Annotated in this window: 58 protein-coding genes and 4 pseudogenes (2 of these 62 only partly in view); 37 read left to right on the top strand and 25 right to left on the bottom strand. The window is 50.2% G+C overall.

Going from position 1 to position 57,135, the window contains the following annotated elements:
- From lldD to trmL, 3 genes are all read left to right on the top strand, one after another.
- On the top strand, nt 1–903 hold the 3' portion of the coding sequence (gene lldD / locus HV350_RS00880; protein WP_016154962.1) for an FMN-dependent L-lactate dehydrogenase LldD. It extends 288 nt beyond the left edge of the window; 903 of the gene's 1,191 nt are visible here — the last part of the coding sequence; its start codon lies off the left edge, out of view; the stop codon is at nt 901–903.
- Between the two features lie 195 nt (nt 904–1,098).
- Nucleotides 1,099–2,439 (top strand): aromatic acid/H+ symport family MFS transporter, encoded by a 1,341-nt coding sequence (locus HV350_RS00875; protein ID WP_046275748.1) that lies wholly within the window; start codon nt 1,099–1,101, stop codon nt 2,437–2,439.
- Between the two features lie 46 nt (nt 2,440–2,485).
- A complete protein-coding gene (gene trmL / locus HV350_RS00870; RefSeq protein ID WP_016157744.1) occupies nt 2,486–2,959 on the top strand; it encodes a tRNA (uridine(34)/cytosine(34)/5-carboxymethylaminomethyluridine(34)-2'-O)-methyltransferase TrmL in 474 nt (157 codons plus the stop codon).
- Nucleotides 2,960–3,140: 181 nt separating this feature from the next.
- On the opposite strand, the gene cysE is transcribed toward trmL, so the two are convergent.
- The 5 genes from cysE to HV350_RS00845 form a co-directional block, all read right to left on the bottom strand.
- Entirely contained in the window at nt 3,141–3,962 is an 822-nt protein-coding gene (cysE, locus tag HV350_RS00865) for a serine O-acetyltransferase (protein ID WP_016154965.1), read from the bottom strand.
- A gap of 77 nt (nt 3,963–4,039) precedes the next feature.
- Nucleotides 4,040–5,059, bottom strand: a complete 1,020-nt coding sequence (gene gpsA / locus HV350_RS00860) for an NAD(P)H-dependent glycerol-3-phosphate dehydrogenase (RefSeq protein WP_016154966.1) — start codon at nt 5,057–5,059, stop codon at nt 4,040–4,042.
- The gene (gene secB, locus HV350_RS00855; RefSeq protein ID WP_003024155.1) at nt 5,059–5,526 is read right to left on the bottom strand and encodes a protein-export chaperone SecB; all 468 of its coding nucleotides are present in this window, start codon (nt 5,524–5,526) and stop codon (nt 5,059–5,061) included. Before secB ends, gpsA begins: the two co-directional genes overlap by 1 nt.
- A gap of 46 nt (nt 5,527–5,572) precedes the next feature.
- Nucleotides 5,573–5,824 carry a glutaredoxin 3 gene (gene grxC / locus HV350_RS00850; RefSeq protein ID WP_003024152.1) on the bottom strand — a complete coding sequence of 84 codons (252 nt, stop codon included), beginning with the start codon at nt 5,822–5,824 and terminating at the stop codon, nt 5,573–5,575.
- A 51-nt stretch (nt 5,825–5,875) separates the two neighbouring features.
- A complete protein-coding gene (locus tag HV350_RS00845; RefSeq protein WP_005120473.1) occupies nt 5,876–6,307 on the bottom strand; it encodes a rhodanese-like domain-containing protein in 432 nt (143 codons plus the stop codon).
- A gap of 247 nt (nt 6,308–6,554) precedes the next feature.
- Between HV350_RS00845 and gpmM the strand changes: the two genes are divergently transcribed.
- The 3 genes from gpmM to HV350_RS00830 are packed head-to-tail and all read left to right on the top strand — an operon-like array spanning nt 6,555 to nt 10,364.
- Complete coding sequence (gene gpmM, locus HV350_RS00840; RefSeq protein WP_016154967.1) at nt 6,555–8,099, top strand: 2,3-bisphosphoglycerate-independent phosphoglycerate mutase; 1,545 nt, start codon at nt 6,555–6,557, stop codon at nt 8,097–8,099.
- 33 nt (nt 8,100–8,132) lie between these two features.
- Nucleotides 8,133–9,392, top strand: coding sequence for a murein hydrolase activator EnvC (envC, locus tag HV350_RS00835; RefSeq protein ID WP_230330234.1), 1,260 nt, complete (start codon nt 8,133–8,135; stop codon nt 9,390–9,392).
- Between the two features lie 3 nt (nt 9,393–9,395).
- Nucleotides 9,396–10,364, top strand: coding sequence for a divergent polysaccharide deacetylase family protein (locus HV350_RS00830; protein ID WP_181629613.1), 969 nt, complete (start codon nt 9,396–9,398; stop codon nt 10,362–10,364).
- On the opposite strand, the gene HV350_RS00825 is transcribed toward HV350_RS00830, so the two are convergent.
- Entirely contained in the window at nt 10,351–11,385 is a 1,035-nt protein-coding gene (locus HV350_RS00825) for a glycosyltransferase (protein ID WP_049042810.1), read from the bottom strand. The genes HV350_RS00830 and HV350_RS00825 overlap by 14 nt on opposite strands.
- 244 nt (nt 11,386–11,629) lie before the next feature.
- On the opposite strand from HV350_RS00825, the gene rfaY reads away from it, so the two are divergent.
- Nucleotides 11,630–12,316: a lipopolysaccharide core heptose(II) kinase RfaY gene (rfaY, locus tag HV350_RS00820; protein WP_075848011.1), complete on the top strand. Its 687-nt coding sequence runs from the start codon at nt 11,630–11,632 to the stop codon at nt 12,314–12,316.
- Between the two features lie 67 nt (nt 12,317–12,383).
- On the opposite strand, the gene tdh is transcribed toward rfaY, so the two are convergent.
- The 3 genes from tdh to yibB form a co-directional block, all read right to left on the bottom strand.
- Nucleotides 12,384–13,409: an L-threonine 3-dehydrogenase gene (tdh, locus tag HV350_RS00815; RefSeq protein WP_016154972.1), complete on the bottom strand. Its 1,026-nt coding sequence runs from the start codon at nt 13,407–13,409 to the stop codon at nt 12,384–12,386.
- A 9-nt stretch (nt 13,410–13,418) separates the two neighbouring features.
- Nucleotides 13,419–14,615 (bottom strand): glycine C-acetyltransferase, encoded by a 1,197-nt coding sequence (kbl, locus tag HV350_RS00810; RefSeq protein ID WP_181629611.1) that lies wholly within the window; start codon nt 14,613–14,615, stop codon nt 13,419–13,421.
- 279 nt (nt 14,616–14,894) lie between these two features.
- Entirely contained in the window at nt 14,895–15,752 is an 858-nt protein-coding gene (gene yibB, locus HV350_RS00805) for a protein YibB (RefSeq protein WP_181629609.1), read from the bottom strand.
- Nucleotides 15,753–16,030: 278 nt separating this feature from the next.
- On the opposite strand from yibB, the gene rfaD reads away from it, so the two are divergent.
- The 4 genes from rfaD to rfaL are packed head-to-tail and all read left to right on the top strand — an operon-like array spanning nt 16,031 to nt 20,216.
- Entirely contained in the window at nt 16,031–16,963 is a 933-nt protein-coding gene (gene rfaD / locus HV350_RS00800; protein ID WP_137352463.1) for an ADP-glyceromanno-heptose 6-epimerase, read from the top strand.
- Between the two features lie 2 nt (nt 16,964–16,965).
- Entirely contained in the window at nt 16,966–18,012 is a 1,047-nt protein-coding gene (rfaF, locus tag HV350_RS00795; RefSeq protein ID WP_046275755.1) for an ADP-heptose--LPS heptosyltransferase RfaF, read from the top strand.
- A 3-nt stretch (nt 18,013–18,015) separates the two neighbouring features.
- A complete protein-coding gene (gene rfaC / locus HV350_RS00790; protein WP_181629607.1) occupies nt 18,016–18,993 on the top strand; it encodes a lipopolysaccharide heptosyltransferase RfaC in 978 nt (325 codons plus the stop codon).
- A gap of 14 nt (nt 18,994–19,007) precedes the next feature.
- A complete protein-coding gene (gene rfaL / locus HV350_RS00785; protein WP_181630617.1) occupies nt 19,008–20,216 on the top strand; it encodes an O-antigen ligase RfaL in 1,209 nt (402 codons plus the stop codon).
- 37 nt (nt 20,217–20,253) lie between these two features.
- On the opposite strand, the gene HV350_RS00780 is transcribed toward rfaL, so the two are convergent.
- From HV350_RS00780 to rfaQ, 6 genes are all read right to left on the bottom strand, one after another.
- Entirely contained in the window at nt 20,254–21,396 is a 1,143-nt protein-coding gene (locus tag HV350_RS00780; RefSeq protein ID WP_049282862.1) for a lipopolysaccharide N-acetylglucosaminyltransferase, read from the bottom strand.
- An 11-nt stretch (nt 21,397–21,407) separates the two neighbouring features.
- Nucleotides 21,408–22,421 (bottom strand): glycosyltransferase, encoded by a 1,014-nt coding sequence (locus HV350_RS00775; RefSeq protein ID WP_181629606.1) that lies wholly within the window; start codon nt 22,419–22,421, stop codon nt 21,408–21,410.
- A 90-nt stretch (nt 22,422–22,511) separates the two neighbouring features.
- Nucleotides 22,512–23,522, bottom strand: a complete 1,011-nt coding sequence (gene waaO / locus HV350_RS00770) for a lipopolysaccharide 3-alpha-galactosyltransferase (protein WP_032932027.1) — start codon at nt 23,520–23,522, stop codon at nt 22,512–22,514.
- Nucleotides 23,523–23,596: 74 nt separating this feature from the next.
- A complete protein-coding gene (gene rfaP, locus HV350_RS00765) occupies nt 23,597–24,394 on the bottom strand; it encodes a lipopolysaccharide core heptose(I) kinase RfaP (RefSeq protein WP_019078045.1) in 798 nt (265 codons plus the stop codon).
- The gene (locus HV350_RS00760) at nt 24,387–25,511 is read right to left on the bottom strand and encodes a glycosyltransferase family 4 protein (RefSeq protein ID WP_181629604.1); all 1,125 of its coding nucleotides are present in this window, start codon (nt 25,509–25,511) and stop codon (nt 24,387–24,389) included. Before HV350_RS00760 ends, rfaP begins: the two co-directional genes overlap by 8 nt.
- Nucleotides 25,508–26,578 (bottom strand): lipopolysaccharide core heptosyltransferase RfaQ, encoded by a 1,071-nt coding sequence (gene rfaQ / locus HV350_RS00755; protein WP_016157758.1) that lies wholly within the window; start codon nt 26,576–26,578, stop codon nt 25,508–25,510. Before rfaQ ends, HV350_RS00760 begins: the two co-directional genes overlap by 4 nt.
- Before the next feature lie 397 nt (nt 26,579–26,975).
- Here rfaQ and waaA point away from each other — a divergent pair, with 397 nt between their 5' ends.
- Together waaA and coaD are read left to right on the top strand one after the other, a co-directional pair.
- The gene (waaA, locus tag HV350_RS00750; RefSeq protein WP_016154983.1) at nt 26,976–28,253 is read left to right on the top strand and encodes a lipid IV(A) 3-deoxy-D-manno-octulosonic acid transferase; all 1,278 of its coding nucleotides are present in this window, start codon (nt 26,976–26,978) and stop codon (nt 28,251–28,253) included.
- A gap of 8 nt (nt 28,254–28,261) precedes the next feature.
- The gene (gene coaD / locus HV350_RS00745) at nt 28,262–28,741 is read left to right on the top strand and encodes a pantetheine-phosphate adenylyltransferase (RefSeq protein WP_181629602.1); all 480 of its coding nucleotides are present in this window, start codon (nt 28,262–28,264) and stop codon (nt 28,739–28,741) included.
- A gap of 47 nt (nt 28,742–28,788) precedes the next feature.
- On the opposite strand, the gene mutM is transcribed toward coaD, so the two are convergent.
- From mutM to radC, 4 genes are all read right to left on the bottom strand, one after another.
- Nucleotides 28,789–29,598, bottom strand: a complete 810-nt coding sequence (mutM, locus tag HV350_RS00740) for a bifunctional DNA-formamidopyrimidine glycosylase/DNA-(apurinic or apyrimidinic site) lyase (protein WP_019078041.1) — start codon at nt 29,596–29,598, stop codon at nt 28,789–28,791.
- 98 nt (nt 29,599–29,696) lie between these two features.
- Nucleotides 29,697–29,864 (bottom strand): 50S ribosomal protein L33, encoded by a 168-nt coding sequence (gene rpmG / locus HV350_RS00735; RefSeq protein ID WP_003024094.1) that lies wholly within the window; start codon nt 29,862–29,864, stop codon nt 29,697–29,699.
- Between the two features lie 20 nt (nt 29,865–29,884).
- A complete protein-coding gene (gene rpmB, locus HV350_RS00730) occupies nt 29,885–30,121 on the bottom strand; it encodes a 50S ribosomal protein L28 (RefSeq protein WP_003024071.1) in 237 nt (78 codons plus the stop codon).
- A 276-nt stretch (nt 30,122–30,397) separates the two neighbouring features.
- Nucleotides 30,398–31,063: a DNA repair protein RadC gene (radC, locus tag HV350_RS00725; protein ID WP_016154986.1), complete on the bottom strand. Its 666-nt coding sequence runs from the start codon at nt 31,061–31,063 to the stop codon at nt 30,398–30,400.
- A gap of 172 nt (nt 31,064–31,235) precedes the next feature.
- Between radC and coaBC the strand changes: the two genes are divergently transcribed.
- The 3 genes from coaBC to slmA all read left to right on the top strand — a co-directional run bounded on the left by coaBC (nt 31,236) and on the right by slmA (nt 33,605).
- Entirely contained in the window at nt 31,236–32,456 is a 1,221-nt protein-coding gene (coaBC, locus tag HV350_RS00720; RefSeq protein WP_088583168.1) for a bifunctional phosphopantothenoylcysteine decarboxylase/phosphopantothenate--cysteine ligase CoaBC, read from the top strand.
- On the top strand, nt 32,434–32,892 hold the full coding sequence (gene dut / locus HV350_RS00715) for a dUTP diphosphatase (RefSeq protein WP_016154988.1): 459 nt from the start codon (nt 32,434–32,436) through the stop codon (nt 32,890–32,892). The genes coaBC and dut overlap by 23 nt, the downstream gene beginning before the upstream one ends.
- 116 nt (nt 32,893–33,008) lie before the next feature.
- The gene (gene slmA / locus HV350_RS00710; protein ID WP_016154989.1) at nt 33,009–33,605 is read left to right on the top strand and encodes a nucleoid occlusion factor SlmA; all 597 of its coding nucleotides are present in this window, start codon (nt 33,009–33,011) and stop codon (nt 33,603–33,605) included.
- 87 nt (nt 33,606–33,692) lie between these two features.
- Here the strand turns inward: slmA and pyrE are convergent, their stop codons facing one another.
- Together pyrE and rph are read right to left on the bottom strand one after the other, a co-directional pair.
- Entirely contained in the window at nt 33,693–34,334 is a 642-nt protein-coding gene (gene pyrE / locus HV350_RS00705; protein WP_016157763.1) for an orotate phosphoribosyltransferase, read from the bottom strand.
- A 65-nt stretch (nt 34,335–34,399) separates the two neighbouring features.
- A complete protein-coding gene (gene rph, locus HV350_RS00700) occupies nt 34,400–35,116 on the bottom strand; it encodes a ribonuclease PH (protein WP_016154991.1) in 717 nt (238 codons plus the stop codon).
- Between the two features lie 125 nt (nt 35,117–35,241).
- On the opposite strand from rph, the gene HV350_RS00695 reads away from it, so the two are divergent.
- The 7 genes from HV350_RS00695 (at nt 35,242) to HV350_RS00665 (ending at nt 41,707) form a co-directional block, all read left to right on the top strand.
- Nucleotides 35,242–36,105: a YicC/YloC family endoribonuclease gene (locus tag HV350_RS00695; protein ID WP_114681570.1), complete on the top strand. Its 864-nt coding sequence runs from the start codon at nt 35,242–35,244 to the stop codon at nt 36,103–36,105.
- Nucleotides 36,106–36,280: 175 nt separating this feature from the next.
- Nucleotides 36,281–37,537 (top strand): site-specific integrase, encoded by a 1,257-nt coding sequence (locus HV350_RS00690; protein WP_181629600.1) that lies wholly within the window; start codon nt 36,281–36,283, stop codon nt 37,535–37,537.
- A gap of 202 nt (nt 37,538–37,739) precedes the next feature.
- Nucleotides 37,740–38,339, top strand: a complete 600-nt coding sequence (locus HV350_RS00685; RefSeq protein ID WP_249418025.1) for a hypothetical protein — start codon at nt 37,740–37,742, stop codon at nt 38,337–38,339.
- Between the two features lie 90 nt (nt 38,340–38,429).
- A complete protein-coding gene (locus tag HV350_RS00680; RefSeq protein ID WP_061280834.1) occupies nt 38,430–38,606 on the top strand; it encodes an AlpA family phage regulatory protein in 177 nt (58 codons plus the stop codon).
- Nucleotides 38,603–39,052 carry a hypothetical protein gene (locus HV350_RS00675; RefSeq protein WP_061280832.1) on the top strand — a complete coding sequence of 150 codons (450 nt, stop codon included), beginning with the start codon at nt 38,603–38,605 and terminating at the stop codon, nt 39,050–39,052. The genes HV350_RS00680 and HV350_RS00675 overlap by 4 nt, the downstream gene beginning before the upstream one ends.
- 82 nt (nt 39,053–39,134) lie before the next feature.
- Nucleotides 39,135–40,004: a toprim domain-containing protein gene (locus HV350_RS00670; protein ID WP_181629599.1), complete on the top strand. Its 870-nt coding sequence runs from the start codon at nt 39,135–39,137 to the stop codon at nt 40,002–40,004.
- Nucleotides 40,001–41,707: a DUF927 domain-containing protein gene (locus HV350_RS00665; protein ID WP_181629597.1), complete on the top strand. Its 1,707-nt coding sequence runs from the start codon at nt 40,001–40,003 to the stop codon at nt 41,705–41,707. Before HV350_RS00670 ends, HV350_RS00665 begins: the two co-directional genes overlap by 4 nt.
- A gap of 638 nt (nt 41,708–42,345) precedes the next feature.
- Here the strand turns inward: HV350_RS00665 and HV350_RS00660 are convergent.
- Entirely contained in the window at nt 42,346–43,368 is a 1,023-nt protein-coding gene (locus HV350_RS00660) for an IS110 family transposase (RefSeq protein ID WP_001567660.1), read from the bottom strand.
- Nucleotides 43,369–43,511: 143 nt separating this feature from the next.
- On the opposite strand from HV350_RS00660, the pseudogene HV350_RS26815 reads away from it, so the two are divergent.
- From HV350_RS26815 to HV350_RS00645, 3 genes and pseudogenes are all read left to right on the top strand, one after another.
- Nucleotides 43,512–43,907, top strand: a pseudogene (locus tag HV350_RS26815) (alpha/beta hydrolase); the annotation flags it as partial.
- 73 nt (nt 43,908–43,980) lie between these two features.
- Nucleotides 43,981–44,168 (top strand): annotated as a pseudogene (locus HV350_RS00650) (Tn3 family transposase); the annotation flags it as partial.
- A 99-nt stretch (nt 44,169–44,267) separates the two neighbouring features.
- Entirely contained in the window at nt 44,268–45,272 is a 1,005-nt protein-coding gene (locus tag HV350_RS00645) for an IS110-like element IS4321 family transposase (protein WP_000427623.1), read from the top strand.
- 278 nt (nt 45,273–45,550) lie between these two features.
- Here HV350_RS00645 and HV350_RS00640 read toward each other — a convergent pair.
- Nucleotides 45,551–45,981: pseudogene (locus tag HV350_RS00640) on the bottom strand (IS1-like element IS1A family transposase); the annotation flags it as partial.
- A gap of 284 nt (nt 45,982–46,265) precedes the next feature.
- Here HV350_RS00640 and HV350_RS00635 point away from each other — a divergent pair.
- Nucleotides 46,266–47,753: a methyl-accepting chemotaxis protein gene (locus HV350_RS00635; RefSeq protein ID WP_063931241.1), complete on the top strand. Its 1,488-nt coding sequence runs from the start codon at nt 46,266–46,268 to the stop codon at nt 47,751–47,753.
- Between the two features lie 289 nt (nt 47,754–48,042).
- Here HV350_RS00635 and HV350_RS00630 read toward each other — a convergent pair whose 3' ends face one another.
- Nucleotides 48,043–48,648: a recombinase family protein gene (locus HV350_RS00630; RefSeq protein WP_000509966.1), complete on the bottom strand. Its 606-nt coding sequence runs from the start codon at nt 48,646–48,648 to the stop codon at nt 48,043–48,045.
- Between the two features lie 94 nt (nt 48,649–48,742).
- Here HV350_RS00630 and HV350_RS00625 point away from each other — a divergent pair.
- Nucleotides 48,743–51,388: pseudogene (locus tag HV350_RS00625) on the top strand (Tn3-like element Tn5403 family transposase); the annotation flags it as partial.
- Between the two features lie 48 nt (nt 51,389–51,436).
- On the opposite strand, the gene HV350_RS00620 reads toward HV350_RS00625, so the two are convergent.
- Nucleotides 51,437–52,141 (bottom strand): IS6-like element IS26 family transposase, encoded by a 705-nt coding sequence (locus tag HV350_RS00620; RefSeq protein ID WP_047389788.1) that lies wholly within the window; start codon nt 52,139–52,141, stop codon nt 51,437–51,439.
- 24 nt (nt 52,142–52,165) lie between these two features.
- On the opposite strand from HV350_RS00620, the gene HV350_RS00615 reads away from it, so the two are divergent.
- The 9 genes from HV350_RS00615 to HV350_RS00575 form a co-directional block, all read left to right on the top strand.
- Entirely contained in the window at nt 52,166–53,206 is a 1,041-nt protein-coding gene (locus tag HV350_RS00615) for an IS110-like element IS4321 family transposase (RefSeq protein WP_181629596.1), read from the top strand.
- Between the two features lie 442 nt (nt 53,207–53,648).
- The gene (locus HV350_RS00610; RefSeq protein ID WP_001247892.1) at nt 53,649–53,939 is read left to right on the top strand and encodes a nucleotidyltransferase; all 291 of its coding nucleotides are present in this window, start codon (nt 53,649–53,651) and stop codon (nt 53,937–53,939) included.
- Complete coding sequence (locus HV350_RS00605) at nt 53,936–54,337, top strand: DUF86 domain-containing protein (protein WP_001293886.1); 402 nt, start codon at nt 53,936–53,938, stop codon at nt 54,335–54,337. Before HV350_RS00610 ends, HV350_RS00605 begins: the two co-directional genes overlap by 4 nt.
- Entirely contained in the window at nt 54,327–54,683 is a 357-nt protein-coding gene (locus HV350_RS00600) for a cupin domain-containing protein (RefSeq protein ID WP_003465043.1), read from the top strand. The genes HV350_RS00605 and HV350_RS00600 overlap by 11 nt, the downstream gene beginning before the upstream one ends.
- A gap of 254 nt (nt 54,684–54,937) precedes the next feature.
- Nucleotides 54,938–55,213: a hypothetical protein gene (locus HV350_RS00595; protein WP_181629594.1), complete on the top strand. Its 276-nt coding sequence runs from the start codon at nt 54,938–54,940 to the stop codon at nt 55,211–55,213.
- 47 nt (nt 55,214–55,260) lie between these two features.
- Nucleotides 55,261–55,761 carry a hypothetical protein gene (locus HV350_RS00590; protein ID WP_003100856.1) on the top strand — a complete coding sequence of 167 codons (501 nt, stop codon included), beginning with the start codon at nt 55,261–55,263 and terminating at the stop codon, nt 55,759–55,761.
- Nucleotides 55,758–56,129, top strand: coding sequence for a hypothetical protein (locus HV350_RS00585; protein WP_003100853.1), 372 nt, complete (start codon nt 55,758–55,760; stop codon nt 56,127–56,129). Before HV350_RS00590 ends, HV350_RS00585 begins: the two co-directional genes overlap by 4 nt.
- Entirely contained in the window at nt 56,123–56,680 is a 558-nt protein-coding gene (locus HV350_RS00580) for a recombinase family protein (protein ID WP_003100847.1), read from the top strand. The genes HV350_RS00585 and HV350_RS00580 overlap by 7 nt, the downstream gene beginning before the upstream one ends.
- A 78-nt stretch (nt 56,681–56,758) precedes the next feature.
- Nucleotides 56,759–57,135 carry the beginning of an IS110-like element IS4321 family transposase gene (locus HV350_RS00575; protein WP_000427623.1) on the top strand. It continues 628 nt past the right edge of the window, so 377 of the gene's 1,005 nt are visible here — the first part of the coding sequence; its start codon is at nt 56,759–56,761; the stop codon falls past the right edge of the window.

Here is a 57,135-nt window from a genome sequence, read left to right as displayed (position 1 = left end):
GATGCCAAAGGCATTCCGTTTACGCTTTCCACAGTGTCCGTATGTCCGATTGAAGAAGTCGCCCCGACCATCAAGCGTCCGATGTGGTTCCAGCTGTATGTGCTGCGCGATCGCGGTTTTATGCGTAACGCACTGGAGCGCGCCAAAGCGGCGGGTTGCTCCACGCTGGTCTTTACCGTCGATATGCCAACGCCTGGCGCACGCTACCGTGATGCCCATTCCGGTATGAGCGGTCCAAATGCGGCACTGCGGCGCTACTGGCAAGCAGTCACTCATCCACAGTGGGCATGGGACGTGGGTCTGAACGGTCGCCCGCATGATTTAGGCAATATTTCGACTTATCTTGGCAAACCCACCGGCCTTGAAGATTACATCGGCTGGCTGGCGAATAACTTCGATCCGTCGATTTCCTGGAAAGACCTCGAGTGGATCCGTGAATTCTGGGATGGTCCGATGGTGATCAAAGGGATCCTCGACCCTGAAGATGCCCGCGACGCCGTACGCTTTGGCGCGGATGGCATCGTTGTCTCTAACCACGGTGGCCGTCAGTTAGATGGCGTGCTGTCTTCAGCTCGTGCGCTGCCCGCCATTGCCGATGCGGTGAAAGGCGATATCACCATTCTGGCTGATAGCGGGATCCGCAATGGTCTGGACGTTGTACGCATGATAGCGCTGGGCGCGGATAGCGTGCTGCTGGGGCGTGCTTATCTGTACGCGCTGGCAACCCACGGCCAGGCCGGTGTGGCGAATCTGCTGAACCTGATCGAGAAAGAGATGAAGGTGGCGATGACCCTGACCGGTGCGAAGTCGATTAGCGAAATCAGCCGTGATTCGCTGGTACAGGAACTGGGTAAGAGCCTGCCTGCCGCGCTGGCACCTCTGGTCCAGGGTAGCGCAGCGTAACAACATCCCCGTAAACCCCATTTTCTGAATGGTCGGTCTGTTTTCAGCCCGACCATTTTTTATCCAAAAATAACGACCAGTTAACATTTACAACCAATATATTTGACAACTTTTTATCCACCTGCCAAATGTATAGACAAGCTAATACAACAGCATTTTATACATATAACAACCATCATAACGGGCGAGGGTGACATGGCTTATTCCGGAAAAGTGAATATCCAGCAGGCGATAGATGACAGTGCTTTTTCGCGTTTCCACTGGGTCATTATTGTCCTGGGTTTTCTGGTTTTAGCCATTGACGGCTTCGATACGGCGGCGATGGGCTATATTGCCCCCACGCTTTCAGCCGACTGGGGCATCAAGAAACAAGACCTTGGACCGGTGTTAAGCGCCGCGCTATTAGGCCTCTCATTTGGTGCCCTGCTGGCCGGACCGATTTCCGATCGTATGGGGCGTAAGCGCGTCCTGGTCTTTTCCTGTCTGTTCTTTGGCCTCGCCAGTCTGGGAACCGCCTATGCCCAGACGCTGAATATGCTCACGTTTTGGCGCTTTCTCACCGGGCTTGGGCTTGGCGCGGCAATGCCCAATGCCATCACCCTGGTGTCAGAATTCGCCCCGAAACGCTGTCGTTCAATGGCGATTAACACCATGTACTGTGGCTTTCCGTTAGGGGCTGCGGGCGGCGGCGTGATCTCCTCCTGGCTGATCCCCAACTACGGCTGGCACAGTGTTCTGCTTGCTGGTGCGATCGCCCCACTGGTCCTCACCGTACTGTTGGTGCTGTTCCTGCCGGAGTCGGTTAAGTATCTGGTTCACCGCGGTAAAGGGGTTGCACAGATTAAACGCATTGCTCAACGCTTTATGTCGGGAAGTCTGGAACAGGTTACCCAGTTTTATCTGGATGAAGACCGTATCACGGTCAAAAAAAGCAGCGTGGCACAGTTATTTAGTATGCCCTGGCTGCCGGGTACGCTGATGCTCTGGATGACCTACTTTATGGGGCTGGTTATCTATTACGTGCTGCTGAGCTGGATGCCAACGCTGATGCTGGGAATGGGCTATCCGCTGGCCGAATCCGCCTGGCTGACATCGCTGTTTACCTTTGGCGGTACGGCGGGGATCCTGCTGGCCGGTTGGTTAATGGACCGCTGGGAAGCCCATAAAGTGGTCTCACTCGGCTTCATTCTGACGATGCTGTTTGCCCTCGCTCTCGGGTTTGAACATAACCACATCATCTTGTTCGGCGCACTGATCTTCCTGATGGGGATTACCATGAACGGCGCGCAGTCCGGGCTGCAGACGCTGGCCGCCACGTTTTATCCAACCCACTGCCGTGCGACGGGCATTGCCTGGATGCAGGGCGTGGGCCGCTTCGGCGGCGTAGCCGGAACGATGATGAGCGCCCAGTTGCTTTCCCTGCAATGGCAGGCAGACAGTATCTTAATGTTCCTCAGCCTTCCGGCCCTGGTCGCTGCTGCCGCGACAATTTACAAGCTGCAACGCTATAAACCGCACGCGCTGACCGTCGCATAGTACCCGCTCTTTCTGCTATTCTGCCCCCCGTTATCAAGGGGGCAGTATGCTTAACATCGTTTTATTCGAACCAGAAATCCCGCCAAATACCGGCAATATTATCCGTCTTTGCGCCAACACCGGCTTTCGTCTGCATATTATAGAGCCAATGGGCTTTACCTGGGACGACAAGCGCCTGCGTCGCGCGGGGCTGGATTACCATGAATTTACCGCCGTGCTGCGCCACCCTGATTACGCCGCCTTCGTCGCCGCAGAACATCCGCAGCGCCTGTTTGCTCTGACCACCAAAGGTACGCCAGCGCATAGCGCGGTATGCTATCAGGACGGGGATTATCTGATGTTTGGTCCGGAAACACGCGGTCTACCAGCCAGCATCCTTGACGCGCTGCCGGCCGAACAAAAAATTCGTATTCCGATGATGCCAGACAGTCGCAGCATGAACCTGTCAAATGCGGTGTCGGTGGTGGTGTATGAGGCCTGGCGCCAGCTAGGGTATCCGGGCGCGGTACTGCGTAGCTGATGATTGTTGGATGGCGGCTAGCGCCTGATCCGACCTACATTAATTTGATGGAATTCATTTTGAGCGTTATCGGCGCAGACAGATTGAACATGGACTGCGCACAGTCACCGGAGCGTACACGCAGTCCGTAAGGATGACGAGCACAGCTCAGGTTCAATCTGCCAGGTAAGATAGCTCGAAATCAGATACCATCTCCATACTCAAAAGTATGATGTATCCCGTTGAAATGCTGATCCATATCCATGGACGGCTTATCGCTGTCAGGCTTACCGACGATGCGTGCCGGAACGCCTGCTGCAGTGGTATGCGGTGGTACCGGCTGTAAAACGACGGAACCTGCGCCAATCTTCGCGCCGCGCCCGACTTCAATGTTACCGAGAATTTTTGCTCCCGCGCCAATCATCACGCCTTCACGAATTTTCGGATGACGGTCACCGCCGGCTTTACCGGTCCCGCCCAGCGTGACGGATTGCAAAATAGAGACGTCGTTTTCAATCACGGCAGTTTCACCGACCACAATACCAGTGGCGTGATCGAGCATAATCCCACGGCCAATTTTTGCCGCCGGGTGAATGTCTACCTGGAAGCTAACGGACACCTGATTTTGCAGGAAGATCGCCAGCGCCTGACGCCCCTGATGCCACAGCCAGTGACCGATACGGTAGGCCTGAAGCGCATGAAAGCCCTTCAGATACAGAAGTGGGGTGGAATATTTATCGACAGCCGGATCACGCGTGCGTACCGCCTGAATATCACAGGCCGCTGAGGCAATCATTTCAGGATCGGCCGCGTAGGCCTCTTCCACGACTTCGCGAATGGCAATGGCGGGCATGATCGGAGAAGCGAGTTTATTCGCCAGCATATAGCTCAGCGCACTGCCGAGGTTTTCATGCTTGAGCAACGTTGCGTGATAAAAACTGGCCAGCATTGGCTCACATTCCGCCAGTGCCCGGGCTTCCGCTTTAATGTTTTTCCAGACGATATCCAGTTCTTCACACGGCATTGCGTACTCCAGAAGGTAGCAAAACGACCGACCCGTTCTTCGCGGGTCGGGTCGTTATATTCAACAGTTCCTTACAGCTAGTGGCGACTCAGCTCGTCCCTGCGTGCACGGCCTAATAACGTCAATGCTGCCTCGCGCGCGTTTTTTCCGCAATACAATACTTGATAAATTTCCTCGGTTATTGGCATCTCAACACCAAAACGGTGCGCCAATTCACGAACTTCTTTCGTATTGCGGTAGCCTTCAACCACCTGACCAATCTTGTCCTGCGCCCCCTGCACGTCCATCCCCTGGCCGAGCATCATGCCAAAACGACGGTTACGCGACTGGTTGTCGGTACAGGTCAGCACCAGATCGCCTAAACCCGCCATCCCCATAAAGGTGGCAGGATCGGCACCCAACGCCGCGCCAAGGCGAGACATTTCGGTCAGTCCACGGGTGATCAATGCGGTTCGCGCATTCGCGCCGAAACCGATGCCGTCAGACATCCCCGCGCCAATCGCAATGACGTTTTTCACCGCGCCGCCAAGCTGCACGCCAATGAAATCCGGATTGCTGTAAACGCGGAAGCTCTTGCCGCAGTGCAGCAACTGCTGGAGATCGTCAGCAAAGGTGTCGTCCGTCGAGGCCAGAGAAATCGCCGTCGGCATGCCCGCCGCCAGCTCTTTGGCGAACGTCGGACCGGAGATAACCGCCAGTGGAATAGAATTCCCCAGCGCTTCACGCGCGACGTCCTGCAGCAGGCGTCCCGTTTCCGCTTCCAGACCCTTTGTCGCCCAGACCAGACGCGCGTCAGGACGCATCAGCGGTTTGATGTTGCGCAGCACTTCGCCAAAGACGTGGCTCGGCACCACCACCAGAATATTACGACTGGCGGCCAGTGCAGTGGCTAAATCACTTTCCAGGCGCAGCGTTTCGGGAAAAGGCACATCAGGGAGGAACGCGACGTTGCAGCGATCGTGCTCGAGGGTCGCGATATGTTTCGGATCATGGCCCCACAGGACAACCTGATGGCCATTTCTTGCCAGGGTGATGGCAAGAGCGGTGCCGTACGAGCCGGCACCAATCACAGTCATTGAAGCATTACTTTGGTTCATCAGGCATCCTGATGTTCTTCAGTACCTTCGCCAGCCTGCTGCTGTAAATAGTTCATGAACAGCGCATCAAAGTTGACCGGCGCAAGGTTCAGTTGCGGGAATGTACCGCGGGAAACCAGGCTGGTGATGCATTCGCGGGCATACGGGAACAGAATGTTCGGGCAGTATGCACCAAGGCAATGCGCCATCTGAGTCCCTTCAATACCACTGATGGAGAAAATACCGCCCTGCTGAACTTCACACAGGAACGCAGTTTCTTCACCCAGAGAAGCCGTTACGGTGACACGCAGCACTACTTCATACACATCATCTGCCAGTTGGGTAGATGCGGTATCAAGATCCAGTTTAACCTCTGGCTGCCAATCTTTCTGGAAAACATGTGGTGCATTTGGCGCTTCGAAAGACACATCCTTGGTATAAATACGTTGGATCTGGAAAGCCATTTCAGTGTTATTTTGTTCTGACATGTTGAGAAAACCCTTTAGTGTTGTCCTTTAAATACTTCGGTACGCCTTAACGCAGCAGTGGATCCAGTCCACCACGTGCATCCAACGCATACAAGTCGTCACAACCACCAATGTGCTGTGCATCAATAAAAATCTGCGGAACCGTTGTACGGCCACTGCGCTTGATCATCTCTTCACGCTTCACGGCATCGCCGTCAATCGGAAGTTCCTGGAAACTCACACCCTTGCTGTTCAACAGCGCCTTTGCGCGATGGCAAAACGGGCAGGTCGCTTTGGTATAGATCTCAATATTGGCCATGACTTATCTCCAGTGTTCTTTTACCCTGAGGCATGAAAGAAGACGGGTAAATTACTTGCCGCGAACCAGTGGCAGATTCTCGCCACTCCAGCCCGCTACGCCGTCTTTCAGTACAGATACCTGCTCAAAACCGGCTTTAATCAGCGCAGTTGCTGAATCCTGGCACTGCATACCAGAGCCATCAACCACAATAACAGGTTTGTTTTTGTGTTTTTCCAGCTCGCCAAAATTGTTGGCTTTGATTTCGCTCGGCAGCAGGTTAGTGGAGCCCGCGATATGACCTTTGCGGAAGTCGTCGCGCTGACGTAAATCCACAATCACCGCATCTTCTTTGTTGATAAGACGAGTGGCTTCTCCGCGCGTAATTACCTTCACTTTCGAAGTCAGGCTCTTAAACGTGGTAAATAATACAGCCGCCAGTAACGCAATCCAGGCGATACTCAATACAGGGTGGCGACTAACAAATTGCATAATTTCTTGCATGGGGGGTAACAACTCCCGACTTAGTGATTAAAAAACCAGGAAAGGAGTATACCTGCGCGTTGGCGCAAATACAGCCAGAGCGTGCATTGGATTGCATTTTTGCGGGGCGCTACGGAAAAAAAAACGTAAATCCGCGCCCTCTGCGACACGCTCTGGTCGATTATTTGATCTTCTGGGGCTATTTTATCGATTCAGCTGTAGTAAAATTACGCAATTATTTTTGTCTATTGAGTGTGAGGTTGTCGCAATGTCGGTTTCTAAAAAACCTATGGTACTGGTGATTCTGGATGGCTATGGCTATCGTGAAGACAGCCAGGATAACGCCATCTTTAATGCCAAAACCCCGGTAATGGATGCTCTGTGGGCAAAACGTCCGCATACCCTGATTGATGCCTCTGGCCTGGAAGTCGGCCTGCCCGATCGCCAGATGGGCAACTCCGAAGTGGGTCACGTCAACCTGGGCGCGGGCCGCATCGTGTATCAGGACCTGACCCGTCTGGATGTTGAAATTAAAGAACGGACTTTCTTCGCTAACCCAGTGCTGACCGATGCGGTCGACCAGGCAAAAAATAGCGGCAAAGCGGTTCACATCATGGGCCTGCTCTCTGCTGGCGGCGTTCACAGCCACGAAGATCACATCATGGCGATGGTAGAAATGGCAGCTGAACGCGGTGCTGAGAAAATCTATCTGCACGCTTTCCTTGATGGCCGTGATACCCCGCCGCGCAGCGCTGAACATTCGCTGCAGAAATTCGAAGAGAAATTTGCCGCGCTGGGCAAAGGCCGTGTAGCGTCCATCATCGGTCGTTACTACGCCATGGACCGCGACAACCGTTGGGATCGCGTTGAACAGGCTTATGACCTGATGACGCTGGCAAAAGGCGAGTTCCAGTTCGCTACGGCTGTTGAAGGCCTGCAGGCTGCTTATGCCCGCGACGAAAACGACGAATTCGTGAAAGCGACCGTGATTCGTGCTGAAGGCCAGGCTGAAGCCGCCATGGAAGACGGCGATACGCTGATTTTCATGAACTTCCGTGCTGACCGTGCGCGTGAAATCACCCGTGCGTTTGTTAACGCAGACTTCGACGGCTTCGCCCGTAAGAAAGTCGTTAACCTCAACTTTGTGATGCTGACCGAATACGCAGCCGACATCAAAACTGCTGTTGCTTACCCACCAGCGTCTCTGGCCAACACCCTTGGCGAGTGGATGGCGAAGAATGACAAAACGCAGCTGCGTATTTCCGAAACTGAAAAATATGCCCACGTGACCTTCTTCTTTAACGGCGGCGTAGAAGAGCCGTTCAAAGGCGAAGATCGCATCCTGATCAACTCGCCGAAAGTCGCGACCTACGATCTGCAGCCGGAAATGAGCTCTGCTGAGCTGACCGAGAAGCTGGTTGCTGCGATTCAGAGTGGAAAATACGACACCATCATTTGTAACTACCCGAACGGCGACATGGTTGGTCACACCGGGGTGATGGAAGCTGCGGTTAAAGCGGTTGAAGCGCTGGATCACTGCGTTGAGCAGGTGACTAAAGCGGTTGAATCCGTTGGCGGCCAACTGCTGATCACCGCGGACCACGGTAACGCAGAGCAAATGCGCGATCCGTCCACCGGTCAGGCGCATACAGCACACACCAACCTGCCCGTTCCGCTGATTTATGTCGGTGGTAAAAACGTCAAAGCAGTTGAAGGCGGCAAACTTTCTGATATCGCCCCGACGATGCTGACGCTGATGGGTATGGAAATCCCGCAAGAGATGACTGGTAAGCCGCTGTTCATCGTGGAATAATCCCTCCCCATGAGGGGAAAGGCGATTAATACCATCACTTGGGCCGTGAAACTGCAAAAGCTTTCAGTCAGGCCCTTGTTCTACGCCAGCGCGCTTAGCGCTGGCGTATTGCTGTGCGCCTTTTCCGCCCACGCGGACGAGCGCGATCAGCTCAAATCTATTCAGGCTGATATCGCGGCAAAAGAACGCGCGGTACGCCAACAACAACAACAACGCTCCACTCTCCTCGCTCAACTTAAAGCTCAGGAACAGGCCATCGCCGTTGCCGCCAGGCAACTACGCGAAACGCAAAACTCGCTGGCGCAGCTGAATGCGCAAATTACAGAGATGAATGCCGCCCTCGCGAAGCTGGAAAAACAGCGGGCTGCGCAAGAGCGTAGCCTGGCAGCCCAACTTGACGCAGCGTTTCGCCAGGGCGAACACACCGGTATTCAGCTCATTCTGAGCGGGGAAGAGAGCCAGCGCGGGCAACGCCTGCAGGCCTATTTCGGCTATCTGAACCAGGCGCGGCAGGAAACCATCGCGCAGTTGAAACAAACCCGCGAAGAAGTCGACTCGCAAAAAGCCGAGCTGGAAGATAAGCAGAGCGAACAGCAGACGTTGCTGTACGAACAGCGCGCTCAGCAGGCTAAGCTGGAGCAAGCGCGTAATGAACGCAAGAAGACGCTCTCGGGTCTGGAGTCATCGATTCAGCAGGGTCAGCAGCAACTGGGCGAAATGCGCGCCAACGAATCACGCCTGCGCAACAGCATTGCTCGTGCCGAAGCCGCAGCCAAAGCACGCGCGGAACGTGAAGCTCGCGAGGCGCAGGCCGTACGTGACAAACAGAAGGATGCGTCACGGAAAGGCTCAACCTACAAGCCAACCGAAAGCGAAAAATCACTGATGTCCCGTACCGGCGGTTTAGGTTCCCCACGCGGCCAGGCATTCTGGCCCGTTCGTGGCCCAACGCTACATCGTTATGGCGAACAGTTGCAAGGTGAGCTACGTTGGAAGGGGATGGTTATTGGCGCATCCGAAGGCACCGAAGTTAAAGCCATTGCCGATGGCCGCGTCATTCTGGCGGACTGGTTGCAGGGCTACGGTCTGGTGGTCGTCGTTGAGCACGGTAAAGGCGATATGAGCCTTTACGGTTATAACCAGAGCGCGCTGGTCAGCGTCGGTACGCAGGTTCGCGCCGGGCAGCCTATTGCACTTGTGGGTAGCAGCGGCGGACAGGGCAGGCCGGCACTCTATTTCGAAATTCGTCGCCAGGGTCAGGCGGTCAATCCACAGCCGTGGTTGGGAAGATAAGTTTTGCCTCAATTTCGTCTATTATTCTCTCTCGCCAGCGTGCTGGCCTTCGCAACACCTGTTTTTGCTGGCAAACTTGCCATCGTTATTGATGATTTCGGCTATCGTCCACACACCGAAAATCAGGTTCTGGCGATGCCTTCCACCCTCTCCGTTGCCGTTCTGCCTAATGCCCCACACGCGCGTGAAATGGCGATTAAAGCGCATAACAGCGGGCATGAAGTGTTAATCCATCTGCCGATGGCGCCGCTGAGCAAACAGCCGTTAGAGAAAGATACTTTGCGCCCGGAAATGAGCAGCGAAGAGATTGAGCGGATTATTCGCGACGCGGTAAGCAAAGTACCGAATGCGGTCGGGCTGAACAACCATATGGGCAGCGCGATGACCTCCAGCCTGTTCGGCATGCAGAAGGTGATGCAAGCGCTGGAACGCTACGATCTCTACTTCCTGGACAGTATGACCATCGGCAACAGTCAGGCAATGCGCGCAGCATCAGGAACCGGCGTGAAGGTTATCAAACGCAAAGTCTTCCTGGATGACACGCAAAACGAAGCCGATATTCGCCGTCAGTTTAATCGTGCCGTTGAGCTTGCGCGCCGCAACGGTTCAGCAATTGCCATTGGGCATCCTCACCCTTCGACGGTTCGCGTCCTGCAGCAGATGCTTTATAACCTGCCTGCGGACATTACGCTGGTTCGCCCAAGCAGCCTGCTCAATGAACCACAGGTAGACACCTCCAGACCAAACCTTACACCGCCGAAGAATGGTAAACCTGATGCGCCACGTAATCCTTTCCGCGGGGTGAGATTATGCAAACCGAAGCAGCCGTTAGAGCCGGTTTACGCCAGCCGCTTCTTCAGCGTGCTCGGTGAAAGCATCACCCAAAGCACGCTGGTGCAGTACATACGCCTGCAATGGCAGGGCTGGGGGAATACATCCTCACCCAGCGCTATGAACGCTAACGTAAATTAAGCGTTTTACGGGCAATACGAGAAGGCGAGGATGTTTTATCGCGCCATTTCCAGAGACGGAATGACCATAGCAGCGCCTGGTACAAAACTTTGGCGCTGCGTACGTTAGTAATCATGCGTTTATACATACCAGAGACAAAAATCTCTGCAATCATGCGTTGACGAATATGGACATCCGGCTCTTTGCGTACTGCGTGGCAAACGCGTAATGCTTCATAGGTTATTTGCTGATGAAATTCCGGATAAATAGTAATCCGACCCGCATATTCACGATTCAACTTATCCAATAACCGTGTAATTTTAATATAGTGGCGTTGGTAATTGAGATTTTTTAAGCCTTGTCTTTTAAGACGGCTAACTGATTGATCGTGTAAGAAGTATTTATACAATGATTGCTCGGTATATCGCACACGTTTGGCGTTAAACATAAACTCCGTCGTCCATACAATATCCTGATGATGCAACCCTGGAATAAACGCTATCTTGTTTTTCTCGATAACATCTCTGCGATAAACCCCCATCCAGACCACATGCGTCCAACGGCGTGAAGCCAATGCCATACGTAACCAGTCGGGGCCGGTCAATACACCCGTAGACCGCAGACGGTCCGTCGGTATTGATTGCCAGGTGTCCCCCGTTTCGAAAATGCACCAATCAGAATTGCACTGTGCCAGATCGAGGTCATCCTGAAGCGCCATGGTCATCAGGGTTTCATACATATTGGGATAAACCAGGTCATCGGCATCGACAAATGCGACATAATCCCCTTTGGCCACTGCCAGACCACGATTACGCGCGACAGATGCCCCGGCGTTAGCCTGATGTAACAACCGGACATGGGAATAGTTATCAGCATAATGTCTTGCAATATCAACAGAGTTATCCGTTGAACCGTCATCCACAATAATGATCTCTATCGCAGCCCATGTCTGTGCGATCAAAGATTCCATGCAATCCCGAAAACTATCACCCGCGTTATACAACGGAATAATAACACTCAACATATTTGTGCGGTTTCTCATCAGATAACCCAAGTTTGTCAGTACACTGATGACTTTTACTACAGTTTCATTAAGGAATTATTAAGGTTAGAACGTTTAATTTTCAGAAGAGGCGCAGCGAAAGCAACCAGTATGGGAAAATGCCATGCGGCGCCTGAGTTCAGCGGCCTGTGATAGCTCAGATCGTCTACATATTGAGGGACACAACCTGTATACTATACCCCTGTAAATTAACGCGCGATGTACACTGATATTGAGGAAAGTGATGGCCATCAGTAAGACACATGAAAAAGGTTATACGGTCTATTGCAAAGAGACCAAAACAGACCTTAAGTCACTGATGAATAAGTATATAAACAAAGAAATCAGTGGCAAACCGTTGAGCAGTGGTAACGCCATGCGCAGTGTAGAACTGGTCGAGTACAACTCACAAAAATTTATCATCAAAAACGACCGTGAAGTTGATCCTCGATTTGAGAAAAAAATGCAGAATTTTATCTCCGGCCCCTTTTATTCCAGGCTCATCAAGAAACTGGACACACTCTCCCCGGAAATGCGCGCCTGTACAGCGGATCTCTACTATGCCGCTGAAAAAGTACGCCTTCGTCAGTGTCATGATGTTTATATTATTCATGAATATGTTGAAGGCACTCCTTTAAAAGAAATTAACCATAAGAATGCCGATGAAGTGAAACAGTGCGTTCTGCGCCTTCACAAAGCCGGGTTGGCGTCTAATGATATCCACCCTGGAAATTTCATTCGTACGCCAGGCGGTGAATTAAGAATAATTGACTTATCCTGTAAGGGAAATATGAAGATTTGCCAGGCTAATGATATTTTAGCTTTGCAGCGAAAATATCATATTCACATCAAAGGAAAAGGGTTAATCTATAAGCTCATCTGGCTCAAAGAAGCGATAAGATCTTTATCCAGAAAGCTTCGTGGCAAATAGTATTTATTATTTATACGGCCAGAATAAAGAATCTGGCCGTTGGTAGCATTTAATACAAGTCGAGCATTCAATCCCAGCTCAGGATCACTTTCCCTGACTGGCCCGAGCGCATCGCGTCAAAGCCCTGCTGGAATTCATCGATGGAGAATCGATGGGTGATGATCGGCGACAAATCCAGACCAGACTGAATCAATGCGGCCATCTTGTACCAAGTCTCAAACATCTCACGACCGTAGATACCTTTAATAAACAATCCCTTAAAGATAACTTTAGTCCAGTCGATGGACATGTCTGATGGTGGAATACCCAGCATAGCAATACGGCCACCGTGGTTCATGGTGTCCAGCATGGCGCGAAACGCTGGCGGCGCGCCGGACATCTCCAGACCGACATCAAACCCTTCGGTCATGCCCAGTTCAGCCATCACGTCGGTCAGACTCTCTTTCGACACGTTGACCGCGCGAGTGATGCCCATTTTACGCGCCAGTTCAAGGCGATACTCATTAACATCGGTAATCACCACGTGGCGTGCGCCAACGTGCCTGGCAACCGCTGCCGCCATAATACCGATTGGACCCGCGCCGGAAACCAGCACATCTTCCCCAACCAGATCGAACGACAGCGCCGTATGCACCGCATTACCGAACGGATCGAAGATAGACGCCAGGTCGTCAGAGATGTTGTCCGGAATTTTAAACGCGTTAAATGCCGGGATCACCAGGTACTCTGCAAAGCAGCCAGGACGGTTTACGCCAACACCGGTCGTATTGCGGCACAGGTGAGTACGTCCACCGCGGCAGTTACGGCAATGCCCGCAGGTGATATGACCTTCGCCTGAAACGCGATCGCCGATTTTAAAACCTTTAACTTCCTGGCCGATGCCAACAACTTCGCCGACATATTCATGTCCAACGACCATCGGTACCGGGATGGTTTTTTGCGACCATTCATCCCAGTTATAAATGTGAACGTCAGTCCCGCAGATGGCTGTTTTACGGATTTTAATCAGCAAATCGTTATGGCCGACTTCCGGTTCAGGAACGTCGGTCATCCAAATGCCCTCTTCCGCTTTCAGTTTGGATAACGCTTTCATTTCACATCCTCAGGCAATAACGCCCAGTTGTTTACCAATGCGTGTGAACGCCTCAACAGCACGCGTAATCTGCTCAGGGGTATGCGCCGCAGACATCTGGGTACGAATACGCGCCTGACCTTTTGGAACCACCGGATAGAAGAATCCAGTAACGTAAATCCCCTCTTTTTGCAGCGCGCGGGCGAACTCTTGCGCCACTACCGCATCCCCCAACATGACCGGGATAATTGCGTGATCCGCTCCCGCTAACGTAAAGCCTGCGGCAGACATTTGCTCGCGGAACTGACGTGCGTTCGCCCACAGGCGATCGCGCAGCTCGCTGCCTGCTTCGACCATCTCCAGCACTTTAATGGAGGCAGAAACAATTGCAGGAGCCAATGAGTTGGAGAACAGATACGGACGGGAACGCTGACGCAGCCACTCAACAACCTCTTTGCGCGCTGCGGTATAACCGCCAGATGCGCCGCCGAGCGCTTTACCCAGCGTACCAGTGATGATGTCCACACGCCCCATCACATCACAGTATTCATGTGAGCCACGACCATTTTCGCCGACAAAGCCGACAGCATGGGAATCATCAACCATGACCAGCGCGTCGTATTTATCCGCCAGGTCACAAACGCCTTTCAGGTTAGCAATCACACCATCCATAGAGAACACGCCATCGGTGGCGATCAGGATATGACGGGCTCCCGCTTCACGCGCTTCTTTCAGGCGCGCTTCCAGTTCGACCATGTCGTTGTTGGCGTAACGGAAACGCTTTGCTTTACACAAGCGAACACCGTCAATGATAGAAGCGTGGTTGAGCGCATCTGAGATAATCGCATCTTCTGCGCCCAGCAGCGTTTCAAACAGGCCGCCGTTGGCGTCAAAGCAGGAAGAGTAAAGGATGGCATCTTCCATACCGAGGAATGCCGCCAGTTTTTGCTCCAGTTGCTTATGGCTGTCCTGGGTACCGCAAATAAAGCGGACCGAAGCCATACCAAATCCGTGAGAATCCATACCTGCTTTTGCAGCTGCAATCAGTTCCGGGTGGTTAGCCAGCCCCAGATAGTTGTTCGCACAAAAGTTAATAACGTGGCTTCCGTCCGCCACGGTGATATCCGCCTGCTGGGCAGACGTAATAATGCGCTCTTCTTTAAACAATCCTTCCGCACGTGCGGTTTCGAGATCGTTCGTTAACTGTTTGTAAAAATCCCCACGCATTTCAATTCTCCAGACTGGGCAAATTTCAGCACATATTACCCAAAGCTATACGCTGATACGAGATGACGCATCATCACTTCTTCAAAATGAAGCATAAATCACGTATACCCACATGGCTAATCAGTGATGCCGTCGTATGGATTCATTGGACGCAAGGAATCACAACCAATTGAATTGTCTGGATTTTATAAAAAATCATAAAAAAACAACAGCAATAGCAGAAGAATGCCTTTGCAGCATTCTATCTGGTTAGGTAACCCTTCAATCTCATTCAAGCCACTACTTTCGAGTGAGAAAAATTCGCAATGCCTGGAGTTTTGCACCTAAAGCGGTTCGCCGATAAACACGGAACAGATCGAACCATTTGCCACGACCAAGGTAATTAAGCATTAATAGATCAGGGCGCTTGTAATAACACATGACAAAAATACCCTGATCATCATCAACAATATTATTTCTGAGAGTCTCTTTTTGACACTCAGTGACTAATGAGTAAAACTCTTTCCATTTCTCTGGTGAACCAACAATAGCGCCGCCGATAATATAAGTATGATTTCCGATCATAAAATCATAAACCTGTTTTCTGGATGATATAACCAGACCCTTTTTAATCGTGAAGAGATGCATTTTATTACGGTCAAAAGGGAAGTCCCATACTTTTAATCCGCGAGTAACCTGCGGTTTACGGCAATATCCGAAGTCTACCCAAGCAACCATCGGAGTATTAACTAAGCCTGCATTTATGGCCTTCACTACAAAATATGCTTTTAAATTATTGATCAACACATATTCTGGAGACCAGTACTCAGGGTTACCTAGCTGTCGCGTCTCTAATTTATTCTTAAAGGTATCATCCTGCTGAATTTGTCTTATTTTATTATTAATATGCTTAAATTTTTTACCTAAATCTATGGTTATAATTTTTGTGGGCTTACCTTTGCGTATTTCCGCAACTCTGTCTTCAAACTCAGACGAGGTAAAAATAACCATATCATTTTCTAAAGCGGCTAACCGTTTGAAGTAGTCAAAATAGACATCAGAAGATCGGGAAAGTTTTTCACGGAAGCCTTTATTAACAGTCCACTCCCCCCTACCGATATCAAAATATGCTGTCACAATAGTGGTAGACGATTTCATAACCATTTTCAAACCATTAATAAAAAAAATATTATATCACATAGTTTTTGTTTTTGTACATATAATATACATAGATGGATATAAAAAAACTAAGTACATTTAAGATTAATTTAATAGACTTAATAACCATTAAATAAGCATTCTTATACTGGTGTTTATAGGCCTTCTACCGACCCACCATCTTACTTAAGAGGCTGAAGGGATGCCGATGTGATGGTATGATTACAGACATTAGTGTCTGAGATTGTCTCTGACTCCAAAATTCGAAGGTTACATTTATGATCATCGTTACCGGCGGCGCGGGCTTTATCGGCAGCAACATCGTCAAGTCATTGAATGATAAAGGCATCACCGACATCCTGGTGGTGGACAACCTGAAAGATGGCACCAAGTATGTTAACCTGGTGGATCTGAATATTGCTGACTACATGGACAAGGAAGACTTCCTGATCCAGATTATGGCCGGAGAAGATTTCGGCGATATCGAAGCGATTTTCCACGAAGGCGCATGCTCCTCCACTACCGAGTGGGACGGCAAGTATATGATGGATAACAACTATCAATACTCCAAAGAGCTGTTGCACTACTGCCTGGAGCGTGAAATTCCGTTCCTGTATGCGTCCTCTGCCGCCACCTACGGCGGTCGTACTTCTGATTTCATCGAATCCCGTGAATATGAGAAACCGCTGAACGTTTACGGCTACTCAAAATTCCTGTTCGACGAGTACGTTCGTCAGATCCTGCCAGAAGCCAATTCTCAGATTGTTGGCTTCCGCTATTTCAACGTCTACGGACCGCGTGAAGGCCATAAAGGCAGCATGGCGAGCGTCGCTTTCCACCTCAACACCCAGCTCAACAATGGCGAAACACCAAAACTGTTCGAAGGCAGTGAAAACTTCAAGCGTGATTTCGTTTACGTAGGCGATGTGGCTGCGGTGAACCTGTGGTTCCTGGAAAACGGGGTTTCCGGCATCTTTAACCTTGGTACCGGTCGTGCGGAATCTTTCCAGGCCGTTGCCGATGCAACGCTTGCGTACCACAAAAAAGGCAGCATTGAGTACATCCCATTCCCGGAAAAACTGAAAGGTCGCTATCAGGCGTTTACCCAGGCCGATCTGACTAATCTGCGCGCTGCGGGCTATGACAAGCCGTTTAAAACCGTTGCTGAAGGTGTAACGGAATATATGGCCTGGCTGAACCGCGACGCGTAAGTATGAAAATTTTGGTGGTAGGCCCGTCCTGGGTGGGCGACATGATGATGTCGCAAAGTCTCTATCGCACGCTTAAGGCGCGCTATCCCCAGGCGATAATCGACGTGATGGCACCTGCATGGTGCCGTCCGTTATTATCGCGCATGCCTGAAGTTAACGAAGCTATCGCCATGCCACTGGGACACGGCGCGCTGGAGATCGGCGAGCGGCGTAAACTCGGTCATAGCCTGCGTGAAAAACGCTATGACCGCGCCTATGTGCTGCCTAACTCGTTTAAATCCGCGCTGGTACCGTTCTTTGCTGGCATTCCCCATCGTACCGGTTGGCGTGGTGAAATGCGCTACGGCCTGCTAAACGATGCGCGCGTGCTGGATAAAGATGCCTGGCCGCTGATGGTCGAACGCTATGTAGCCCTGGCCTATGATAAAGGCGTAATGCTGTCAGCTAAAGATTTGCCGCAGCCTCTGCTATGGCCGCAGTTGCAGGTAAGCGAAGGTGAAAAGTCCCTGACCTGTCGCCAGTTTTCCCTTTCTGCCGAACGCCCCATCATCGGCTTTTGCCCTGGAGCGGAATTTGGTCCAGCGAAACGCTGGCCACATTACCACTACGCAGATCTGGCGAAGCAGCTGATCGATGAAGGCCATCAGATTGTGCTTTTTGGCTCTGCAAAAGACCATGAAGCCGGAAATGAGATCCTGGCGACGCTGAGCGTTGATCAGCAGCCCTGGTGCCGTAATCTGGCAGGCGAAACACAGCTGGAGCAGGCCGTCATTCTGCTCGCCGCCTGCAAAGCGGTGGTCACCAACGACTCTGGATTAATGCACGTTGCCGCAGCGTTGAATCGACCTCTGGTAGCGTTGTATGGCCCCAGCAGCCCGGATTTTACTCCGCCGCTTTCACACAAGGCGCGCGTGATTCGCTTGATTACGGGCTATCACAAAGTACGCAAGGGAGATGCAGCAGAAGGCTATCATCAGAGCCTGATTGACATCACACCCCAGCGCGTGCTGGAAGAACTCAACGACCTGTTGTTACAAGAGGAAGCCTGACGTATGCGGGTATTGATCGTTAAAACATCGTCTATGGGCGATGTACTGCATACGTTACCGGCATTAACCGATGCGCAGCAGGTCATGCCGGATATTCAATTTGATTGGGTAGTGGAAGAAGGCTTCGCGCAGATCCCATCCTGGCATGCAGCCGTTGACCGGGTTATTCCAGTGGCGATCCGCCGCTGGCGTAAAGCCTGGTTTTCAGCGCCGATTAAAGCCGAGCGTAAAGCCTTTCGCGATGCGGTGCGTTTACATCAGTATGACGCGATAATTGATGCGCAGGGTCTGGTAAAAAGCGCGGCGTTGGTTACGCGTCTGGCACGTGGCATCAAGCATGGTATGGACTGGAGCACGGCGCGCGAACCATTGGCGAGCCTGTTTTATAATCGCAAACATCACATTGCCAAACAGCAGCACGCGGTAGAACGTACGCGTGAATTGTTCGCCAAAAGTCTGGGATATTCCAGGCCCCAGTCGCAGGGTGATTACGCTATCGCTCAGCATTTTCTGAAAGAAGGTAATGCTGATGCGGGCCAGTATGCCGTATTTCTGCATGCCACAACGCGTGATGATAAGCACTGGCCAGAAGCCAACTGGCGGGAGCTAATTGGCTTGTTAAATAACGCTGGCATACGTATTAAACTGCCATGGGGTGCTCCTCATGAAGAAGCACGAGCCCTTAGGCTGGCAAATGGTTTTTCTTATGTTGATGTTCTTCCACGGATGACTTTGGGAGAGGTCGCTCGCGTACTGGCGGGGGCAAAATTTGTGGTGTCGGTTGATACAGGCCTGAGTCATTTAACCGCTGCGCTGGATCGCCCTAATATTACGTTGTACGGTCCAACGGACCCAGGATTGATTGGTGGGTATGGCAAGAATCAAGTGGCATGTCGCTCAGAAAGTGAAAATCTTTCAGACTTGCGTTCTTCGACCGTATTAGAATCAATTAATTGCAATTTTTTAAATAATTGTCTGTAAGTGTCGGAGAAATGATGGCTTTAACAAAGTTTTTTTTAGATGAGAAAAAAAACTGGAAGATAAACTGGAATAGAGGACTTATATTTCTGTTTGTCGCCACCTATTTCTTAGGTGGTATTACTCGTTATAAACATTTGATTGTCATCCTGATGACTATCACAACGATAGTTTATTTATGTAAGAATCCTCGACATTATATTCCTATTTTTAAAACATTTGTTTTTGCAAGTGTATCATTTCTTGTAATCGCTACCTTCGTCTCTTTAGTGTTCACTCCTGAACTAAAAGCTAGCCTGAAAGAGATAAACAACTCAGTTGTTGAAAATGTCTTATTATGCACTATTGCGATCCCTGTATTACTAAGAGAAGAAAGCAAAGAAACCATTTCAAAGTTGATATTCTTCTCGTTCATTACAGCTCTTAGTTTGCGATGCCTTTCAGAACTTGTCCTTTATTATCAGGACTATCAGCAAGGAATCATGCCTTTTACTAATTACCAACATCGCGGAATTTCAGATGCAATGGTGTTTTTATTCCCAGTGCTTCTGAATCTATGGCTCGTTAAATCAGCGAAATACCGTATATTATTCCTGTTGCTAGGGGCGATATACACCTTTTTAATTCTTGGAACATTGTCCCGTGGCGCATGGTTATCTGTATTTATTATTGCTCTTACATGGATAATCATGTACAAACAATGGCGATTGCTTACTGTAGGAATCTTCGTAGCCATTGTTGCTCTGACAGCTATATTTTCACACAAAGATATGTCAGAAAAACTGACCTTTAAATTGCAGCAAACTGACAGTTCATATCGCTATACTAACGGTACGCAAGGAAGTGCATTTGACCTAATCTTAGAAAACCCAGTTATTGGTTATGGTTTTGGTAATAACGCTTATAAAACTGTATACAACAAGCGTGTTGTTGATTATCCAAACTGGACATTCCGCGAGTCAATTGGACCACACAACCTTATTCTTTTTGTATGGTTTGGTACAGGATTACTTGGACTTGTGGGTTTAATACTGGTGTACACTAGCATTGTGAGAGAATGTGTTACGCATGCATTTAGGGAGAACTACTATTCCCCATACAATGCTTATATAATAATTTTACTTTCATTTTTCGGTTATTTTATTATACGTGGCAACGTTGAGCAGATTGAGTTAGATCTGTTGGGTATTTTTGCAGGTTTTCTGTTAGCGCTGAAGAATAAATAAAATAGTAAAAAAAAGGCTACTTTATGTAGCCTTTTTATCACTCGAACCAGTTACAAATAACCTCTTCAAACCGTTGTGTAACCGCAGACCAACTATAGTTTCCAAAGACATATTGCTGACCTCGTTGGGCGGTATCCGCTAAACTACTTTCCGCCATTACCCTGGTAATATCCTGAGCAATAGTTTCTGCAGTCATCGGCTCTGTAAGGTGATAGCCTGTAATTTTATCTTTAACAAACTCAACCATGCCGCCTCGAGTACTGACTAATACAGGTCTTCCAGCGCCCATAGCCTCAATAGCCACCATACAAAATGGCTCCTGAAATTGAGAAGGAATCACAACTATATCTGCCAGTGGATAGTAATAGTGCATTTTCTCGGGTGAGATACTACCTAACATAATACAATGTGGTTTGAGGCGCTCAGCTATTTCCCGAACTTCACGCTGATAATCACCTTTATCGTTCTTACTTACTTCCATGTGATCACCAACAACCACAAGCTTCAGATTTTTGTTCTCATGCAGCAACTTTTCAAAAGCCTGCAGAAGTAAGAGAACGCCTTTATCAGGGACTATACGTCCAGCAAAAAATACCACCTTGCTTTCAGGGGAAATATTTAATTTATTTTTTGATATTGATTCATATGACGATTGATAGATATCCAGGTCAATACCATTAGGCACAATAACAATATCAGCTTCAGGAAGATAAGATTGATAATAGTTCTTCAAAAACAAACTTGGTACGATCATCTTAACTTTTTTATCAAGCAACTTAGGTTCAAACGCATTATGCATATGAATCACAACTTTAGCCTGAGGAGCTTGCGAACGAATTTGTCGATATAGCTTCATACTGTTATGGACAACAATCACACTTTGATCGGTTATCTCAAACTTTTCGGCAACTTTCAGTATGCGCTTTGAATAAGGTAACGGATCCAGCCGAGTCCACTTTTGGAAAATACGCTTATATACCGAGCTAAATCCAATACGATGAATACTACATCTTTCGTTTACGTAAGAATAATCAGAATATCCTTCATTCTTTATACAGACAATACGATTAGGGAATTTGGTTCTTTGGGCAACCTGATACATCCAGGTCTCAACTGCTGCGGCACCACGTGGTGGAATAGAATAAATAGGTGTTACAGTAAATATGATTTTATCAATCATAAAGATCACCATTACATTGTTTTATATTTAATTGCTGCGATCAGGCCTGGAATTATTTTATTTTGATAAAGAAGGTGTTTATATTCTTCTCTATATTCGTGCTTTTGTTTTGCAACTTGATAAGGCTGATTCTTCCATGGTGACGTCTCATATACTGTGCGGAAAAATTGTGCTGAGGAATAGTCAGCCCACTCGTGCCATGGTTTTGTTACACCAGTATAATGAATAAATACTGTCTCTTCATTAATCACTGATTTATAGTAATTTTTATTTTTAATCTCAAACTCAGACTTCAATGAATAAATTGAGTTATATTTCCTCGGTAGTAATACCGCATGATGCAAAAACATGATATTTAAAATATCCTGGTCAGGATATTTTACTCTGGAAACTATACTTTCATCCGACAATAGTTCGAAGAATTTTTTCGTTAAATTAGAGTTAAGCCATTGCTGCAAGTTTATATACATGACACCCGAGTTAAAGTAGTTGCCTTTAAACTCAGGATTATGTAGACGCTCTGCACTTTTATCCTGCATTGAATCAACATCTACTACAACCGCACCATATTCCCCATCAAATTTCAGTGCGGCAAGATCCTCTAAAGAGCCTTTACACGTAATATCAGCATCAAGATATAGCAGTCGATCTAATCGTTCAGAAAAATAATCAAATGAAAGCAAGCGATAGTATATTGACACTGGCCATATATTTGTTTTAGGTAGTGACACCAACGGTTCAGAATCAATATGATATAGCTTAATAACTGTTTTATACTGTTCTGCTAATTGTGTCAAAAGTACAATATATTCTTGATCTAAATAATCCGCAATAATATGAAAAGTAAAATTAATATTACTCTCTTTATTATTTTCAAGGATTGAGGCAATAGAAATTGCCGCGCCAGTTTGGTAATTTTTATCGATTCCCCATGAGATATTAAAAGTGTCACGATCATCACATGGTGTAACACGTCTGTCTAACTCAATAATATCTTTGAAGTTAGTTAATCTTTTGAAGTCCAAGTTAATTACCTTTAATTATTTCAGCTATATTTTCCAGCGGCTAAGATATGCATTGCTGTTGATTATTTTAACAATGTACTTAGCCAGCAGTTAACCTTTCAACTTGGTCAGATAATAATTAAAGTAGTTACACAGTCCCTGAACGTATAACCCTTGTTTAAATTTATGCTTTGCACAATATCTGAATTGATTGCTATTGGTCGGTTTGAGAAGCGCTACTGAATGCCAGGGCGAGGCCTCTTTCGCAACTAAAAAACTCTTCGATACCGGATAGTTGGACCACTCATGCCAGGGTTTTGTCGGCCCCACATAATGAATGAAGACAGTTTCATTATTCACAGGATTGACTACTTTATCTTTCAGTTCATAATTAATGCTAAAGCGTGTATTGTATTTACCATTGATAAAAGTTACTTTTCCGGCTAACAATACATTAAGGACATCTTGATCAAGATGAGTTATTCTTTCCACCCATTCTGGAACTCGCAACATTTCGATGGCTCGGGAAGAGATATTATTACTGTGCCATGCGTTGATGTTGATAAGTAAGAATCCAGCATTAAAGTATCCGGTGATTAATTCTGGAGTGGCCAGCGTTACAGAACGATTATGCCACCATTCGGAATCTCTTTCCGTTACAACGACAGCGATCTCATCTGCGGAAAACTTATAATCGACCAGTTCTCGTACACTACCCTGGCAAGCAATATCAGCATCCAGGTATAATAATTTATCTATTTTATTATAGAAATAATCTGCAATAACAAAACGGAAGTATGTTGCATAAGTCCAGTTTTTTGTACTAGGTAAGTCTTTTAATTTATTGCAATCAATTAGGTAAACTTTGATACAGGATTGATATTGTTTAGCAAGATCGGCGAATCTGGCTTTATCACTCTCATCGAAATAATCAGTAAATATATGAAATGTGAAATCGATTTTTTTATTCGACAATAATACAGAGGCTATTGATACACCGCAGCCAAATAAAAAATTCCTGTCAATACCATAACCGATATTAAAACAGTCTGCAGAAGCATTTTCCCGAAAATCGTACTCAAAAACAGAAAGGATAACTTCTTTATCGCTAAATTGAGACATTTGACTCTTACCAATTTTTGAGAAATAGACCATGTTCTCACATGATGCATTTCAAATAGTTCAGGGTAAATTAATCACAGAGATTTACGGATTGTTCTTTCGCGTATTTTATTAGCTTTAACCTGAGCTTCCTTGAACAAATCAGCCTCCTGACTTAGGATGCTTTTCAACGGCAACTCGCAATAGATGCGTAGAAATCTATAAATATCACGCTGGGTTAATCCAATGTTCATGGACGAAAAATAGAGACCGATTAAGTCCTTATCGCGCCAGCGTCGGGGAACAGTCGACCGAATCTGAGCACGGTGCAAATCAATCACTGAAATCTTGAGATCGTCCTCATGCCCTGAAAAAGGCAGATGTAATAAAAAGTGGCAAATATAGCAATCGCGATGATTGATACCACCAGCATGCATCTTACGCACCATGGTGGCAACACGATCAATAATTATACGCTTCACTTTCACATCGGGAGAATTTGTGGCCCAATCAGCACAGTAATCTTCTAAGCTGATAGTTGGTGTGAGATCCTCAGTAATAATAAACGAGGTTTTAGTCAGTGGATTCAACCCTTTCTCACCAAATCCCACGCCTGTCATTGTATCCACACCTAACTGACTCAGGCGATGAATGGCATTCCATTCTCTATCAGCACCTAATACTGGCATGCGTAATGAAAGTAGGTTTTTAACAATCTCTTTCAGAGAAGTGCCTCTGTGCCATTTTAAAAAATAGCTTTTACCCGTTAGTTCAAATCGTAGAGTACGGCGAGTCTCCAGTTCTCTGAATACTTCACCTTGTAAATTTTTAACTTCTTCAAATGCATCTTTCCCGCGCCATAGTGTGGCTAACGGTTCTTTTAATTCAACCATCTAAACCACCCGTAATCATATCCGCTGCTTTCTCCGGTAGGCTGTATAAATCTTGCGTATCCGCATAGTGTCGTGCATTTGCCCTCCATTCCGAACGCAATGAAGGCTCTACCAGCGCTTTACGTAAGGCTTCATTCAGCGTTTCTTGCCGGAATGGTTCTGTAATTGCCATACCACAATTAGCATCAACAATATAATGCGCGTAACCGCATACGGCTGTGGTCAACACCGGCAGCCCGGCAGTGATTGCTTCTAGTAAAACAATACCTGCCGCCTCCTGATAAGCTGGATGCATCAATATATCAGCCGCAGCCATTAATTCTGCAACATCATTACGGCCAGAGTAGAAATGGACATTACTGCGTACGCCAAGTTTTTCCGCCAGCGCCTCAAATTTTCTCGGTCTGTCTTGTCCAACAACATACAGTAGCGTATTAGTTCGAAGCGTTTCTGGTAACGAGGCCAGTGCACGTATTGAACGATCCACACCTTTACGAGTGAAATCAGAGCCTACCTGCAATAATAGATTTTGTTGCTCTGTTATACCGTTTTTCTGGCGATAAACTTCACGGCTATTCGGAATCTGCTGGCTATACTTCCTGTCTGGATAAATCCCTGGAGGAAGAATATGAAATCGTTGAGCTTCTGTCTGATAGTGTTTCTGAAAATCAGCAATCTGCTTATCAGTTAGCATCAATAGTTGCGTCGGTTTACCCTGCTCAAACGTCGCGCGTTCAAACTCTGCATAGTGCCGATATCGTGAAGTTAACCGATAGAGGAAACCTTTTTCTTGTGCCACTTTCTCGGCATAGCAAACGTCAGCAGCATAGTAGAGATCCAGCCCTGGCATTTTATTAAAACCAACTACCCGATCGACAGGGTGCTGAAGTAAATGTGCCTGGACCCAGGAATAATACTCCGCATTGCGACCATGGTTTGTCCGGGACTTGACCGGTACAAGAACCAATTCAAAAACGTCAGGACACTCACCTTCCCAGGACTGCGTATAGACACGAACATGGTGACCACGTGCCGCTACAGTTTGCGCAATGCGCATAAAATCACGCTGTAACCCACCGAATGGGAAGTATTTATACAAACAGAAAGCAACAATCATACGGGACTCCCCGCTTGTGGCGGCACAAGTCTACCCGGTAATAATTTATCGATAGCAGCAATAACATCGTCAGCGGGTATCACCGAAAGATACATTTCATTGCGATCGCGCTGTTCGCGTGGAGGCATCGGACGATAATCACCAGCCCAAAATTGAATCATCTGCTTTGACCATGGTCGCCAAAAATTATGATCCGTTGCGCCAAACAGGCATATCAATGGTGTATCAACCGCAGCAGCAATGTGTCCCGGAGCAGAGTCCACCCCAATAAACAACTGAGCATGATCGATGACCGCTCCTAGCTCGGGGAAGCTCATCTTTCCCGCCAGAGCAGTAACGGGCTTTTCTTTGCAACCTTGTGCAATTTCATTCACGCAAGCCAGATCGTCTTCGCCTGGGCCTGAGGTCATAACTACCTCCAAACCACGCTGGTGTAAGGCGTCAATTACCTGTGAAAACTTTTCGTTATTCCAGCATTTGAAGCGTTGGCGTGCCGTTGGTTGAATTACAACATATTCATCACCAACCCCAGCCCGATTTAATTCTGTGCGCATACGTTCCCAGCTATCCGGAGGATAGCTCATTGTTGTATGCGTAACAGTCGATTTAAGTTTCAACGGGGCCAGCACAGACAGATTGCTTTCCACCACATTTTCACCGCTAAGCGGAGCCAGACATGTAAAACTATTTTTCCAAAAAGAAGATTGCCGATGTGCATAATCTTGAGAGATTTTGATTGGCGCGTTCAGTAACCGCATCAGTATCGCAACCATCCACTGATCGGTAAGGTTTACAACTAAATCATACCCATTCGCGCGCAACGTTCCGATCAGGTGCAGAAAATTAGTAATTTTATCAGTTACTTTTGTCTTTTTATTTTTAATACCATAAAGGGCATTAATTTCTGGGTTTTCCGACAAAATTGGGATGGTATCCTGATAGAGAAGCACGTCGATTTTCGCATCAGGATAGTTCTGCTTTAGCGTACTAATGACCGGAGTTGTTAACAACATATCTCCGTGAAAACGCATTTTTATGACCAGAATTCTATTAATTGGCTTATCCACAAGCGGCTCTTTTATCGTGAGTGTCCGGTAAAGTTAAGCAGAAAAAAGCACGCTACCGCCCCAGGCTCAACAGCTACCTGATTACTGATATCGCACTGATTTTTTACGCGCTAGTGTATCACTTCTTTCGCCATGTTCCGACTCGAATAATTCTTGCACAGCCAATGATTTTAAAACATATAAATCAATGAATTAAGATGTTCAGACCTTTTGATTTTTAGCCCTCTATCTCGACTAAACCGGAAAATATCAACAGAAAACGTAAAGATGCAAAAGATGCTGGTACCCTGGACATCCCCCGCGAGGGACGCTATTTAATTTAAAAATAGGAAAAGTATTGGTAAAGCCACAGCTAAATACATAGAATCCCCAGCACATTCATAAGTCAGCTACCATTATGCTCGAATTGCTTTACACCGCCCTTTTCTACCTTATTCAGCCTTTGATCTGGGTACGGCTTTGGGTGCGCGGACGTAAGGCTCCGGCCTACCGTAAACGCTGGGGTGAACGCTACGGCTTTTACCGCCGTCCGCTAAAACCAGGCGGCATCATGCTTCATTCGGTTTCCGTGGGCGAAACGCTGGCAGCTATCCCATTAGTCCGCGCTCTGCGACATCGTTACCCCGACTTGCCGATCACGGTTACCACCATGACGCCAACCGGTTCCGAGCGCGTACAATCCGCTTTTGGCCCTGACGTTCAGCATATTTATCTGCCATACGATTTACCGGATGCCCTAAACCGTTTCCTGAATAAAGTTGACCCCAAGCTGGTGTTAATTATGGAAACCGAGCTGTGGCCGAATCTGATCGCGGCACTGCATAAGCGCCATATTCCGCTGGTCATTGCCAATGCACGTCTTTCCGCTCGTTCAGCTGCTGGCTACGCTAAATTAGGTAAATTTGTTGGCAGGCTACTGCGCCGAATTACGTTGATTGCCGCCCAGAACGAAGAAGATGGCGCTCGTTTTATCACGCTTGGTGCCAGAAGCAATCAGGTCACCGTTACCGGTAGCCTGAAGTTTGATATTTCCGTCACGCCGCAGTTGGCCGCAAAAGCGATTACATTGCGTCGTCAATGGGCACCTCACCGCCCGGTATGGATTGCAACCAGCACGCACGACGGCGAAGAAAGCATTATCATTGCCGCCCATCAGGCGTTATTAAACCAGTTCCCTAATCTTTTACTGATTCTGGTACCCAGACATCCTGAACGGTTCCCGGATGCCATTAACCTCGTACGCCAGGCTGGGCTAAGCTATACGACACGTTCTTCAGGCGAAGTTCCGTCATCAGGAACCCAGGTCGTAATCGGCGACACCATGGGCGAGTTGATGTTGCTTTACGGCATTGCTGACCTTGCTTTTGTTGGCGGTTCGCTGGTTGAACGCGGTGGACACAACCCACTGGAAGCCGCGGCGCACGCCATTCCGGTACTGATGGGGCCACATACTTTTAATTTTAAAGATATTTGCGCCCGCCTCGAACAGGCAAGCGGATTGATCACCGTCACCGACGCAACTACGCTGGTGAAAGAGGTCTCTTCTTTACTGACCGATGCAGATTATCGTAATTTTTATGGCCGTCACGCAGTTGAAGTTCTGTATCAAAATCAGGGCGCGCTTCAGCGTCTGCTGCAGCTGCTGGAACCTTATCTGCCACCCAAAACGCATTGAGGCAAGTCATGCAAAAACGGGCGATTTATCCAGGAACCTTTGATCCCATTACTAACGGCCACCTCGATATCATGACACGAGCGACAAGCATGTTCGATCACGTAATCCTGGCAATTGCCGCAAGTCCCAGTAAAAAACCGATGTTTACTCTGGAAGAGCGCGTTGAGCTGGCACAGCAGGCAACGGCGCATCTCGGTAATGTGGAGGTTCTGGGATTCAGCGACCTGATGGCAAACTTTGCCCGCGATAATCAGGCTAACATTCTGATCCGTGGCCTGCGTGCGGTAGCCGATTTTGAGTATGAAATGCAGCTGGCCCATATGAACCGTCATCTGATGCCACAACTGGAAAGCGTCTTTCTGATGCCGTCTAAAGAGTGGTCATTTATCTCATCGTCACTGGTGAAAGAAGTTGCCCGCCACCAGGGTGACGTAGCGCACTTTCTGCCGGAAAACGTTCATCAGGCATTATTGAGTAAACTGAAGTAATGCGTCTGGCCGGATGAGGCATACGCTACGTCCGGCCGATAATGGTGTTATTTCTGACAGCGCCGGCAATAAAACGTTGTGCGCTGAGCGTGTTTTGTCGCAATGATTGGCGCGCCGCATACGCGACAGGGTTCACCTTCTCTCCCATAGACCTGCAGCTCCTGGGCAAAATAACCCGGCTTACCGTCGCTTTGCAGAAAGTCCTTCAGCGTGGTCCCGCCCTGCTCGATAGAACGCAGCAAAACCGCCTTGATAACGCGCACCAGCAGTTCGCACTCATCCTGCGACAAAGATGACGCCAGACGGTCAGGATGGATACCAGCCGCAAACAGCGACTCGCTGGCATAGATGTTTCCCACCCCCACGACCAGCTTGTTATCCATCAGCCAGGGTTTAATCGCAGTTTTCTTCTTCGCACATTTCTGCTGCAGATAACCAGCATTGAAATCGTCGCTCAGAGGCTCAGGGCCAAGATGGGCGAGGACATTATGCCCATCCAGCTCTTTAGTCCACAGCCAGGCGCCAAAACGACGCGGATCGGTATAGCGCAGGACTTTGCCGTTACTCATCACTAAGTCGACGTGGTCATGTTTTTCTGCCGGAAGCTCTTCAGAAAGGATACGCAAACTACCCGACATCCCCAGGTGAATGATTACCCAGCCATCTGATAGCTCCAGCAGCAGGTATTTCGCGCGCCGCTGTACGCTCAGGACAGGTTTATCACTCAGACGATAGATTTCCTCTGATACTGGCCAACGCAAACGACCGTTACGCACAGTCGCGTGCATAATCGTTGCCCCCACCAGATGCGGCTCAATACCGCGGCGGCTGGTTTCGACTTCAGGTAATTCAGGCATAGTATCTCCGGCTGTGTATCAGGTCTCATTAATATGGGGACGGCCAGAAAACAAAAAACCCCGCCGAGGCAGGGTTTTTCTTTACATCAAAGCGGAAATTATTTGATTTTCGCTTCTTTGTATAAAACGTGCTGACGAACAACTGGATCGAACTTTTTCAGCTCCAGTTTTTCCGGCTTAGTACGTTTGTTCTTCGTGGTGGTATAGAAGTGACCAGTACCAGCAGAAGAAACCAGCTTGATTTTCTCACGAATACCTTTAGCCATGATTTATTTCCTCTTAGTACTTAGTACTTTTCGCCACGGGCACGCAGTTCAGACAGAACTGTTTCGATGCCTTTCTTATCAATAACACGCATACCTTTAGCAGATACACGCAGGGTGACAAAACGCTTCTCGCTCTCAACCCAAAAACGGTGAGAGTGCAGGTTAGGCAGGAAACGGCGTTTAGTCGCGTTCAGTGCGTGGGAACGGTTGTTACCGGTCACCGGACGCTTGCCAGTAACTTGGCAGACTCGGGACATGTCTATTCTCCAAAAATCAAATTAGCTCGAGCTTCGTATGGGGTATTGGCGCCTCGTCAGGCTTCTCAGCCCGGTTATCGCAGTTCAATACACTAAATCTTTCATCGTTGCCTCGTCATTGGACGCAACAAGAATGATTTTGCGTATTTGCGAACTCTCGATTGCCAGGCCCAAATGCCAAACCCGAGATTCTCAAAGGTGGCGTAGTATACGCTGAGTCAGCGATGTGCTCAAGTCCCGAACAGACAAAGATCCCGATGGATCGCGTAAAGTGCGTTAAATCCAACCGCGTTCCGCAAAAGAAACGTACTCTCCGCGCCCAATGACCAGATGATCAAGCACCCGGATATCCATGAACTGACAGCATTTCACAACACGCTCGGTGATGAGTTTATCTGCTTTGCTCGGCTCTGCACACCCCGAAGGGTGATTATGTGCAAGGATCACCGCAGAAGCATTCATTTTTATCGCTTCGCGGACAATTTCTCGCGGATGCACTTCAACGTGGCTTAGCGTTCCGGAAAAAAGTTTACGGTGTTTAATCACGCGATGTTGAGAATCCATAAAGATCACATAGAAGATCTCGCGTTCCTCTTGCGAAAGCTGGCTTTGCAGAAATTCACGCGCCATTTCCGGGCTAAGTATCGCACGCTCCTCTATAACCTGTACGTTGTAGTAGCGCCTTGCCAGCTCCACTATTCCCTTCAACTGTGCGTACTTCGCGATACCGATGCCCTGAACATAGCTGAAATCCATGTAATCAGCAGACAACAGGCCATACAACGAATCAAAATGCTGAAGCATCTCTTTCGCCAGCGTAAGCACATCTTTACCCAGTATCCCGGTGCGTAGAAAAAGAGCCAGTAGCTCTACGTCGGTCAGCGAACTGGCCCCCTGCGCCAACAGCTTTTCCCGAGGCATTATACGTCCTGTATTTTCCATGCTTTTCCCCTCCTTTCGCGTCCGCATAGTGGCATAACGCCAGCGGCGAATCGACGCTCTGTTTTCACTTCTTCGTAGAGCCTCGCAAACTGGAGCGCGGGCAAAAGCACGACACATTGCGGATTGTGATAAAATATTCGCCTTCTGGTGAAACCCAACAGGAAAGATCATGATGAGCCTGGCCGGTAAAAAAATCGTACTTGGCGTCAGTGGCGGGATTGCTGCGTACAAAACCCCTGAGCTGGTGCGTCGTTTACGGGAACGCGGCGCAGACGTCCGCGTGGCGATGACCGAAGCAGCAAAAGCGTTTATTACTCCTCTGAGCTTACAGGCGGTTTCGGGCTATCCCGTTTCCGACAGCCTGCTTGACCCCGCAGCCGAAGCCGCGATGGGCCATATTGAACTGGGGAAATGGGCCGATTTGGTTATACTGGCCCCAGCGACGGCAGACCTGATTGCCCGCGTTGCCGCAGGTATGGCCAACGATCTGGTGTCTACGATCTGTCTGGCAACGCCAGCGCCTGTTGCCGTGCTGCCGGCTATGAACCAGCAGATGTACCGCGCTGCCGCAACCCAACACAATCTGGGCATTCTTGCCTCGCGCGGTTTGCTCATTTGGGGCCCTGACAGCGGTAGTCAGGCATGTGGTGATGTCGGTCCTGGACGTATGCTGGATCCGTTAACAATTGTGGATATGGCGGCAGAACATTTTTCACCTGTCAAAGATCTGCAACATCTCAACATCATGATTACAGCAGGCCCGACGCGTGAACCGCTTGATCCCGTGCGTTATATTTCCAACCACAGCTCCGGGAAAATGGGATTTGCTATCGCGGCCGCTGCCGCAAAACGCGGGGCAAACGTCACGCTGGTATCAGGTCCGGTTTCGTTACCTACACCACCTTTTGTCCAGCGCATTGATGTGATGACCGCACTGGAAATGGAAGCCGCCGTGCAATCTGCGGTGCAACAACAGCATATTTTTATCGGCTGCGCCGCAGTCGCTGATTATCGCGCTGAAACTGTCGCCAGTGAAAAAATCAAAAAACAGGCAACGCAGGGTGATGAATTAACAGTAAAAATGGTCAAAAACCCGGACATCATCGCTGGTGTTGCCGCACTGGATGCTAATCGTCCTTTTGTCGTTGGGTTTGCCGCCGAAACAAATAATGTGGAAGAATATGCCCGGCAAAAACGCATCCGCAAAAACCTTGATGTGATCTGTGCGAACGACGTTTCGCTGTCCACTCAAGGATTTAACAGCGACAGCAACGCATTACACCTTTTTTGGCAGGATGGAGATAAAGTCTTACCGCTTGAGCGCAAAGAACTCCTGGGCCAATTATTACTCGACGAGATCGTGACCCGTTATGATGAAAAAAATCGACGTTAAGATTCTGGACCCGCGCGTAGGGCAACAATTTCCGCTCCCGACGTACGCCACTTCTGGTTCTGCCGGACTTGACCTGCGTGCCTGTCTTGATGACGCCGTAGAACTGGCGCCTGGCGCAACAACGCTGGTGCCAACCGGGTTAGCTATCCACATTGCCGATCCTTCTCTTGCGGCAGTGATGCTCCCGCGCTCCGGGCTGGGCCATAAGCACGGGATCGTACTGGGCAATCTGGTCGGTTTGATTGATTCCGACTACCAGGGCCAGCTGATGGTTTCAATCTGGAACCGTGGTCAGGACAACTTTACTATTGAACCGGGCGAACGTATCGCGCAGATGGTATTTGTACCGGTCGTCCAGGCTGAATTTAATTTGGTGGAAGAGTTTGAAGCCACCGATCGTGGCGAAGGTGGCTTCGGCCATTCCGGGCGCAAGTAACCCGCAGAAAAGTATCTCACAGCGTAATAACGCAATAACACACCGCAAACACCAGTTTGCGGTCGCTGTGTGGATGCCTGCCTGGCAAGAGCTTATTTTCAGGGGTATTTTGTAACATGGTAGAAAAGCAAACTGCGAAAAGGAATCGTCGCGAAGAAATACTTCAGTCTCTGGCACTGATGCTTGAGTCCAGCGATGGTAGCCAACGCATCACGACAGCTAAACTGGCGGCCTCTGTGGGCGTTTCCGAAGCGGCCTTGTATCGCCATTTTCCCAGCAAGACCCGCATGTTCGATAGCCTGATTGAGTTTATCGAAGATAGTCTGATTACCCGTATCAATCTGATTTTGAAAGATGAAAAAGACACTAACGCGCGATTGCGTCTGATCGTACTGCTGATTTTAGGGTTCGGTGAACGTAATCCTGGCCTGACGCGAATTCTGACCGGACACGCATTGATGTTCGAGCAAGACCGTCTGCAAGGCCGTATTAACCAGCTTTTTGAGCGAATTGAGGCGCAGTTACGCCAGGTTCTGCGAGAAAAAAGAATGCGTGAAGGTGAAGGCTACACCGTGGATGAAACGCTGCTGGCCAGCCAGCTACTGGCTTTCTGCGAAGGTATGCTGTCCCGGTTTGTACGTAGCGAATTTAAATATCGCCCAACGGATGATTTCGACATCCGCTGGCCGTTGGTTGCCGCTCAATTGCAGTAACACCGTTGTTGGATGGCGACCTCGCCTATTTTGCCTACGAACCCCGCGGTGCGTAGGCTGGATAAGCGCAGCGCCATCCGGCAGTTCTTATACGCCGTACGCTTCGCGATACGCCCGTACTGCGGCCAGGTGTTCTGCCATTTCTGGTTTTTCTTCCAGATACGCAATTAGATCTTTCAGGGTAATGATAGAAATCACCTTGCAGCCATAATCGCGTTCCACTTCCTGAATCGCTGAAATCTCGCCGCGACCGCGTTCCTGACGATCGAGAGAAATCAGTACCCCCGCCAGCGTGGCGCCGTTAGCCTGAATAATTTCCATCGACTCACGAATAGCCGTACCTGCGGTGATAACATCATCCACCAGCATTACACGTCCCTCAAGTGCGCTACCTACCAGATTACCGCCTTCACCGTGGGTCTTCGCCTCTTTACGGTTAAAGCAGTACGGCAAATCTTTATCGTGGTGTTCCGCCAGCGCAACAGCCGTGGTGGTCGCAATCGGGATACCTTTGTAGGCCGGACCAAACAGCAAATCGAACTCAATACCGGAATCCATCAACGCTTCGGCATAAAAACGGCCTAACAGTGCCAGGCAGCGCCCGGTATTAAACAGCCCGGCGTTGAAGAAATAGGGGCTTTTACGCCCGGATTTCAGCGTAAACTCGCCAAACTTTAGTACCTGCTTGCTAAGCGCAAACTCAATAAACTGGCGCTGATACGGTTTCATGGATTCGCTCCTCATCTCACTTTATTACAGACAAAAAAAAGGCGACTCATCAGTCGCCTTTAAAATCAATTTTCTAACGCCGCCTTCTGCGTCGTTACAATGGATTCGATTCCCCCTCGGGCTAACGCCAGTAGGGTGAGAAGTTCTTCATGGCTGAACGGCTCGCCTTCTGCCGTGCCCTGCACCTCTATAATGCGGCCGTCTTCAGTCATCACCACGTTCATGTCGGTTTCTGCGGCAGAGTCTTCAACATATTCGAGGTCACAGAGCGCTTCACCGTTCACAATGCCCACGGAAACCGCGGCGACCATCCCTTTCATCGGGTTAGTTTTCAGTTTACCGCTCGCAACCAGCTTGTTCAGCGCATCAGCCAACGCCACACATGCGCCGGTAATTGATGCAGTGCGCGTACCGCCATCTGCCTGAATAACATCGCAGTCCAGCGTAATAGTGAATTCACCGAGCGTCTTCAGATCAACGGCGGCGCGCAGCGCACGAGCGATCAGACGCTGGATTTCCATGGTACGACCGCCCTGCTTACCTTTCGCCGCTTCACGGGCGTTACGGGTGTGCGTGGCGCGTGGCAGCATGCCATATTCTGCGGTGATCCAGCCCTGGCCCTGACCTTTCAGAAAACGCGGTACGCCTTCATCAATAGAGGCGGTACACAGCACTTTGGTATCACCAAATTCGACCAGCACGGAGCCTTCAGCGTGTTTTGTATAATTACGGGTCAGGGTGACGGGACGCACCTGGTTGGCACTACGACCTGCTGGACGCATGATAAAATCTCCGGCTTGAAACGAATGTGGCTGCGCATTATACGGACTTCCGACTGTTATTCCTATCCTGACAAGACGTGGATGGCTATAATCCTCCCATCTCATCTTTAAAAACAGGAACGTCTATGATCCGCAGCATGACCGCCTACGCCCGGCGTGAAATTAAGGGTGAATGGGGTAGCGCTACCTGGGAAATGCGCTCGGTAAACCAGCGTTATCTGGAAACTTATTTTCGCCTGCCGGAACAGTTCCGTAGTCTTGAACCCGTTGTTCGCGAACGTATTCGCACGCGTCTGACGCGCGGTAAAGTCGAGTGTACGCTGCGTTTTGAGCCTGATGCCAGCGCCCAGGGCGAGCTGATTCTAAATGAAAAGCTCGCTAAACAGCTCGTTAGCGCTGCTAACTGGGTCAAAATGCAGAGTGATGAAGGTGAAATTAACCCAGTTGATATCCTGCGCTGGCCAGGCGTAATGGCTGCCCAGGAGCAAGATCTGGACGCCATTGCCGCTGAAATCCTCGCCGCGCTTGACGGTACGCTGGATGACTTCATCGTCGCGCGTGAAACCGAAGGTCAGGCGCTGAAAGCGCTGATCGAGCAGCGTCTGGAAGGCGTCAGCACTGAAGTCACTAAAGTGCGTGCACATATGCCGGAAATTCTGCAATGGCAGCGTGAGCGTCTGGTAGCCAAACTGGAAGACGCCCAGGTGCAACTGGAGAATAACCGCCTTGAGCAAGAACTGGTGCTGATGGCGCAGCGCATCGATGTAGCAGAAGAGTTAGATCGTCTGGAAGCCCACGTCAAAGAAACCTACAACATTCTGAAGAAAAAAGAGGCTGTTGGCCGTCGTCTGGACTTCATGATGCAGGAATTCAACCGTGAGTCGAACACTCTGGCATCCAAGTCTATCAATGCCGAGGTGACTAATTCCGCAATTGAACTGAAGGTATTGATCGAGCAAATGCGCGAGCAGATTCAGAACATTGAGTAGGATATCATTCCATATCAAGTAGACTCACCTACCAGAAGAAGCCCGCTAACCACGGGCTTTTTTAATGTCACAAAGTTGCAGTTAGTATCATAAAAGCGCATATTTCTTGTGTACCCTAACGTGTACAAAGCCACGAAAGGCAAACTCTTAATCGGGTACAAGAATACAGGTGAATATGGGCAAGCTAACTGACATTCAAATCAAGGCATGGGTAAAAGCCGGAACACGCTTCGAGGGCAAAGCAGACGGTAACGGCTTGTACCTACGTTATAGAACCCACGACACAATCCCTTCATGGCGCTTTCGATATCGGTTAGCAGGCAAACCCCGTGTAATGACCATTGGCACATATGGCGCTATCTCATTAGCTAAAGCCCGTGAAATCACCCGAGAGCTAGCCGCTCGCGTTTCCCTTGGATATGACGTTGCCGGAGAGAAGCAGGAACGTAAGGCAGAGGTAAAAGCCAAAATAGAAGCTGACCGGAACGATAAAACCGTGACTGAAGTCGCTGAAGACTATTTTAAGAAGAAAGTGCTGGGTACATGGAAACACCCTGACATTCTGCGCCGCCGTCTTGAGAAAGACATAAATCCGCGCATGGGCAAAAAGAAGGTTAACGAGATAAAGCCCAGGGATATTGACGCTTTACTCCAAGCAATTCTGAAACGTGGTGCGCCATCCGTTGCTAATGACGTCCTGCGATGGGTACGCCGCATCTTTGACCATGCGATCAAGCTGGGAATGATTGAGGTTAACCCCGCAGCCGCCTTTGATATAAGTGACGCGGGCGGTAAGGAAACATCTCGAGAACGATGGTTAACCAGGCCGGAACTGGTTCAACTCTTTGAAGCCATGCGAATGGCGAAAGGCTTTAGCCGCGAGAACGAATTGACGATAAAGCTGTTACTGGTTACTTGCGTCAGGAAAATGGAACTGTGCGCCGCTCGCTGGAGTGAGTTCGATTTATCTAATGGCATGTGGTATTTGCCGGGAGAGCGTACCAAAACTGGTGACGGCATTGATATTCCACTGCCAAAGCAGGCTATCGAATGGCTTGAGGAGCTTCACCTTCTTTCCTGTAATAGCAAATGGGTACTGCCAGCACGTAAGCAACAGCACCGCATGATCCCCCATATTCAGGAAAGCACCCTACCCGTTGCGCTGGCGAAGGTGAAGCATGAGATGCCTGGTGTACCGAACTTCACAATCCACGACCTTAGGCGCACCGCCCGAACCCATCTCGAAGCGTTAGGTGTGAATCCCATTGTTGCTGAGCGTTGCCTTAATCACCGCATCAAAGGCGTCGAGGGCATCTACAACCGTCACCAGTATCTAGAAGAGCGCCGGGAGGCGTTAGTTCTATTGGCCGACCTGATGGAAGCCTTAGAGCGTGGCGAGGAATACAACGTTCAACCATTGAGGAAAGCATGATGATTCAGTGGATAGGTTTTCAATATTGTTTTTTTGCGTGTCCCACGTGTCCCATCTGTCCCGTTTTGTAAGTATTAAATAAATTCAATTAGTTACTAGCAGTCGCATGGGACAAAACCGGGACAAAAGACGGGACAGGACGGGACAAAAACCTGTCTCAACACTGATGGGTAGTACAAATAACAGACGTGTAGGGTGAATAATGAGCAATTTACAAAACCAAATGGGGTTATCTGATGAAGCGCTGGCTAGTTACTTAAGGCAAGCGAAGGAGAATGAGTTAGAGATAGTGAGGCTAAATGCTCACATTGAGACTCTAAATAACGCGCTATCAGGAAATACAGAATCTGCCCTCGCAGAACTATCCAGAGAAAATGCTCAATTGCGGCATTCATTGAGACTCGCGGAGATGAACGCCAATTTTGTTAGAAGTCATTACGGCCAGGTGATTGAAACACACCGCCAAGATATTCAAGCGGCAGGAGGAATCATCAATGCTATTCATGACGGCAAAGAAAAGGTTCGAAAAGTACGATCAAATGGTGGCAAAAATGGTAGCCGCCCAGGGATATTTGAGTCTTATATCATCAAATATCTTCACGAGATTGAAGAGGGTACGCATGCGCTGCCCAAAAAAAAGCCAGAAGATGATTTTATTAACTGGCTTAAAGAAAAATATAAAGATGCCGTGACAGAAAAGCCGGATGGCCTAGTTGAGTTGGCCGTTGAAGGTGATCGCGTGAGAAGTGCTAAGAAGGGCTCAATATCTAAGTCGATAAGGGAAACGAAAAAAAAAATCTGATGCGGATGATAACTGACTTATCTCGATATCTGGGGTGGCATTCTTAGCTCTACGGACTACCCGTGATACTAACAAGCTATCGAGGCATATATGTTAAAACCAAGCTATATCCGCCCAAAGAATCTTGCTGAGGAACTAGGCATTTCAATGCCCTCATTGTGGCGTTGGGTTAAAGCAGGAAAGATGCCGAAACCGGTCAAACTGTCCCCCAGAGTGGCGGCGTTCTCAACTGCGGAAATCAACTCATGGCTGGAGGCCAAAAAATGAAGAACTGGGAGAAAATCCTGATTACTGCGCCGTTGCACACTATCCCTAAGCCAGGCACAAAGGCATATCGAATCTGGCGCGCGCTGGTTGATGGCCCTGTTTGTGAAGACGAATTACTTCAAATAGCAGGTAAACACTATCGCTCACCATTGCAGCAATTAATGAACGAGAAGCATGGCTGGTGGTTCATTCATGAGGATACGGATGAAAGAGGCGTTATCGTAAGCAGGTATCTAGATGGCCGCCACCTTTCATGCGATTGGGAGTTGGATGCTCAAGCCAGAGCCGAAAGGCGCGAACAGTTAGCCAAAAAATCAGCCGACAAAGCTGAAGCAGAGGCAGCGCGGACAGCAAAGGCAATCAGAGAATTGGTTAAGGCTGAAGACTTGCTGGAGGAAATTAATGACCGGATAAAGCAAAACGGCACCCCAAAGGATGCCGATTAGCACTACTAAAAACATATTAATTCATTCGCTGGCGGTGAAGTTTGGCGACAGACCCGCCAGCACAGTAACAGGAAAAGTATATATGAATACATGTCAACCGCAATCCCTGTCTGACACCATGCGCGAAGCTGGTGTAATTCCTTGCGAGCTGCCGGAACTAATACCCGGTAACGTAGTCCGCTTTCGTATCGAGGGCGATAAATCCGGCTCACTTAATGGCTGGGCTTACCCATTCCCTGATGGCGCGGGCTGTGCTTTTGGTAGCTGGAAAACTGGCATAACCGCGTGTCACTTTGCCGATGGTGTACAGGTCAACAGCATTGAACGTAAGCGCGTGATGATGGAAGCACGCCGGGCAATTGGAGCGATACAGCGTAAAGCTGAGGTTGCCGCCGCTGCCGAATGTAGAGCCAAGATTAGTAGCGCAGTTCCCGCCAGTGATAATCACCCTTACCTATTGCGCAAAGGTGTTGGGGCGCATGGCATTTATCAATCTGGTGACTGGTTACTGATTCCAATCCATGATCAGTACGGAAGTGTACAGTCCATTCAGTACATTATGCCGGACGGCACAAAGCGCTTTAAATCTGGCGCACTATTGAAAGGTGGACGCTATTGGCTGGGCGGGTTAGTCGTCAATGACAAAACCATTTTCATCGCTGAAGGCTATGCCACCGCCGCCACCGTTCGAGAAGTAACGGGCTGCCCGGTCTGTGTCGCCTTTACTGCCGGAAACCTGCGAGAGGTATCTGAGAGTGTGCGCAGTGAATTTCCACGCGCCCGCATCATCATTGCTGCTGACAATGACGCCAATACTGACGGCAACCCCGGCTTAACTAAAGCGCTGGACGCCGCACGGCGCTACCGTGCGGAAATACTCACTCCATCATCTAACGGCGACTGGAACGACCATAAAGACGAACTGGCGGAACAATGGAAGGTGATGGCATGAGCACGAACAACGTGATTGATTTATCAGTCCACAAAGACAACCCGCCAGCCGAAAAGCTGCCGCCGTTTTACTGGGTACATCGGGAGTACGACAGGGAACGCGGGGATGCTGGCGTTTACTTCTACAGAGCACCAACGGAGAAAAACCCCAATCCGGCACCCGTCTGTATATCTGATGTTATTGAGGTCACTGCGGAAACCAGAGACAACGATAACGAGTCGTGGGGCAAACTTCTGTCATGGTGTGACCGTGACGGGATGCCAAAGAAATGGGCGATGCCTGCGACTTCACTTTACGCAAATGGCGGAGCTGAAGCCATTAGCATTCTGGTTAACGGCGGCCTGCGTATCTGGGATGAGAAGGCTTTTATCCGTTACCTCAAAGGGCAATCCCACCAAAACCGATTAACCTGCGTTACGCGCTGTGGCTGGTTTAAACCTGCTGTATACGTGACCCCGGTGCGGACATTTAACCCAATTGATAAAGATATGGTTGTCTATCAGGTTAATGCCCGAGTAAAGCCAGAGCCATCCTGCGGCACCCTGGCGACATGGCGCGATGAAGTGGCGGCGTTGTGCGTTGGTAATAGTCGTCTGGTTCTGGCGGTATCTACTGCGTTCCTGTCCCCTATGCTCACCATGCTGGGAGTTGATGGATTCTGCTTCCATTATGTAGGGGCATCATCTTCAGGCAAATCCCGGTCAATGACGGTTGCCGCTTCTGTTATTTCCGACCCCAAAGAATATATTCGCTCATGGCGTGCGACAGATAACGGGCTGGAAGGTATAGCAGCACGTCATAACGATGGCCTCCTATGTCTGGATGAGATCGCCCAAGTTGACGCAAGTAAGGCCGGGGAAATCGCATATATGCTACCAAACGGGAAAGGTAAGCAGCGAAGCGCCAAAAACGGTGCGGCCAAAGAGATTCAGCAATGGTGTCTGGCGTTATTATCCAATGGCGAGATCGACCTTAAATCTCATGCCGATACCGCGCGTAAAAGTACATACGCCGGGCAGGAAATGCGAGTGATCAACATACCCGCTGATAACTGTGAATATGCCTGCTTTGAGGAGCTTCACGGAGAGGCAAACGGTGCGCTTTTCGCTGACCGCCTCGACAGAGCCGTGAGAGATAACCACGGTACAGCATTTAACGCATGGCTTGATAACCTGACCATTAACTATGAGGCCATTAAGAATGGTTGGCGTGAGTTTAAGGCAATCTTCCTGGCTGATGTGGCCGAAGAACCTACCGGGCAGATTGGGCGCGTCGCTGAAAAATTTGCTATTGCTGCTTATGCTGGCGAGCTGTCTTCAGAGATAACGGGATGGAGTGCCGGAACCGCGACAAAGGCGGCGAAAGTTTGCTTTGCCGCATGGGTTGAGCGGAGAGGTGGAACAGAAAGCCACGAAGATAATGAAATCGTTGAACGTATCAGACAAACCATAGTGCGTGACGGGGCGCGTTTTCAGGACGTAAATAAACCATGCGAAGTGCCAACGGCACGCATAGGCTTTATCGACAATGATGATTATGTTATCCCGGCTGAAGGCTGGAAAATTATCTTTGCCGGACTTGATGCCAGACGAGCGGCTAACGTTCTGCAAGAGAAGGGAATAGCTAAGAATGAGCGGCGATACCTCCCCGGCCTGTCCCGAATCAGGTGTTATGTCATTCATCGTGACAGCCTCGCAGACTAACAACCGATACCCGCCACCGAGCGGGTATTTTTTTGCCCGAACCGCTCAAAGTACAACCGCCACAACATTCAATGGAAAACTTTTGTCCCGCTCTGTCCCGTGTTTTGTCCCGGTTTTGTCCCATGCAACTGCTAGTAACTAATTGAATTTATTTAATACTTACAAAACGGGACAGATGGGACACGTGGGACACGCAAAAAAACAATATTAAAACTTACACAATACCGAAAGGCTTAGGGAAGGTGCGAATAAGCAGGTCATTTCTTCCCAAGCTGACTCGCTGATTAAAATTTCGCGGATCTGGGCCGATTTTTTTCCCGCAAACACATCGAATCAGCCTATTTAGGGGTCAGTTTGGAGATCGGAAATTATTGTACTATAAGGGCTTCCCCGGCATGTCAACGCCGGTGTTTACGGTTTCTGTCTGCACTATAGTAAAAAAATAAAGGGGAGAGACTGCGGTACTATAAACGGTCATGATGAATCGTCATCGATTCGGACCCTGATGAAAGACGCTCGTGAGGCTCTAGTTCGTTAGTCGGGTACACTTGCCCTGTACAATAAGCAGATATACCTCACGGGGTCTAACCCTTTATCATCAACGAGTTGCAGAACAGATGGTCATACAGCTTTGTACTTTAGCTGGCTGAGTACAACCTGAAATCATCACCGTAATGCAATGATGCCCAGCACAGTCTTGCATTTTTGGCAGCGATGGCAACAACAGCGCGCCAGTATCCTCTGCGTTCGACCAGTGAGCAGACCCAACGACTGAATAAATCAGTCCTTTTCTCCGCCCCGATCAGTACCGAGCGGGCACCCTGAACCAGAAGTGTTCTCAGATACGAATCGCCAGCTTTCGTTATCCTGCCAAGCTTCGACTTTCCGCCGCTGCTGTACTGCGATGGTGTCAGTCCCAGCCAGGCTGCCAGCTGGCGCCCATTCTTAAAATCATGTGCATTACCGATACTGGCGACCAGCGCACAGGCCGTTGTGGGGCCAACGCCCTTCAATTCCATCAGCCGCTGACTGCGATGATCTGTTTTGGCCATGCGGGACAAAATTCGGTCATATTCAGCGATGTTATCTTCAATGCGAGCAACGTGCTCCAGCAAATCATCAACACATTGCTGAACCTGAAGTGGTAAAGAATTCTTCTGCTCAAAAACTATGTGGCGCAGGGCATCTGTACTTTGTGGGGCGATAACGCCGAATTCAGATATCAACCCCCGGAGACGATTATATGTTGCTGTTTTCTCTTCGATAAAACCCTGTCGGGTACGATGCAGACACTGCATTGCCTGCTGGCTCTCATCCTTAACCGGCACAAACCGCATATGTGGGCGACGAACCGCCTCGCAGATAGCCTGAGCATCAGCTGCATCATTTTTCCCTGATTTACCAGCCATGCGGTAAGGCGATACAAATTTAGCGGCCATCAGACGCGGCTCATGACCATACTGCCGAAACAGTCTTGCCCAGTAATGAGCCCCGGAGCACGCCTCCATCCCGATAACACAGGGCGGCAAACCAGCAATCAGCCCGGGAAGAGCTGCGCGGGTTACTCTGGATTTAACCAGAACGGTTTTGCCATTCTGGTCAACGCAATGAACAGCGAACACATTTTTAGCAAGATCGATACCGACAGTAGTAATGGTCATAACGAATCCCTCCGGGGTTGTGTTTACCCCATGATTGCACAAGAGTTAATCAGGCGCATAATCAGGGGAAGTCCCTTCCATTCGGTAAGCCTTTTTTTTGAACAGACTTACCGTACAATAATTTTCGATATCCAAACTGACCCCTTCCTGAGGCAAAGGCCGTTGTCACCATAGGATCACCCGGAGAACTGACACACGTAAAACGTCTTTTTAAGGATGATGTTGAAAACATTAACCAGCATGGAGCCTATCCCGTTGAGCTGGCCGGGCGGGTATTTACCTTAAAGAAACAGATGCTGGACAATATTCAGGAACACAAAATCGCTCATAAGGTGTTCGCCATGAACAAGCCTCTGCTTATTTTTCATGCGACTGAAGATGATACTGTGTTAATTGAGCAGGCCGAAAAAATATTCAAAGCAGCAAAGCATCCCAAGAGTTTCATTTCGTTGGGTAAGGCGGATCACCTTCTGACTCATGCTCAGGATGCTGAATACGTTGCCGATATCATTATATCGTGGAGCGAATGTTACCTATAAACAGAGTAAATGCGTTCAAACTCGTAGCGCAGAGGGCGATTTTCTGCAGAGATCGGACGCTGTTTATGCTGGCATGCACCGGCTGAATGAAATCAGGGATCTGGGGGTGGGAGGATCAGCGTTACCACGCCACCGGCGCTGACACTACATACGGCGGCGATAACACTCTGGAATACGGTTTATATAGAAAGAACCATTGAGCCGCTTAAGCAAAAAGGAGTCCCTGTTAATGAACTGCTGGTCTCTCATCCTTCTCCACTGCTGTACAAAATATAGTCTTAGCGTGGGATAATTAATGAGATGGTCACTCCCTCCTTCCCGGTATTATGCTGAGGACAGGCTTTCATTCGGAGAACTATCATGGAAAACATTGCGCTCATTGGTATCGATCTGGGTAAAAACTCTTTCCATATTCATTGCCAGGATCGTCGCGGGAAGGCTGTTTACCGTAAAAAATTTACCCGGCCAAAGTTGATCGAATTTTTGGCGACATGCCCCGCTACAACCATCGCAATGGAAGCCTGTGGCGGTTCTCACTTTATGGCACGCAAGTTGGAAGAGTTGGGGCATTCCCCAAAGCTGATATCACCACAATTTGTCCGCCCGTTCGTTAAAAGCAATAAAAACGACTTTGTCGACGCCGAAGCTATTTGTGAAGCTGCATCGCGTCCGTCTATGCGTTTTGTGCAGCCCAGAACGGAATCTCAGCAGGCAATGCGGGCTCTGCATCGTGTCCGTGAATCCCTGGTTCAGGATAAGGTAAAAACAACCAATCAAATGCATGCTTTTCTGCTGGAATTTGGCATTAGCGTTCCCCGAGGAGCTGCCGTTATTAGCCGACTGAGTACCATTCTTGAGGACAATAGTTTGCCTCTTTACCTCAGCCAGTTATTGCTGAAATTACAACAGCATTATCACTATCTTGTTGAGCAGATTAAAGATTTGGAATCCCAGTTGAAACGAAAGTTGGACGAAGATGAGGTTGGACAGCGCTTGCTGAGCATTCCCTGCGTCGGAACACTGACAGCGAGTACTATTTCAACTGAGATTGGCGACGGGAAGCAGTACGCCAGCAGCCGTGACTTTGCGGCGGCAACAGGGCTTGTACCTCGGCAGTACAGCACGGGAGGTAGGACGACATTGCTGGGAATTAGTAAGCGAGGTAATAAAAAGATCCGAACTTTGTTGGTTCAATGTGCCAGGGTATTCATACAAAAACTGGAACACCAGTCTGGCAAATTGGCCGATTGGGTCAGGGATTTACTGTGCCGGAAAAGCAACTTTGTCGTCACTTGTGCTCTGGCAAACAAGCTGGCCAGAATAGCCTGGGCCCTAACGGCACGACAGCAAACTTATGTAGCATAACGGCAGAAATACACCGGTTTAAAGAATTACTGATCTGGTTTTGCGAATACTGATATTGATGATACTAACGGCCCACCGGCCTGTTGAGGAACCTGTAAAACGGAAAGGCTCATTGAAGCCGTATATTTTCTGGAGGTTCATCAGGCGCGGAACTCATCAAGGCGCGGGAATAAAATCCCATTCAGACGCCGGATAGATTCAAGCAAGCCAACTTGTCGTCAAAATCGGTGTTGCAAAAACGGGAGTGACCATAGATTCCGTTTTCCAAGCGGACCCCTAGTGCGTTCACCGAATACGTGCGCAACAACCGTCTTCCGGAGCCTGTCATACGCGTAAAACAGCCAGCGCTGGCGCGATTTAGCCCCGACGTATCCCCACTGTTCGTCCATTTCCGCGCAGACGATGACGTCACTGCCCGGCTGTATGCGCGAGGTTACCGACTGCGGCCTGAGTTTTTTAAGTGACGTAAAATCGTGTTGAGGCCAACGCCCATAATGCGGGCGGTTGCCCGGCATCCAACGCCATTCATGGCCATATCAATGATTTTCTGGTGCGTACCGGGTTGAGAAGCGGTGTAAGTGAACTGCAGTTGCCATGTTTTACGGCAGTGAGAGCAGAGATAGCGCTGATGTCCGGCAGTGCTTTTGCCGTTACGCACCACCCCGTCAGTAGCTGAACAGGAGGGACAGCTGATAGAAACAGAAGCCACTGGAGCACCTCAAAAACACCATCATACACTAAATCAGTAAGTTGGCAGCATCACCGCCTATCTCTTATCTGGAGATACAGCTACTGTCTGGTGTTTCAGGGGGCTACATCACTTTAACGGGAAATACCATCAAGTTTACTCCTGTCATGCCGATAATATATTCACATTTTCATAACTACTCCCGGTGAAGGATGCCCGGCAGGAAATAAGTGCCGGCCGTAAACTGATGGTTATGAAGGATGCATGCCTTTTTAAACGATTACAGAGTAAGGAATACAGATTTTATGGGATTTTTCAGGGATCTTTCTGTCGCCAGAAAACTGTCGCTGGGGTTTGGCGCACTGCTGGTATTTATAGTTGGGCTGTTGCTGGTTAACCAGTATAACTACGCCATGATAAAAGGCTCCATGGCGCGTACGGCAACGGTGAATGAGTTATATGATATCAATTTGGCCATTATCGATGCCGGTAAGGAATTTCTCGCTGATAACGATGCTGCCGCGTATCAGAAAAAATATAAGGAACTTCAGGATTCCATTACCGCCATGCAGAACACAGTCTCACCAGAAGATCTGGGGGAGGGGCAACAGCTCTGGGAAAAGGTAGTACTTCAGCAGCAAAAATATTTTTCCGCTCATGACGAGGCTGTATCAAAGGGCGGAAGTGCTGCTTCCCTGAATGGCCTGTCAGACCAGCTGAAACCCATGATGGATGACATTAACGTCGTCCTGAATGATGGAATGGAGCGCCTGGCTGCCAGTCTGGTTCGTAACAATATTATCTTTTCCATTGTGGCGCTGCTGGCCATTATCGCGGGGATTGGCATCATGATCATCATTACCCGCAGTATCACCCGCCCGCTGGATGAGGCCATGAAGGGGATAGAGGCTGCCGGCAACGGAGATATGACAACCGCGTTCCGTGAACGTTATCCGGAAGATGAAACAGGACGTCTGCTGTCCGGGCTGAAAGCTACAAGTATTAATATCAGCCGCATGCTCAGCCAGGTTCGCGACAGTTCCTCTTCGGTGTCAACGGCATCTTCCCAGATAGCGGCCGGAAACCAGGATCTCTCTTCCCGTACTGAAGAACAGGCCAGTGCACTCGTTGAGACGGCGTCTGCACTGGAGCAACTGACGGCCACTATAGAAAATACGGCAGAAAACGCCCGTCAGGCACAGACCCTTGTACAGGAAGGGGGCAGTATTGTTAAGCGTAATACAGAAATGATGCAGGCCACTACCCGTCAGATGGAAGGCATTCACCAGTCCTCCCAGAGAATGGCGGATATTATTAACGTCATTGAATCCATCGCCTTCCAGACCAACATCCTGGCACTGAATGCGGCCGTTGAGGCAGCGCGTGCCGGTGAATCCGGACGGGGATTTGCGGTTGTAGCAGCCGAAGTTCGTAGTCTGGCGAAGAAGAGTGCCACGGCGGCCAAAGATATCAAGGGGCTGATCGATGAATCAGTGGAACAGGCCCAGTCTGGCCGTGACCTGATTGACCGGGCCGGTGAAGTCATGCAGGAGATGTCGGTGAACGCCGGGCAGATCGCCCAGATAATCGTGGAAATTGCTCAGGCTGCAACAGAACAAAGTGGCGGAGTACGCCAGATTAATCAGGCGATCGGACAGATAGATACCTCCACCCAGCAGAATGCTGCGCTTGTTGAACAGTCAGCCAGTGCGGCAAGGGCAATGTCTGAGCAGGCCGACACACTGTCTTCACTGGTTAATGCGTTCAGACTCCGGGACGGGCAGGAACCGTGACGCAACGCCCGGATATAGTTGGGAGGTCAGGGAGAGATTTCGCAGGAAATCGTTTATAACCCTTCGTGAATCCGTGGATTGGCCCCTATATTTCCAGACACCTGTTATCACTTAACGCACAAAATTTTTCTATACCCAAACTGACTCCAACCTGAAAGAGGGTGTCATGAGTGGTGAGCAGGGCGCAGCCAGTCCACTGTATGCGCGTTAGCGCATGAAAGTCGGTGCGCCAGGCTTACATATTCCTGAGCTGGTAGGGGTCGGTTCCGGCTGAGGGCGAAATGACACCCTAAGCGTTAGCTCTGTGTCGTTGCACGATGTCAGCGACGGTATTCTTGCTGATACCGAGCTCGCGTGCGATCCAGCGATAGCTGCGTCCCTCGGCCCTCATCGCAACCACCTTAGGCAAAAGTCGGTCTGATTTTGGTCGCACTCCGGCCTGACGACCAAGCCTCTTACCACGTGCCTTCGCAACAGCAAGGCCTGACTTGACCCGCTCGCTGATGAGATCCCGCTCAAACTCCGCAATGCCGGAAAGAAACGTCGCCAGCATTCGTCCATACGGCGACGAAAGATCGAACGCCATTCCATTCATGGCTATCACGGAAACCTTCCAGTTCTCCAGTTCACGTAGCGTATTGAGCAGATCGAGCGTCGAGCGCCCCCACCGGGAAAGCTCAGTGACCAGGATTGCATCAATTTGTCTGGACTGGGCAAGCGCCAGGACTTTCTTTCGCTCGGCCCGGTCGAGTTTAGTTCCTGAACCTGTTTCCTTAAATATTCCCACCACGTCGTAGCCGGCACGGCCGGCGAAGGCTCGCAGATCAAATTCCTGGCGTTCACAAGACTGATCCGCTGTTGAAACCCGGCAGTAAATGGCGGCACGATGTCCCAATTGAACCCTCCTGGATTTTTGTATCGGAACGCCCTGATTTATATGGGCTGGCTGTTGTCCAAAACAGACTATACTTCAAAAGGGACGAATTTGTATGTCACGACGCCATATTTTCACCGAACGGCAGCGAGCAGCGCTGTTCGATCTGCCCACGGACGAACTGTCGCTACTGAAGTTCTACACGCTGGGCGATGATGACCTGGAAAACATTAGGCAGCGCCGCAGACCGGAAAACAGGATTGGCTTTGCCCTGCAACTTTGTGCCTTACGATATCCGGGCCGTGCACTGGCTCCTGGTGAGATGATCCCGCGTGAAGTCCTTTCCTTCGTCGGTGCTCAGCTTGGAGTTCCGGCTGATGCGCTTCTCACTTATGCCACACGGCGCCAAACCCGTCAGCAGCACATGGACACGCTGCGCGAAATTTACGGCTACAAGACCTTCACGGGCCGTGGTGCCCGTGATCTGCGGGAGTGGACTTTCGGCCAGGCCGAAGATGCCAGATCAAACGAGGATCTTGCTCATCGTTTTATTGTGCGGTGTCGGGAAACTTCCACCATTCTGCCCGCAGTATCGACAATCGAGCGCTTGTGCGCGGATGCTCTGGTCGCCGCTGAGCGGCGGATTGAAACGCGGATTGCGGAAAATTTAACAGCGGATGTTCGCGATCACCTGGACAAACTTCTGAGTGAAATGCTCGCCGGCAATATCAGTCGTTTCATCTGGCTTCGCAACTTCGAGGTTGGTAACAACTCGGCTGCTGCTAACCGTTTGCTCGACAGGCTCGAATTTCTGCGTACCCTGAATATCAATCATAGTGCTTTGGCCAGCATACCTGCCCATCGCATTGCCCGGCTGCGTCGGCAGGGTGAACGCTACTTCACCGACGGTTTGCGTGACATCACTTCGGACCGCCGCTGGGCGATCCTTGCCGTCTGTGTTGTGGAGTGGGAAGCGGCGATTGCTGATGCCATAGTCGAAACCCATGACAGGATCGTAGGAAAAACCTGGCGGGAAGCGAAGCGCCAGCATGACGAAACAATTTCCGGCTCTAAAGCCACACTCACGGATACGATCCGTACCTTCACCGCGCTGGGAGCTTCGTTGCTTGAGGCCCGCAGTGACGGAACCCCGCTGGAGATGGCTGTCGCCAGTTCGGTTGCATGGGACCGGCTCGCTCAACTGGTAGCGACAGGGACTCAACTCAGCAACACGCTAGCCGATGAGCCTCTTGCATATGTCGGGCAGGGATACCATCGCTTTCGTCGTTATGCGCCCCGCATGTTGCGCTGTCTGAAGCTCGAAGCCGCGCCGGTCGCCGGACCATTGGTAGCAGCAGCTTTGTCGATCGGAGAGATGAAAGGTGTTGCATCGCCAGAAAGGCGTTTCCTGCGGCCCAGCTCCAAATGGAACCGTCATTTACGAGCTCAGGAAAAAGGAGATACCCGTCTTTGGGAAGTGGCGGTACTCTTTCACCTCCGGGATGCTTTTCGTTCCGGAGATGTCTGGCTCGCTCATTCGCGCCGCTATGGTGACCTCAAGCAGGTACTGGTGCCGATGATCGCGGCGCAGGAAAATGCAAAACTGGCCGTGCCTTCCAACCCACAGGATTGGCTGGCAGACAGAAAGGCGCGACTCACGATCGCTCTTAAGCGGCTGGCCCGGGCTGCCCGTAACGGCACTATTCCGCACGGTAGCATAGAAGATGGAACGTTGCGGATCGACAGGTTGACAGCAGACGTGCCGGATGGTGCCGAGGCACTCATACTGGATCTGTATCGCCGAATGCCGTCCGTTCGGATTACCGACATGCTGCTTGAAGTTGATGCAGCCCTTGGTTTCACAGATGCGTTTACCCATCTGAGAACCGGGGCTCCATGTCGCGACCGGATCGGTCTGCTCAACGTCCTGCTCGCTGAAGGGCTCAATCTGGGCCTGCGTAAGATGGCGGAAGCTACAAACACGCATGATTACTGGCAGCTCTCACGCCTTGCCCGCTGGCATGTTGAAAGCGAAGCCATGAACCAGGCATTGGCAATTGTGGTGGCCGCGCAGGGTAAACTGCCGATGTCACGCGTCTGGGGGATGGGCACGTCAGCATCGAGCGATGGTCAGTTTTTCCCGACAGCGCGGCATGGCGAAGCCATGAACATGGTCAATGCCAAATATGGTTCTGTTCCCGGCCTCAAAGCGTATACTCACGTAAGCGACCAGTTCGCGCCATTCGCTTGTCAGTCGATCCCGGCGACCGTGAGCGAGGCACCGTATATTCTCGATGGACTACTGATGAACGAGGTCGGTCGCCATGTTCGCGAACAGTATGCCGATACAGCAGGATTCACCGACCATTTGTTCGGAGCCAGTAGCCTGCTCGGCTACAATCTCGTTCTGCGAATCAGGGATCTGCCATCGAAGCGGTTGTACGTATTTAATCCCGATACGACCCCCAGGGAGTTACGCAAGTTGGTAGGTGGAAAAGCCCGGGAGGATCTTATCGTTGCGAACTGGCCTGATATTTTCCGTTGTGCCGCGACGATGACCGCTGGCAAAATCAGGCCCAGCCAACTCCTGCGCAAGCTCGCTTCTTACCCACGACAAAACAACCTTGCAGTTGCGCTTCGTGAAGTTGGTCGTATTGAACGGACCCTTTTCATTATTGAGTGGATCCTGGATACGGACATGCAGCGGCGTGCTCAGATCGGTCTTAACAAGGGAGAGGCCCACCATGCGCTCAAAAAGGCACTGTTGCAAAGTTAGCGATGAGGCAGCCTTTTGTCTTATTCAAAGGCCTTACATTTCAAAAACTCTGCTTACCAGGCGCATTTCGCCCAGGGGATCACCATAATAAAATGCTGAGCCCTGGCCTTTGCGTAGTGCACGCATCACCTCAATACCTTTGATGGTGGCGTAAGCCGTCTTCATGGATTTAAATCCCAGCGTGGCGCCGATTATCCGTTTCAGTTTGCCATGATCGCATTCAATCACGTTGTTCCGGTACTTAATCTGTCGGTGTTCAACGTCAGACGGGCACCGGCCTTCGCGTTTGAGCAGAGCAAGCGCGCGACCATAGGCGGGCGCTTTATCCGTGTTGATGAATCGCGGGATCTGCCACTTCTTCACGTTGTTGAGGATTTTACCCAGAAACCGGTATGCAGCTTTGCTGTTACGACGGGAGGAGAGATAAAAATCGACAGTGCGGCCCCGGCTGTCGACGGCCCGGTACAGATACGCCCAGCGGCCATTGACCTTCACGTAGGTTTCATCCATGTGCCACGGGCAAAGATCGGAAGGGTTACGCCAGTACCAGCGCAGCCGTTTTTCCATTTCAGGCGCATAACGCTGAACCCAGCGGTAAATCGTGGAGTGATCGACATTCACTCCGCGTTCAGCCAGCATCTCCTGCAGCTCACGGTAACTGATGCCGTATTTGCAGTACCAGCGTACGGCCCACAGAATGATGTCACGCTGAAAATGCCGGCCTTTGAATGGGTTCATGTGCAGCTCCATCAGCAAAAGGGGATGATAAGTTTATCACCACCGACTATTTGCAACAGTGCCGAAAACATTGCGCTCATTGGTATCGATCTGGGTAAAAACTCTTTCCATATTCATTGCCAGGATCGTCGCGGGAAGGCTGTTTACCGTAAAAAATTTACCCGGCCAAAGTTGATCGAATTTTTGGCGACATGCCCCGCTACAACCATCGCAATGGAAGCCTGTGGCGGTTCTCACTTTATGGCACGCAAGTTGGAAGAGTTGGGGCATTCCCCAAAGCTGATATCACCACAATTTGTCCGCCCGTTCGTTAAAAGCAATAAAAACGACTTTGTCGACGCCGAAGCTATTTGTGAAGCTGCATCGCGTCCGTCTATGCGTTTTGTGCAGCCCAGAACGGAATCTCAGCAGGCAATGCGGGCTCTGCATCGTGTCCGTGAATCCCTGGTTCAGGATAAGGTAAAAACAACCAATCAAATGCATGCTTTTCTGCTGGAATTTGGCATTAGCGTTCCCCGAGGAGCTGCCGTTATTAGCCGACTGAGTACCATTCTTGAGGACAATAGTTTGCCTCTTTACCTCAGCCAGTTATTGCTGAAATTACAACAGCATTATCACTATCTTGTTGAGCAGATTAAAGATTTGGAATCCCAGTTGAAACGAAAGTTGGACGAAGATGAGGTTGGACAGCGCTTGCTGAGCATTCCCTGCGTCGGAACACTGACAGCGAGTACTATTTCAACTGAGATTGGCGACGGGAAGCAGTACGCCAGCAGCCGTGACTTTGCGGCGGCAACAGGGCTTGTACCTCGGCAGTACAGCACGGGAGGTAGGACGACATTGCTGGGAATTAGTAAGCGAGGTAATAAAAAGATCCGAACTTTGTTGGTTCAATGTGCCAGGGTATTCATACAAAAACTGGAACACCAGTCTGGCAAATTGGCCGATTGGGTCAGGGATTTACTGTGCCGGAAAAGCAACTTTGTCGTCACTTGTGCTCTGGCAAACAAGCTGGCCAGAATAGCCTGGGCCCTAACGGCACGACAGCAAACTTATGTAGCATAACGGCAGAAATACACCGGTTTAAAGAATTACTGATCTGGTTTTGCGAATACTGATATTGATGATACTAACGGCCCACCGGCCTGTTGAGGAACCTGTAAAACGGAAAGGCTCATTGAAGCCGTATATTTTCTGGAGGTTCATCAGGCGCGGAACTCATCAAGGCGCGGGAATAAAATCCCATTCAGACGCCGGATAGATTCAAGCAAGCCAATTTATCGTCAAAATCGGTGTTGCAAAAACGGGAGTGACCATAGATTCCGTTTTCTGAGACGACCACAGATCAGAAAAGACTGTGCAGCCGACTCTTGATATTCCGTGCAGTCACCTTCTGAAAATGACACGCGGCACGGGAATCAAGGCATTGCGATTCTCGAAAATAGTTCTTGAAATTCTATTCTTGATTGCATATCATCTCAACGAGTTTCGATAAGAAAGGATGCGCATGCGACCGTCTGTTGTGCTTGACATGAAGCGAAGCGCAGTGCGTGAAGCGGTAGGCCGCTTTCGCGCCGCGAACCCGCGCGTCTTCGGCTCGGTGCTGCATGGCACCGACCGGGATGGCAGCGACCTCGACCTGTTGGTCGATGCGCTGCCCGGTGCCACGTTGTTGGACTTGGGCGATTTGGAAGAAGAACTGAAATCGCTGCTCGGCGTTGACGTCGATCTGCTGACTCCCGGCGACCTGCCGCCGAAGTTCCGGGCCAAGGTGCTCGCGGAGGCGCAACCGATATGAGCGAGAACCGCCTGCCCGATTACCTCGACCACATTCAGCAGGCCGCAACCGATGCGCGCAGCTTCGTGGAAGGGATGGCCAAGGACGACTTCTTGGCCGACAAGCGCACCCAGCAGGCCGTCATCATGAGCCTGATCGTCATCGGCGAGGCGGCCACAAAGGTGATGGATGGCTACGTCGAGTTCACCCAGGCGCATGCCGACGTGCCGTGGCGCAGCATGCGCAATATGCGTAATCGCATGGCTCACGGCTATTTCGACATCAACCTCGATGTGGTGTGGGAGACGGTACAGGAATGGCTGCCGGCGTTGCTCCAGCAATTGCCCGCCGTGCGTCAGGATGCCGACGATGAAGACCGTAACGACAACTGTGAAAGAGGGATCTCCGATGACTGTTGAATCGAGAATATTTTCTGTAGCCGAGTATGTTCAGCCGTCCGAAGGCGAGCCTATTCGTTCCGTTGTGCTTGAAACCCGAGACTCAATTATCGTGGTTTGGCATGTCCATCCCGGGCAGGAAATTGCGGCTCACATTCATCCTCACGGCCAAGACACGTGGACTGTTTTGTCGGGAATGGCTGATTACTTTCAGGGCAATGGGATTGTTCGTGCCCTCAGGGAAGGTGAGATAGCCGTGGCAAGACCGGGCCAAGTGCACGGGGCGCGAAATACAGGTACCGAGCCATTTGTGTTCGTCTCGGTTGTGGCATCAGCCAATGCCGGTTTCGTATTGGCTGAGCGATAGAGCCCAATCTCTGGAGTTGGTCCAATGAGCGGTCGGGGAGATAGGTAACAGACATGCAGCGGACACGGCTGCTAAACCAGGTCGCAAACCTCCTTGCGTCGCAGCGTGCCGCAAGCGACGCGATCAATCGAATGGGGTCGGCATGAGACTGAACACCATCCAGTTCCCGACCGCGTAGCCGCCTGTCCTGCCGATCAGGTCTTGACCATCGACGCCTGGGATCAGTCCTGAATGTTCTTGGAGACCACTACGTTATGAGCCGCAGCCGCCGCAAAACACCCATCGTCGGGCACACGACCTGCGGCAGCGAGCGCGAGGACAAGAAGCTCTGGCATCAGCGCTGGCGCACCCGTGAGCGCACGGCGCTGACCAGCGCGTCGCCCGAAGCCCTGAGCGCCCATCTGCCCCTGCTGGAAAACCAGGCCAGCAGCGTCTGGTCGATGGGCAAGGATGGCCGCTCCTACTGGCCCGTCAAGCGCCAGGCCGCCACGGCGGATCGCATCGCCAATCACAAGGGACGCAACCCGTAAGAACGCGCCTCCCTGAAAAAGCGCCTGCTGCGCAAGTGGATGAGCAAATGAAGCTCTCCTTCCATCAGCACATTGCGCTGTTCTGGATGATCGGTGCTCCGGGCGTCTTCGCGCCCGTGATCGAGAACGCCAAGCGGCCCGATGCCGGCGCCGTCATGGCGTGGGGTGTCGCGATCGTGGCGGTGATGATCCTCTTCACCCCTTTGCTGCTGCGCTGTCCACCATTCCGGCGCTGGTATGGCCGGACGGATGCGCTGTCGGAGCGGCAGCGCCAGGCGCTTGCCGAGCGCGGCCTGCGCCGCTACTACCAGACCGCTTTCGATGACGGCTACGTGCCCCGCGTGATGCCCTACGTGTGGCGCATCATCTGGACGGTCGGCGGGTTGATGGCTGTGACCGCCGTACTGCCTACCAACACCGGACGGCCAGCCTTCGATGCCTTGGTGGTCTTCTCGACCTGGTATCCGATAGGCGTGATGCTGCTGGTTTTCGCGTCGAGGCCCCTTGGCCGGTTGATTCGCCAAAGAGCACAGGAGCGGCGGAAATGAGCACGTCAACCATCGAGGCGCTGGCCAGCGCCTGGGCAAGGATTGCCGAGGAAGCGGAATTCCCCGCTGACTACGAGGGGACTGCCACACCACAAGCGCATCGGGCTAGCGAAGCTATTCAGGAGCAGATTCGGGAGCGCATCGTCGCCACCAACGACATGCGGCTGTTCAGCCTGCTGCACCTGCTGGGTCAGGCGTCGCTGCGCATGGAGCAAGCGCTGTGGCCGGAGGATTACGAGCGGATGACGCGCGAGGTTGAGGAAGCCCTGCGGCAAGCCACCGACGCCAACGCCAGATCGTACACCCACGAAGAAGTGATGCAGGCGATGCAGGAACGCATCGACCGGGCGCGAGACAAGCCATGTTGATTGGCTATGCGCGCGTCTCGACGCAGGATCAGAACCTGGAGCTGCAACGCGAAGCCTTGAGCAAGGCCGGATGTAAAAAGGTCTTCGAGGACAAGGTGAGTGGCACGCGGGCAGACCGGCCTGGCTTGGCCAAGACGCTCGAAATGCTGCGCGAAGGCGATACTTTGGTCGTCTGGAAGCTCGACCGGCTGGGCCGGTCGGTCAAGCAACTGGTCGATCTGGTCGGCGATCTGCACAAGCACGGTGTCCAGTTCAGGAGCCTCACCGACTCCATCGACACCGGCACACCATCCGGGCGGTTCTTCTTCCACGTCATGGCGAGCCTTGCCGAAATGGAGCGCGAGCTGACCGTCGAGCGCACCCGCGCCGGGCTGGAAGTCGCCAAGCAGCTCGGCCGCAAAGGCGGCCGCAAGCCGAAGATGACCGACAGCAAGATCGAGTCGGCCAAGAAGCTGCTGGCCAGCGGGGTGCCGCCCAAGGACGTGGCCAAGAACCTCGGCGTGTCCATTCCGACGCTGTACCGCTGGGTGCCAGCCTCCACGCACGCTTAGCGTGCTTTATTTAATGAGATGGTCACTCCCTCCTTCCCGGTACTATGCTGAGGACAGGCTTTCATTCGGAGAACTATCATGGAAAACATTGCGCTCATTGGTATCGATCTGGGTAAAAACTCTTTCCATATTCATTGCCAGGATCGTCGCGGGAAGGCTGTTTACCGTAAAAAATTTACCCGGCCAAAGTTGATCGAATTTTTGGCGACATGCCCCGCTACAACCATCGCAATGGAAGCCTGTGGCGGTTCTCACTTTATGGCACGCAAGTTGGAAGAGTTGGGGCATTCCCCAAAGCTGATATCACCACAATTTGTCCGCCCGTTCGTTAAAAGCAATAAAAACGACTTTGTCGACGCCGAAGCTATTTGTGAAGCTGCATCGCGTCCGTCTATGCGTTTTGTGCAGCCCAGAACGGAATCTCAGCAGGCAATGCGGGCTCTGCATCGTGTCCG

Source organism: Citrobacter sp. RHBSTW-01013 (genome assembly GCF_013781985.1).
GTDB lineage: Bacteria > Pseudomonadota > Gammaproteobacteria > Enterobacterales > Enterobacteriaceae > Citrobacter > Citrobacter braakii.
The sequence above is the reverse complement of the archived record's forward strand: the minus strand, read 5'-3'. Positions and strand labels throughout refer to the sequence as shown.

Bases quoted from the DNA above. Each gene is read 5' to 3' on its own strand.
- HV350_RS00875 (WP_046275748.1), top strand. From the start codon at position 1,099: ATGGCTTATTCCGGAAAAGTGAATATCCAGCAGGCGATAGATGACAGT.
- trmL (WP_016157744.1), top strand. From the start codon at position 2,486: ATGCTTAACATCGTTTTATTCGAACCAGAAATCCCGCCAAATACCGGC.
- cysE (WP_016154965.1), bottom strand. From the start codon at position 3,962: ATGCCGTGTGAAGAACTGGATATCGTCTGGAAAAACATTAAAGCGGAA.
- gpsA (WP_016154966.1), bottom strand. From the start codon at position 5,059: ATGAACCAAAGTAATGCTTCAATGACTGTGATTGGTGCCGGCTCGTAC.
- secB (WP_003024155.1), bottom strand. From the start codon at position 5,526: ATGTCAGAACAAAATAACACTGAAATGGCTTTCCAGATCCAACGTATT.
- grxC (WP_003024152.1), bottom strand. From the start codon at position 5,824: ATGGCCAATATTGAGATCTATACCAAAGCGACCTGCCCGTTTTGCCAT.
- HV350_RS00845 (WP_005120473.1), bottom strand. From the start codon at position 6,307: ATGCAAGAAATTATGCAATTTGTTAGTCGCCACCCTGTATTGAGTATC.
- gpmM (WP_016154967.1), top strand. From the start codon at position 6,555: ATGTCGGTTTCTAAAAAACCTATGGTACTGGTGATTCTGGATGGCTAT.
- HV350_RS00825 (WP_049042810.1), bottom strand. From the start codon at position 11,385: ATGAGAAACCGCACAAATATGTTGAGTGTTATTATTCCGTTGTATAAC.
- rfaY (WP_075848011.1), top strand. From the start codon at position 11,630: ATGGCCATCAGTAAGACACATGAAAAAGGTTATACGGTCTATTGCAAA.
- tdh (WP_016154972.1), bottom strand. From the start codon at position 13,409: ATGAAAGCGTTATCCAAACTGAAAGCGGAAGAGGGCATTTGGATGACC.
- kbl (WP_181629611.1), bottom strand. From the start codon at position 14,615: ATGCGTGGGGATTTTTACAAACAGTTAACGAACGATCTCGAAACCGCA.
- yibB (WP_181629609.1), bottom strand. From the start codon at position 15,752: ATGAAATCGTCTACCACTATTGTGACAGCATATTTTGATATCGGTAGG.
- rfaD (WP_137352463.1), top strand. From the start codon at position 16,031: ATGATCATCGTTACCGGCGGCGCGGGCTTTATCGGCAGCAACATCGTC.
- rfaF (WP_046275755.1), top strand. From the start codon at position 16,966: ATGAAAATTTTGGTGGTAGGCCCGTCCTGGGTGGGCGACATGATGATG.
- rfaC (WP_181629607.1), top strand. From the start codon at position 18,016: ATGCGGGTATTGATCGTTAAAACATCGTCTATGGGCGATGTACTGCAT.
- rfaL (WP_181630617.1), top strand. From the start codon at position 19,008: ATGGCTTTAACAAAGTTTTTTTTAGATGAGAAAAAAAACTGGAAGATA.
- HV350_RS00780 (WP_049282862.1), bottom strand. From the start codon at position 21,396: ATGATTGATAAAATCATATTTACTGTAACACCTATTTATTCTATTCCA.
- waaO (WP_032932027.1), bottom strand. From the start codon at position 23,522: ATGTCTCAATTTAGCGATAAAGAAGTTATCCTTTCTGTTTTTGAGTAC.
- rfaP (WP_019078045.1), bottom strand. From the start codon at position 24,394: ATGGTTGAATTAAAAGAACCGTTAGCCACACTATGGCGCGGGAAAGAT.
- HV350_RS00760 (WP_181629604.1), bottom strand. From the start codon at position 25,511: ATGATTGTTGCTTTCTGTTTGTATAAATACTTCCCATTCGGTGGGTTA.
- waaA (WP_016154983.1), top strand. From the start codon at position 26,976: ATGCTCGAATTGCTTTACACCGCCCTTTTCTACCTTATTCAGCCTTTG.
- coaD (WP_181629602.1), top strand. From the start codon at position 28,262: ATGCAAAAACGGGCGATTTATCCAGGAACCTTTGATCCCATTACTAAC.
- mutM (WP_019078041.1), bottom strand. From the start codon at position 29,598: ATGCCTGAATTACCTGAAGTCGAAACCAGCCGCCGCGGTATTGAGCCG.
- rpmG (WP_003024094.1), bottom strand. From the start codon at position 29,864: ATGGCTAAAGGTATTCGTGAGAAAATCAAGCTGGTTTCTTCTGCTGGT.
- rpmB (WP_003024071.1), bottom strand. From the start codon at position 30,121: ATGTCCCGAGTCTGCCAAGTTACTGGCAAGCGTCCGGTGACCGGTAAC.
- radC (WP_016154986.1), bottom strand. From the start codon at position 31,063: ATGGAAAATACAGGACGTATAATGCCTCGGGAAAAGCTGTTGGCGCAG.
- coaBC (WP_088583168.1), top strand. From the start codon at position 31,236: ATGAGCCTGGCCGGTAAAAAAATCGTACTTGGCGTCAGTGGCGGGATT.
- dut (WP_016154988.1), top strand. From the start codon at position 32,434: ATGATGAAAAAAATCGACGTTAAGATTCTGGACCCGCGCGTAGGGCAA.
- slmA (WP_016154989.1), top strand. From the start codon at position 33,009: ATGGTAGAAAAGCAAACTGCGAAAAGGAATCGTCGCGAAGAAATACTT.
- pyrE (WP_016157763.1), bottom strand. From the start codon at position 34,334: ATGAAACCGTATCAGCGCCAGTTTATTGAGTTTGCGCTTAGCAAGCAG.
- rph (WP_016154991.1), bottom strand. From the start codon at position 35,116: ATGCGTCCAGCAGGTCGTAGTGCCAACCAGGTGCGTCCCGTCACCCTG.
- HV350_RS00695 (WP_114681570.1), top strand. From the start codon at position 35,242: ATGATCCGCAGCATGACCGCCTACGCCCGGCGTGAAATTAAGGGTGAA.
- HV350_RS00690 (WP_181629600.1), top strand. From the start codon at position 36,281: ATGGGCAAGCTAACTGACATTCAAATCAAGGCATGGGTAAAAGCCGGA.
- HV350_RS00685 (WP_249418025.1), top strand. From the start codon at position 37,740: ATGAGCAATTTACAAAACCAAATGGGGTTATCTGATGAAGCGCTGGCT.
- HV350_RS00680 (WP_061280834.1), top strand. From the start codon at position 38,430: ATGTTAAAACCAAGCTATATCCGCCCAAAGAATCTTGCTGAGGAACTA.
- HV350_RS00675 (WP_061280832.1), top strand. From the start codon at position 38,603: ATGAAGAACTGGGAGAAAATCCTGATTACTGCGCCGTTGCACACTATC.
- HV350_RS00670 (WP_181629599.1), top strand. From the start codon at position 39,135: ATGAATACATGTCAACCGCAATCCCTGTCTGACACCATGCGCGAAGCT.
- HV350_RS00665 (WP_181629597.1), top strand. From the start codon at position 40,001: ATGAGCACGAACAACGTGATTGATTTATCAGTCCACAAAGACAACCCG.
- HV350_RS00660 (WP_001567660.1), bottom strand. From the start codon at position 43,368: ATGACCATTACTACTGTCGGTATCGATCTTGCTAAAAATGTGTTCGCT.
- HV350_RS00645 (WP_000427623.1), top strand. From the start codon at position 44,268: ATGGAAAACATTGCGCTCATTGGTATCGATCTGGGTAAAAACTCTTTC.
- HV350_RS00635 (WP_063931241.1), top strand. From the start codon at position 46,266: ATGGGATTTTTCAGGGATCTTTCTGTCGCCAGAAAACTGTCGCTGGGG.
- HV350_RS00620 (WP_047389788.1), bottom strand. From the start codon at position 52,141: ATGAACCCATTCAAAGGCCGGCATTTTCAGCGTGACATCATTCTGTGG.
- HV350_RS00615 (WP_181629596.1), top strand. From the start codon at position 52,166: ATGATAAGTTTATCACCACCGACTATTTGCAACAGTGCCGAAAACATT.
- HV350_RS00610 (WP_001247892.1), top strand. From the start codon at position 53,649: ATGCGACCGTCTGTTGTGCTTGACATGAAGCGAAGCGCAGTGCGTGAA.
- HV350_RS00605 (WP_001293886.1), top strand. From the start codon at position 53,936: ATGAGCGAGAACCGCCTGCCCGATTACCTCGACCACATTCAGCAGGCC.
- HV350_RS00600 (WP_003465043.1), top strand. From the start codon at position 54,327: ATGACTGTTGAATCGAGAATATTTTCTGTAGCCGAGTATGTTCAGCCG.
- HV350_RS00595 (WP_181629594.1), top strand. From the start codon at position 54,938: ATGAGCCGCAGCCGCCGCAAAACACCCATCGTCGGGCACACGACCTGC.
- HV350_RS00590 (WP_003100856.1), top strand. From the start codon at position 55,261: ATGAAGCTCTCCTTCCATCAGCACATTGCGCTGTTCTGGATGATCGGT.
- HV350_RS00585 (WP_003100853.1), top strand. From the start codon at position 55,758: ATGAGCACGTCAACCATCGAGGCGCTGGCCAGCGCCTGGGCAAGGATT.
- HV350_RS00580 (WP_003100847.1), top strand. From the start codon at position 56,123: ATGTTGATTGGCTATGCGCGCGTCTCGACGCAGGATCAGAACCTGGAG.